Origin of the sequence: Kitasatospora sp. NPDC051914 (genome assembly GCF_040680995.1) — a bacterium.
GTDB lineage: Bacteria > Actinomycetota > Actinomycetes > Streptomycetales > Streptomycetaceae > Kitasatospora.
Genome location: NZ_JBFAXX010000010.1, coordinates 57672 through 115342 on the forward strand (window position 1 = coordinate 57672; position 57671 = coordinate 115342).

32 protein-coding genes and 5 pseudogenes (1 of these 37 only partly in view) are annotated in these 57671 nt (G+C 72.7%); 17 read left to right on the forward strand and 20 right to left on the reverse strand.

Annotated features, from left to right (window positions below; all coding sequences use genetic code 11):
- The first annotated feature begins 1 nt into the window (after window position 1).
- From AB0M03_RS09285 to AB0M03_RS09310, 6 genes are all read left to right on the forward strand, one after another.
- Entirely contained in the window at window positions 2-553 is a 552-nt protein-coding gene (locus tag AB0M03_RS09285; protein ID WP_363490286.1) for an ATP/GTP-binding protein, read from the forward strand.
- Complete coding sequence (locus AB0M03_RS09290) at window positions 550-1833, forward strand: cytochrome P450 (protein ID WP_363490146.1); 1284 nt, start codon at window positions 550-552, stop codon at window positions 1831-1833. The genes AB0M03_RS09285 and AB0M03_RS09290 overlap by 4 nt, the downstream gene beginning before the upstream one ends.
- A 162-nt stretch (window positions 1834-1995) precedes the next feature.
- Window positions 1996-3114, forward strand: coding sequence for a polyprenyl synthetase family protein (locus AB0M03_RS09295; RefSeq protein ID WP_363490148.1), 1119 nt, complete (start codon window positions 1996-1998; stop codon window positions 3112-3114).
- Window positions 3111-4760: a prenyltransferase/squalene oxidase repeat-containing protein gene (locus AB0M03_RS09300; protein ID WP_363490150.1), complete on the forward strand. Its 1650-nt coding sequence runs from the start codon at window positions 3111-3113 to the stop codon at window positions 4758-4760. Before AB0M03_RS09295 ends, AB0M03_RS09300 begins: the two co-directional genes overlap by 4 nt.
- Window positions 4757-6118 carry a cytochrome P450 gene (locus AB0M03_RS09305; protein WP_363490152.1) on the forward strand — a complete coding sequence of 454 codons (1362 nt, stop codon included), beginning with the start codon at window positions 4757-4759 and terminating at the stop codon, window positions 6116-6118. Before AB0M03_RS09300 ends, AB0M03_RS09305 begins: the two co-directional genes overlap by 4 nt.
- The gene (locus tag AB0M03_RS09310; RefSeq protein ID WP_363490154.1) at window positions 6115-7080 is read left to right on the forward strand and encodes a hypothetical protein; all 966 of its coding nucleotides are present in this window, start codon (window positions 6115-6117) and stop codon (window positions 7078-7080) included. Before AB0M03_RS09305 ends, AB0M03_RS09310 begins: the two co-directional genes overlap by 4 nt.
- Before the next feature lie 1029 nt (window positions 7081-8109).
- On the opposite strand, the gene AB0M03_RS09315 is transcribed toward AB0M03_RS09310, so the two are convergent.
- Window positions 8110-9882, reverse strand: coding sequence for a peptidoglycan-binding domain-containing protein (locus tag AB0M03_RS09315; RefSeq protein ID WP_363490156.1), 1773 nt, complete (start codon window positions 9880-9882; stop codon window positions 8110-8112).
- Between the two features lie 781 nt (window positions 9883-10663).
- Between AB0M03_RS09315 and AB0M03_RS09320 the strand changes: the two genes are divergently transcribed.
- The 5 genes from AB0M03_RS09320 (at window position 10664) to AB0M03_RS09340 (ending at window position 18382) form a co-directional block, all read left to right on the forward strand.
- A complete protein-coding gene (locus tag AB0M03_RS09320) occupies window positions 10664-10786 on the forward strand; it encodes a hypothetical protein (protein ID WP_363490158.1) in 123 nt (40 codons plus the stop codon).
- 434 nt (window positions 10787-11220) lie between these two features.
- A complete protein-coding gene (locus tag AB0M03_RS09325) occupies window positions 11221-12975 on the forward strand; it encodes an FG-GAP-like repeat-containing protein (RefSeq protein ID WP_363490160.1) in 1755 nt (584 codons plus the stop codon).
- 570 nt (window positions 12976-13545) lie between these two features.
- A complete protein-coding gene (locus AB0M03_RS09330) occupies window positions 13546-15051 on the forward strand; it encodes an FAD-binding oxidoreductase (protein ID WP_363490162.1) in 1506 nt (501 codons plus the stop codon).
- A gap of 743 nt (window positions 15052-15794) precedes the next feature.
- A complete protein-coding gene (locus AB0M03_RS09335) occupies window positions 15795-16904 on the forward strand; it encodes a mechanosensitive ion channel family protein (RefSeq protein ID WP_363490164.1) in 1110 nt (369 codons plus the stop codon).
- A 476-nt stretch (window positions 16905-17380) separates the two neighbouring features.
- Window positions 17381-18382 (forward strand): pirin family protein, encoded by a 1002-nt coding sequence (locus AB0M03_RS09340; protein WP_363490166.1) that lies wholly within the window; start codon window positions 17381-17383, stop codon window positions 18380-18382.
- Between the two features lie 616 nt (window positions 18383-18998).
- On the opposite strand, the gene AB0M03_RS09345 is transcribed toward AB0M03_RS09340, so the two are convergent.
- Window positions 18999-19424 (reverse strand): hypothetical protein, encoded by a 426-nt coding sequence (locus AB0M03_RS09345; protein ID WP_363490168.1) that lies wholly within the window; start codon window positions 19422-19424, stop codon window positions 18999-19001.
- Window positions 19425-20104: 680 nt separating this feature from the next.
- On the opposite strand from AB0M03_RS09345, the gene AB0M03_RS09350 reads away from it, so the two are divergent.
- Window positions 20105-20158 carry an excalibur calcium-binding domain-containing protein gene (locus AB0M03_RS09350; RefSeq protein WP_363490288.1) on the forward strand — a complete coding sequence of 18 codons (54 nt, stop codon included), beginning with the start codon at window positions 20105-20107 and terminating at the stop codon, window positions 20156-20158.
- A 140-nt stretch (window positions 20159-20298) separates the two neighbouring features.
- Here the strand turns inward: AB0M03_RS09350 and AB0M03_RS09355 are convergent, their stop codons facing one another.
- The 3 genes and pseudogenes from AB0M03_RS09355 to AB0M03_RS09365 all read right to left on the reverse strand — a co-directional run.
- Entirely contained in the window at window positions 20299-21765 is a 1467-nt protein-coding gene (locus AB0M03_RS09355) for an FAD-binding oxidoreductase (RefSeq protein WP_363490170.1), read from the reverse strand.
- 551 nt (window positions 21766-22316) lie between these two features.
- On the reverse strand, window positions 22317-22961 hold the full coding sequence (locus AB0M03_RS09360; RefSeq protein WP_363490172.1) for a DUF4232 domain-containing protein: 645 nt from the start codon (window positions 22959-22961) through the stop codon (window positions 22317-22319).
- Between the two features lie 494 nt (window positions 22962-23455).
- Window positions 23456-23821 (reverse strand): annotated as a pseudogene (locus tag AB0M03_RS09365) (FCD domain-containing protein); the annotation flags it as partial.
- Here AB0M03_RS09365 and AB0M03_RS09370 point away from each other — a divergent pair.
- Window positions 23702-24503, forward strand: a pseudogene (locus AB0M03_RS09370) (hypothetical protein). The pseudogenes AB0M03_RS09365 and AB0M03_RS09370 overlap by 120 nt on opposite strands.
- A gap of 131 nt (window positions 24504-24634) precedes the next feature.
- Here AB0M03_RS09370 and AB0M03_RS09375 read toward each other — a convergent pair.
- Window positions 24635-25771 carry an NAD(P)/FAD-dependent oxidoreductase gene (locus AB0M03_RS09375; protein ID WP_363490174.1) on the reverse strand — a complete coding sequence of 379 codons (1137 nt, stop codon included), beginning with the start codon at window positions 25769-25771 and terminating at the stop codon, window positions 24635-24637.
- 201 nt (window positions 25772-25972) lie between these two features.
- Here AB0M03_RS09375 and AB0M03_RS09380 point away from each other — a divergent pair, with 201 nt between their 5' ends.
- On the forward strand, window positions 25973-26335 hold the full coding sequence (locus tag AB0M03_RS09380; RefSeq protein ID WP_363490176.1) for a transposase: 363 nt from the start codon (window positions 25973-25975) through the stop codon (window positions 26333-26335).
- Window positions 26336-26658: 323 nt separating this feature from the next.
- A complete protein-coding gene (locus AB0M03_RS09385) occupies window positions 26659-27294 on the forward strand; it encodes a TetR/AcrR family transcriptional regulator (RefSeq protein WP_363490178.1) in 636 nt (211 codons plus the stop codon).
- 774 nt (window positions 27295-28068) lie between these two features.
- Here the strand turns inward: AB0M03_RS09385 and AB0M03_RS09390 are convergent.
- The 5 genes from AB0M03_RS09390 to AB0M03_RS09410 all read right to left on the reverse strand — a co-directional run bounded on the left by AB0M03_RS09390 (window position 28069) and on the right by AB0M03_RS09410 (window position 42467).
- The gene (locus tag AB0M03_RS09390; RefSeq protein WP_363490180.1) at window positions 28069-36267 is read right to left on the reverse strand and encodes a nucleotidyl transferase AbiEii/AbiGii toxin family protein; all 8199 of its coding nucleotides are present in this window, start codon (window positions 36265-36267) and stop codon (window positions 28069-28071) included.
- A gap of 6 nt (window positions 36268-36273) precedes the next feature.
- The gene (locus tag AB0M03_RS09395; protein WP_363490182.1) at window positions 36274-37257 is read right to left on the reverse strand and encodes a hypothetical protein; all 984 of its coding nucleotides are present in this window, start codon (window positions 37255-37257) and stop codon (window positions 36274-36276) included.
- Window positions 37258-37578: 321 nt separating this feature from the next.
- Window positions 37579-39492: a hypothetical protein gene (locus AB0M03_RS09400; RefSeq protein WP_363490184.1), complete on the reverse strand. Its 1914-nt coding sequence runs from the start codon at window positions 39490-39492 to the stop codon at window positions 37579-37581.
- Between the two features lie 67 nt (window positions 39493-39559).
- Entirely contained in the window at window positions 39560-40045 is a 486-nt protein-coding gene (locus tag AB0M03_RS09405) for a hypothetical protein (protein ID WP_363490186.1), read from the reverse strand.
- Between the two features lie 250 nt (window positions 40046-40295).
- Complete coding sequence (locus tag AB0M03_RS09410; RefSeq protein WP_363490188.1) at window positions 40296-42467, reverse strand: WD40 repeat domain-containing protein; 2172 nt, start codon at window positions 42465-42467, stop codon at window positions 40296-40298.
- Between the two features lie 528 nt (window positions 42468-42995).
- On the opposite strand from AB0M03_RS09410, the gene AB0M03_RS09415 reads away from it, so the two are divergent.
- Window positions 42996-45308 (forward strand): helix-turn-helix domain-containing protein, encoded by a 2313-nt coding sequence (locus AB0M03_RS09415; RefSeq protein ID WP_363490190.1) that lies wholly within the window; start codon window positions 42996-42998, stop codon window positions 45306-45308.
- Between the two features lie 113 nt (window positions 45309-45421).
- On the opposite strand, the pseudogene AB0M03_RS09420 reads toward AB0M03_RS09415, so the two are convergent.
- From AB0M03_RS09420 to AB0M03_RS09455, 8 genes and pseudogenes are all read right to left on the reverse strand, one after another.
- Window positions 45422-45628: pseudogene (locus AB0M03_RS09420) on the reverse strand (hypothetical protein); the annotation flags it as partial.
- Window positions 45625-45954, reverse strand: coding sequence for a hypothetical protein (locus AB0M03_RS09425; RefSeq protein WP_363490192.1), 330 nt, complete (start codon window positions 45952-45954; stop codon window positions 45625-45627). The gene AB0M03_RS09425 and the pseudogene AB0M03_RS09420, both read right to left, overlap by 4 nt.
- A gap of 492 nt (window positions 45955-46446) precedes the next feature.
- Entirely contained in the window at window positions 46447-46866 is a 420-nt protein-coding gene (locus tag AB0M03_RS09430; RefSeq protein ID WP_363490194.1) for a hypothetical protein, read from the reverse strand.
- A 24-nt stretch (window positions 46867-46890) separates the two neighbouring features.
- Window positions 46891-48960, reverse strand: a complete 2070-nt coding sequence (locus AB0M03_RS09435) for a galactose oxidase-like domain-containing protein (protein ID WP_363490196.1) — start codon at window positions 48958-48960, stop codon at window positions 46891-46893.
- Window positions 48961-48973: 13 nt separating this feature from the next.
- Complete coding sequence (locus tag AB0M03_RS09440) at window positions 48974-50173, reverse strand: glycosyltransferase family 2 protein (RefSeq protein ID WP_363490198.1); 1200 nt, start codon at window positions 50171-50173, stop codon at window positions 48974-48976.
- Window positions 50170-51669 (reverse strand): glycosyltransferase family 39 protein, encoded by a 1500-nt coding sequence (locus AB0M03_RS09445; RefSeq protein ID WP_363490200.1) that lies wholly within the window; start codon window positions 51667-51669, stop codon window positions 50170-50172. The genes AB0M03_RS09440 and AB0M03_RS09445 overlap by 4 nt, the downstream gene beginning before the upstream one ends.
- Window positions 51670-51939: 270 nt before the next feature.
- On the reverse strand, window positions 51940-53133 hold the full coding sequence (locus AB0M03_RS09450; protein WP_363490202.1) for a glycosyltransferase: 1194 nt from the start codon (window positions 53131-53133) through the stop codon (window positions 51940-51942).
- Between the two features lie 912 nt (window positions 53134-54045).
- A pseudogene (locus AB0M03_RS09455) lies at window positions 54046-54402 on the reverse strand (transposase family protein); the annotation flags it as partial.
- 2157 nt (window positions 54403-56559) lie between these two features.
- On the opposite strand from AB0M03_RS09455, the gene AB0M03_RS09460 reads away from it, so the two are divergent.
- Entirely contained in the window at window positions 56560-56730 is a 171-nt protein-coding gene (locus tag AB0M03_RS09460) for a hypothetical protein (RefSeq protein ID WP_363490296.1), read from the forward strand.
- A gap of 533 nt (window positions 56731-57263) precedes the next feature.
- Here AB0M03_RS09460 and AB0M03_RS09465 read toward each other — a convergent pair.
- Window positions 57264-57671, reverse strand: a pseudogene (locus tag AB0M03_RS09465) (ABC transporter); its annotated part runs 151 nt beyond the window's last position; the annotation flags it as partial.

Genomic DNA, 57671 nt, shown 5'->3' on the forward strand with positions numbered 1-57671 from the left:
GCTGAAGATCCTGGTGGCAGGCCCCCTCGGCATCGGGAAGACCACGGCGATCAGGACCCTGTCCGAGATCCCGACGCTGCACACCGACGAGGTGATGACCGACGCCGCCGCGTCGGCGGACGACCTCACCCTCGACGGCCTGCGCGGCAAGACGACCACCACGGTCGCCATCGACTTCGGCCGCCTGACCGTGCCGCAGGCCAAGGTGGTCCTGTACCTGTACGGCACCCCCGGGCAGCGCCGCTTCCTGCCCCTGTGGGAGGACATCGCCGACGGCGCCATCGGCGCCCTCGTCCTGGCCGACACCCGCCGCCTGGACCAGTCGTTCGAGGTCATGGACCTCATCGAGGAACGCGGCCTGGACTACGCGGTCGCCGTGAACACGTTCCCGACCTCGCCCGACTACACCCTCGACACCCTGCGCTCCAAGCTCGACCTGGACGAACGGACCCCGCTGGTGACCTGCGACGCCCGGGACAAGAACTCCACCCTGGACGCGCTCATCGCCCTGACCGCCCACCTGATAGCCCGAGCCGGAGAAGAATCGTCGTGACCGCCACTCCTCCCGCCACCCCGGTTCGCATACACGGGCCGGAACACGACGCAGACCCACGGCGCAGCTACGAACTGCTGCGCCTGCAGGGGCCGGTCGGCCTTGCGGAGATCTCCCCCGGTGTCGTCGTCCACCTGGTCACCGACTACCGCGCCGCACTCGACCTCCTCCACGACACGGACACCTGGTCCAAGGACACCCGCCCGTGGATGGACCAGGTTCCGCCGGACAGCCCTCTCGTGCCGCACGTGCAGTGGCGGCCCAGCCTGTTCTTCGCCGACGGCGCCCAGCACGCCCACCTGCGCAGCGTCATCACGGACAGCTTCAGGCTTCTCGACCCCCACGACGTCCGCAACCTGACCTTCCGGTACGCCGACACGCTCCTCCAGCAGTTCGCGACGGACGGCGAGGTCGACCTGGTCGCCCAGTACGCGCAGCAGATCCCCCTGATGGTCTTCAACGCGCTGTTCGGCATGCCCGACGAGTACGCCTCCCGCCTCCTGAAGGCGCTGAGCGGGATGGTGAGCTCCGATCCCGAGCAGATGGCCGAGGGAGCGCAGTCGCTGAACGAGTACCTCACCAGCCTGTACGCCGCCAAGGCCCAACAGCGCGGGCACGACCTGACCTCGTGGTTCATCGACCACCCGAACGGGCTGAGTCCGGAGGACGTCCTCCAGCAGGTCATCATCGTTCTCGGTGCGGGCAACGAACCGCTGACCAACCTCATCGCCAGCACGCTCGCCCGCATGCTCTCGGACGACCGCTACTTCGGCAGCCTCACCAGCGGGAGCCTGCCGATCCAGCACGCGATCGACGAGGCGCTGTGGAACGACTCCCCGCTGGCGAACTACAGCCTTCACTTCCCCCGGTGCGAGGTCGAGTTCTACGGCACGGTCATTCCGGCCGGCTCACCGGTGATGGTCTCCTACGCGGCCGCCAACTCCTGCCCGCACAGCAACCCGCCGAACGAGGACCACCGCTCCGGCAACAAGGCCCACCTGGCCTTCGCCGCAGGACCTCACGCCTGCCCGGCGCGCTCCACCGCCGTCCTCGTCGCCACCGCGGCGATCGAACGGCTCACCTCCTACCTGCCCGACATCAAGCTCGCCGTGTCCGCGGCGGAACTGGCCTACCGTGGCGGCCCGATCTACCGGAGCCTGACGGCGCTGCCCGCCCGTTTCACCCCGCTTCACCCGCGACACCACGAAAGCCCCTCCCGGCGACAGGCGTCCGGATCGTCCAGGCCGGCCGAACCCTTCGCGGACCGCCTGCCGGCGTAGCGGCGTCGACCATACGCGTGCGCACCACCCGGCCACGGCACAGGACCTTCGGATCGAAGCATGTTGGCAGAGTGTTTTCCGCCACACCGGCACCAGGCGTGACGGCTGAAACGCCTGGGGATGTGCGTTCGTGACCACACCTGCCCGTCAAAGGAACATGCATTGGCCGTTCTTGACCACAAGAGACGCGCAGCGCTCGCGCTCGACGTCGCATCCTCTCCCGCCGCACTGGACCTCCGGGCCGTGCGGCGGGAGGTCGACGCGGCGCTGGCCACGTTCCTGGACGCCAAGGAACAGTCCGCGCCCGGCCCGGAACTGACGTCCCTCATAGCCCAGCTCCGCACATTCCTGACAGGCGGAAAGCGCCTCCGCCCCCTGCTGTGCATGTGCGGCTGGTACGCCGGCGGCGGAGAAGGCGACCACTCCCCGGCGGTCCGCGCGGCGGCCGGCCTCGAACTCTTCCAGGCGTTCGCCCTCATCCACGACGACGTGATGGACGCCAGCGACACCCGCCGCGGCCGGCCGTCCGCCCACCGCGCCCTGGCCGCCGCCTACACCGCCGGCGGCGGCCCGGCCGACCGAGCCGCAGAACACGGCCTGGGCGCCGCCGTGCTCCTCGGGGACCTGGCACTGATCTGGTCCGACGAGCTCCTGCGCGGAGCGGGTCTGACGGTCCGGAGCCCCGAACGGGTCCTGCCGCTCCTGGACGAGATGCGCGGCGAGGTGCTCTACGGCCAGTACCTGGACCTGCAGACCACCGGGCGGCTGTCCGGCGACGTCGACACCGCGGCGCGGGTGATCCGGTACAAGACGGCCAAGTACACCGTCGAGCGGCCGCTGCACATCGGCGCGGCACTCGCCGGCGCCACCCCGCGGGTCGATGCGGCCCTCAGCGCCTTCGCGCTGCCGCTCGGCGACGCCTTCCAGCTCCGCGACGACCTCCTCGGGGTCTTCGGCGATCCCCAGCAGACGGGCAAGTCGGTGCTGGACGACCTGCGCACGGGCAAGGCCACGGTCCTCATGGCCCTCGCCGTCCAGCGGGCCTCCCGCAGCGAATTGCGGTCGCTGCGCGCACGGTTCGGCAAACCCAACCTCGATGAACGGGACGCCGACGTGGTCCGGTCCGTCCTCGACCGCACCGGAGCCCGGCAGGCCGTGGAGGAGATGATCCGGGACCGGCGGGACGAAGCCCTGACGGCCCTCGACCACGCCCCCTTCCCGGCCGCCGCCGTCGCGGCGCTGCGGGACATCGCCGGATCCGCCACTGCGAGGCACGCATGAACGAGCACCAGCACGGCGGGGCCGGGACGTCCCTGGCCACGGCTCCCGCCGGCCCCCCGCCGGTGGACGACTCCTGCACCCGGGCGGCGAAGGAACTGATCGACGCGGTCGACGCCGACCCCTGGGGCAGCGTCCGCCCGTCCCTGTACGAGACGGCCCGTGTGCTGTCCGCGGCACCGTGGCTGCCCGGCGGACAGGCCCGGATCGACCACCTGCTGCGCGAGCAGGCCGCGGACGGCAGCTGGGGCGAGGGGCCCGAGCCCTACCGGCTCCTGCCGACGCTGAGCGCCGTCGAGGCCGTACTCGCGGTGCTGCAGCGGGATCCCCTGGCCGGCGGTGCGGCGGACCGGCTCGCCGCGGCGGCGGCCGGAGGGCTCGCCGCGCTCGGGCGCCTGCCGTCGGCCGGGCCGTGGCCGGACACCGCGGCCGCCGAGATCCTCGTCCCGGGCTTGGTCGCCGCCGTCAACGAGCGCCTCGACCGGCCCCAGGTTGCTGGCCTCCCGCACCTCGGGCCCTGGCACCGCGGCCCTCGTCCCGTCGTCCCGGGCGGCTACAGCGCCGCAGCGCCCGGAGCGGTCGCCCGTAAGTGCCGGGCCGCCGGCGGGGTCCCGTTCAAGCTGCACCACACCTTCGAGGGCGTCGCCGGACACCTCCCGGACGTGCTGCTGCCCGAGGCGGACGGGCTGCTCGGCAGTTCCCCGGCCGCCACCGCGGCCTGGCTCGCCGCCGCGGACCGCTCCCCGCAGCACTCCCACCGGGAGCGCGCGGCCGACGAACTCGCCGCCGTGGCACACCGCTACGGCGGCCTCCTCCCGGAAGCAGCACCGATCACGGTCTTCGAGCGGCTCTGGGTCGCCGCCGCGCTGGCCCGGGCCGGCCTGGCGTCCCGGGGCGTGTCCACTCTGCGGAAGTGGGCCGACCACCTCTACGACCCCGAGGGCGTCCGGGGCGCACCCGGCCTGATGGTGGACGCCGACGACACCGCCATGGCCGTACTCGTCGCGGCCCTGGTCGACCGGCCCCGCGACCCCGCCCCGCTCGCCGTCTTCGACAACGGTCACCACTACGACTGCTACGTCGGCGAGGACACCAAGTCCCTGAGCGCCAACGCGCACGCCCTCCAGGCCCTCTGCGCCCACCTCCGCCACCATCCGGAGGCGGCGGCGACCCACCGTCCCGTCATGGACCGGGTGGCCGACTGGCTCGTCGAGCACCAGCAGCCGCAGGGCCACTGGACCGACAAGTGGCACGCCTCGCCCTACTACGCCACCGAGCGGTGCGTCACCGCGCTGGCCCCCTTCCCAGGGTTCCGGCGGCGCCGAGCGGTCGAGGCGGCCGCCGCATGGGTGCTGGCCACCCAGCACGAGGACGGCTCCTGGGGCGTCTGGGGCGGCACCGCCGAGGAGACCGCCTACGCCGTGAAGATCCTGCTCTGCACGTCCGGGACGGTGCGGCAGCCGGCGCACACCCGCGCACTGGACCGCGCCGGGGCCTTCCTGCACGACACAGCCGGCACACCCGATCACCGGCACCCCGCCCTCTGGCACGACAAGACCCTCTACGCACCGCAGGCCATGATCCAGGCCGAGGTCGTCGCCGCCCGCCACCTGCTGCGGACCCGCCACGAAACGGAGTACCTCCCGTGACCGCCGACACGACGACCCCGCCGCACGCACCAGGACGCCTGCCCGTCGTCGGACACGTGGTGCCCCTGCTCCGGGACAGGCTGGCGTTCATGCAACGGCTGCGCGACCACGGCGACGTGGTGCAGATCAGGGTCGGCCCGCGGCCGGTGTTCGTCGTCAACTCGCCCGAACTCGTCTGGGAGGTGCTCACCGCCCAGTCCGCGAACTTCAGCAAGGGCCGACTCTTCGACAAGCTCCGCCTGTTCGGCGGATCACCGCTGCCGATCGCCGAAGGGCGGCAGCACCTGCAACGCCGCCGCCTGATGCAGCCGGCCTTCCACCGCGAGCGCATCGACTCCTACGTCGACACGATGAGCACCACCGCGCAGGACGCACTCCGGGCCTGGGGAGACGGAGCACGGCTCGACGTGCTGCACGAGATGCAGCTCATGACCCAGGGCATCGTCATGTCGGTGCTGTTCTCCACCACCCCCGACCGCGGCCCGGCACAAGCGATCATGAACGGCGTCGACACCGTCTTCCAGGCCGCCATCCGTCGCGCCGTCGCGCCCGTCTCCGGCTGGGAACGGCTGCCCCTCCCGGGCAACCGCAGGCTCCGGGCCGCGAACGCGCTGCTGCGCCGGACCGTCAGCGACCTCGTCACCACCCGCCGGGCGGACCCCGGAGCCCACGACGACATCGTCTCCCTGCTCCTCGAAGCCCGCGACGAGGACGGCCGGCCCCTGGACGACGACGAGATCCTGTCCGAGATCACCGCCCTGCTGGCCGCAGGCTCCGAGACCACCGCGGTCACCATGGCGTGGCTCTTCCACGAACTGGGCCGCAACCCCGGCCTGGAGGAGCGGCTGCACCGGGAGGTCGACGCCGTGCTGGCCGGCGGCCGGCCCACCGCCGACCACCTCCCCCGGCTCGATCTCACCCGCAGACTCGTCACCGAGACACTGCGCCTGCACAACCCCGCCTGGATCGTGACCCGTCAGGCCACCGTCCCGGTGCGGCTCGGCACCGCGCTCCTGCCCGCCGGGGCCGACCTGGTGTGGAGCCCGTACGCGCTCCACCGGGACCCGGAGCTGTACCCCGACCCACTGCGCTTCGACCCGGACCGCTGGCTTCCCGAGCGACCGCAGCCTCCCCGGGGCGCGTACATCCCCTTCGGTGCCGGGAAGCGCATGTGCATCGGCGACGGGTTCACCTGGGCCGAGGCAACGGTCCTGACCGCGCTCATCGCCTCCCGCTGGACACTGCGCCCCGTCCCCGGTACCACCGTCCGGCCCGTCCCCGCCATCACCGTTCATCCCTCCTCCCTCCACATGATCGCCGAGGCCAGAGGGCATGCAGCGGCACGGGAGGCAGCGTGACCACCACCGATCGGACGGGCATCGCCACCCTGCCCATGCCCGACCTCTCCCGTACCTTCCCCGGCCCCTTCCCGACCAGCCCGCACGCGGACCACATCCGGGCGCACGTGGGGCAATGGCTCCACCGGTTCCCGCTCCTCGGTCCGCCCGACGCACGGCGCACCCTCTGCGACATCGTGGCGCACGGGGTGGCCCGGACCTTCCCCACCGCCGAGCCGGACGGCCTCTTCCTGTGCGCGGACCTTTTCCTGTGGCTCACCGCGTTCGACGACACCTACGGCGAGGCGGCGGCGACAGGCAGCCCTGCCCAACTGGTGCGCCGAATCCAGGGTTGCGTCCATCTCCTGGCCGACGGCGAGCCGCCCGGCGACGCCGGCCCCTTCGACGAAGCACTCCAAGACCTCCTCGTGAGGCTGCGAACCCGGGCCACCACCGCCCAGTACCTGCGGATCACCGGCTATCTCAGGGACGTCCTCTTCGGCATCCTCTGGGAAGCGCATCACTTGGCCGAACCCGATCACGTCAAGATGCGTGACTACCTCGCGATACGCCCCCACACCGTGCTCGTGCGGACCCTCATCGCCGTTGCCGAAGTCGTTCTGCGGTACGAGCTGCCGGAAGAAGCGCGAAACTCCCAGGCAGTGCGGCAACCGGAGTCCGCCGTCGCAGACCTCGCCGGCGTGCTGAACGACCTCGGCTCCTACGCAAGGGAATCCGCCAAGGGCGTCCCGAACTCGCTGAACCTCATCTCGTTGATCACGAGAGAGCAGAGCTGCGACATCCCCACCGCATACGCAGCAGCTTCCCTCCTGGGGGAAGAGCGCGCCACGGCTGCCCGGCACGGGATCGACGAACTCGCGGCCGGCGACTCGGCCCTGCTGGCGCAGCATGCCGGAGCCTTGGAATCCATCGCCTGCTCCTACATCTGGCACATCGATCACGCCCGCTACAGGAAGGCCTGAGCCCGCCACGCGTACGCCGAGCGGACGTGGGCATCGAGCGGTTTCTCCGCGGGGCTGGTCACCGCCGGACGTAGGCCTTCTCCGTGACCGGCAGCGGTGCGTCGGATGGCCCTTTGATGCAGGAGCCGCGCCAGATGATGCGGTGGATGCCCTGGCTGGGATACCACCGGCGCACCTTGTGCATCCGGACCGGGAACCGGTGCTGGTAGACCCTGGTCGCCCCCTGTGCGCCGCTTTCGTCGCTGGAGGGCGGTGCAGTGAGCTGAACGGACCCGCACATCGGCTGCCCGGGGCCGGTGTGCGGGGGTCCGTTGCCGGGGCAGCGGGGTGGGCTCGGGTTCGTGGTGGTGGACGGAGACGGTGGTCGACTTCTGTGCGGCCAGGCGCAGGACGACCGGGGCGACGGGGAGTGGCAGCAACCTCAGCCCCTCCGCTCCGACGCCACGGCCCACCGCCGTGGTCGCGCAGAACGAGAAGAGGAACAGCGACGGCAGGTGGCCCACGTCCATGCCCAGGATTCCGATCGTGGCCGGCACGACGGCGGCCGACGTGACCAGCGAGAGCCCCGGTGGTCATCACCGACTCGACCACCCAGGTCCGGCGCCGGGTGATCGGGACGGCACGCCGCCGGGTGCGCCAGGGGCCCGGTTCGTTGTCGGTGCAGCCGAGCGCGACGTCGACTCCCGTTGCCGATGGCGTTGCCGCCGAGGAAGCCGGCGAGCACCAGCGGCATCGTGCAGTAGAACGCGCTCGGACCGAGCCCGCCGTGTGGTCCGATCGGGTGGCCCACCCCCGTCTCGACGGGAATCGGATCTGCGAGCAGCAGGGCAGAGGCGTTGGGCACCCGGATGCCCTGCTGGGCGGCGCGCCGCACGAAATCCGTCTTCGTCCGACCTGCTCCGCGCGGTGGGCGGCTTGCGGCGCCGGTTCCTCCCCGCCACAGCCGCCCTGACGCCGGAATCCGTCTCTACATGCTCCTTGAAGCGCGCTCACGCATCCCGTGGGCTGTGAGCGGAGGGATCAGTGACCTCAGCACTCCCGATCCTGCGCCTCGGTCTGCAGGGCGGCGCTTGTCTTCGGACCGTACACGCCGGTCTCGCCCTTGATGTGGCGTCGGCGCTGGTACTGGGTGACCGCGTTCTCGGTCGAGTCGTCGAAGGTGCCGGTGACGAGGGACTTGTCGAGGTTCCCGCAGGAGACGGTGACCAGCAGCTGTTGCATCGCCATCACATCCGTCCCCGTGTCGCCGGGCCGGAGGGTTCGGGGCATGGCCGCAGCGGTCGGGGGCGGCGTCGGCGTGGAAGGGGCAATGGTGCGGGCGGTGGTGGCGAAGACTGCCTGCGGGGCAGGGATTCTGGCGGTCGTGGCCTTCCTGGGAGCCTCGGCGGCCGCGTCGGTGGGGGCTGCGGAGGCCGAGGCGGTCTCGGCCGAGGGGATGGCGCTGGGCAAGGGGTCGGTCGGGGGCTGGACCCAGGGGCTGCCGCTGGGGACCGGCAGCGCCTGGTCACTCTTCTTCCCGTCCTCGCCCGAGAGGGCGGGCAGGAGGGCGATCCCCACGCCGGCTGCCGCAATGCCCAGGCCGGCCCGGGTGATGATGCTCCGTTGGCGGCTCGCCTTCCGCTCGTGGCGTCGCCCGGCGCGGCCGTCCGGGGAGCGATGGGGCTCCACAAGGGCGTCCGAGGTGCCGAGGTCGGGTCGACCCTCCGGGTGCTGCTCCTCGGGCGGCCCGACGGGCGGCTTCGGGAGGGGCGGCTCGGACGTGGGCGGCGCCGGCGGCATCGGCGGCACGGGATGTGCCGCCGCCGTCCGGGCATGAAAAGGCGTCGGCTGAGCCGGAATCGGCCGGGCGGGCGTCGGAGTGGCGGTATCCAGAGGGAGGATCGTTGTGTTGAACGGGTCCTGACCAGGCATCGGTGCGGGCCGGGGCTCCAGCGAGGAAGCCAGAACGTATGGGCGGACCATCAATGCGTCTTCGGTGTTCTCGATGTTGCGGTCCGGCTGTGCTGTGATGAGCCGATCCTCCTCGGACTGCGCGTGAGTGGTGGGGCCGATTGTGCAGGAGGTACCGACCAGCTGTGACGGATCCGAAGAAATCGGCAGATCTCCGGCTGTGGTGATGTTCTGGGCGTGCGCCCGGTATCCCTGAGGCGCGCCGCTTCCCGAGCCGACAGCCCGGGCTGGGAACTTCCTCGGGCCGGCGGCCGCCGTCTGGAGGGACTGCCCGGCCAGCGCGTCAGCCACCGTGGCGGCCAGCCGGCCGGGGTCGGTCAGCGTCCCGGTACGGGCGGGCCAGTGCTCCCACTCGGCCGAGCCGTCGCCCGGGATGTCCGGGTGAGGCACGACGAGGAAGCACCCCCTGGTCAGGAGGTGGACGTCCGCTCCCAGTCGCCGCCACTCCTCGGTGTGGCCGGTGGGGATGAACCAGTACATCCGGTGGCCGAGTAGATCCCGCAGGACCGGGCCGACCTGGTCCAGGCCCGTCCCTCCGAGGCGTGCGAGGACGGCCAGGCCGAGGCCCTCGGGCATCCGCGCGACGTCCCACCCGAGCCCGCACGGCAGGACCGCCCGGTGCGGCGGCGTCGACTCCCACTCCAGCAGCGTCTCGTAGCGGTGCTCGCCTATGACGCTGACGAGCCAGGTAGCCGCCAGAGGGGAGACAGCTCGGGAGAGACCACTGCCCATGGTCGCGGGTCTTGAAGGGTTCATTGCCGGGCTCCGTTCGATTCGCCGCACATTCGATTCGATGCGTGTTCCGGGACGAGCGGTCGTGGACTCGTTGCCGATGTGACGGGCGAGTGCCACAGCCGGGTGGGCCTCAGCCGGTAGGTCTCAGGACCAAGGGGGCATCCGGCGCGCCATTCCCGGTGCCGCCGATGCCCAGCCGGACCACGGGTTCGCCCGGGGTGAACGGGCGGTCCCCCGCGGTCCGGCAAGTTCCAGGCGGTGCCGCTGCAGTGCGGTCCGAAGTCGTCCGCAGGCGACGATCGAGAGCCGGTACGCCTCGACTTCGGTGCCGTTCATCCGATGGCACCGTTCATCCGGTGGTGCGCCGGTGCCGTCCGAGCGCCGTTACGGCAGCCGTCGATCACGCTCACGGCATGGTCTCGGCGTGGACCTGTCGGCGCCGACAGCCTGCGCGGGTTCGGTCCCGGCGGCGTCTGCACCCGAGCGGACCAGGCCGGAGGAGCCGCCGACCGCTGCGGAGTGTGGACGCCTTGAACACGCAGAGTAGTCACAGGAGTGCGGGGCTCGGCCATAGATGCCTCCTGGCGGATGACGTGTTCGGTCGACCCGGTGCCACCCCGGGTCCGCACACCTCGCGCGTGCGGCACTTGCCTGCGCCGTGCCGGAGTTTGTTCCTCGCCACGGAGGTTCGAAAACGCACTTCGGTGAGATTTATGCGGCCACCCGGTCGAGGCAATACCCTTGTAGACAAATGGACTTGGAGTGTGTCCATTCACTCGGCGGGTGCGGGGGCGGTGGGTACTGAACTTGAACGCGTGATGTCAGGTCCGACATTCCTCGGTGGCATGCCCAGCTCGCAGCTTCCCGGTTCCGCCGGGGCACGAGGAAGATGTCTCGCGTGAGCCAGGACCTGCCGCCATTGCGACTGCCTCAGTACGACGTGATCCGCATCAGCGGTTCACCAGAGGTCCCCGCCGAGATCGTCGCTGATCTGCTGCAGATCGGTGTCCGACAGGGCTGATCGGCTACGAGTACCGGCCGCTGGGCGAGGCGGTCGACTCCGGCCGAAGGGGCTTTGCCGTACGACCGGGTACGAAGCCCTTGTCCCGTGCGGTCCGGCTCATGAGGAGGTCGAAACCTCCAATGACGGCGTTGAGCTCGTACGGCATTCCCGCAGCGTGGCCGCACAGTCGTCCACGGAGGTTCGAACCGTGAGAAGCGGCTGACACGTTGCCGAGGCCTTCCTGTGCGACCGCGCCGCGCCGCCGGCGCGGATGGCGGCGATCACGGCGCGTCGTCGGAGTGGCGGAGGTGAAGCAGCTTCACAAGGAATCCACAGGATCGGTCCGTACGGTGCGGGAAGGAAGTGGGGACCGTTCACGCGCCGACGCGTGTCCCGGTCGCGGGGCACGAGGCGCCCGGGTGGGTCCACACGTTCGATCCCGAGGGGGGATCTTGACCGCACCGTACCGCGGACGTCTGGGGGTCCTGGCCGCCGGGGGCGTCCTCGCCCTGGCTGTCGGCGCTCTCGCCACCGCCCCGAGCACGGCCGCCCCGCAGCACCGCGCGGCCGACCCCGTCGTCGCGCAGCCGGTGACCGACGCCGCACCGGTGTCGGACCCCGATGCCGCGCCGCCCGGCGCCGGCGGGTATCCGACCGTCGTCATGCCCGCTCCGTCCGGGCCGTCCGAGCAGGTGACCGCCGCCGCCAAGCCGCGGCACGACGTCGACGGCGACGGCCGCAGTGACCTGATCTCCATGGAGTACGATCAGTCCACGGCCGTCTACCTGACGTCGCTCCGGGAGTGGAGCGACTACGCGATCTCCAAGACCGACCCCGACGCCTCGTTCAAGGACCTGCTGCCGGTGGGCGACGTGGGCGGCACGACCAAGCCCGAACTGCTCTCCCTCTCCTTCGACGGCGTCCTCACGCTCTACGAGGCCGGCCCGACCTCCACGTCTGCGCCCCTGTGGTCGGGCACCGGCTGGCAGAAGTACAACCGGGTCATCGCCACCGGGGACGTCACCGGAGACCGCCACCCCGACCTGCTGGCCCGCGACTTCGCCGGTGACCTGTGGCTCTACACGGGGACGGGCACCGTCACCAAGCCCTTCAACGCGCGGGTCAAGGTCGGCTCAGGCTGGGGGATCTACGACCAGATCGTCGGGGCCAGCGACGTCGACGGCGACGGCCTCGGCGACGTCCTCACCCGCACCCTGGCCGGGGAGCTGTGGTTCCACAAGGGGGCCGGCAGCGCCACCGCTCCGCTCAAGGCCCGGGTCAAGGTCGGCACCGGCTGGAACGCCTACAACGTGATCACCGGCCCGGACGACTGGGACGGCGACGGCCTGAGCGACCTGCTCGCCCGCGACCGCGACGGCGTGCAGTACTGGTTCAAGTCCACCGGCGGCGGGCACTTCGCCGCACCGGAGTACTTCGGCGACGGCTACGAGTTCAACAGGTTCATCGTCGGTGCCGGCACCACGCAGCTCTACGGCAAGTCCCAGAACGTCATGACCCAGACCGACGGCACCCTGGTCAAGTACGAGGCGCTGGCCGACGGCACCTACCGGACGCCGCCGACCGGGGTCGGCACGGAGCCGCGCGGCTCCCGCAACACGTACGCCACCGGGCTCAACAGCCACAACCACGCCATCTACGTGCAGAACATCGGCAGCGACCTGTACATCCGCGGCAAGAAGGTCAGCTCGACCTGGAACTACAACCTGATGGTCGGCCCCGGCGACCTGACCGGCGACGGCAAGGGCGACCTGCTCAGCCGCGACGCGGCCGGCGTCCTGTGGCTGCACCCCGGCGACGGGGCGGTGTACCCCAGGCTCGGCACGCCGATCAAGGTCAGCAGCGGCTGGAACGCCTACAACGCGCTGGTCGGCGCCGGCGACTACTCCGGCGACGGACGGCCCGACCTGCTCGCCCGGGACACCTCCGGCCGGCTGTTCCTCTTCAAGGGCACGGGGACGTCCACCGCGCCGTTCGCCGCCCGGGAACAGGTCGCCACCGGCTGGGACGTCTACGACATGCTGATCGCGCCGGGTGACATCGACGGGGACAGCAAGGGCGACGTGCTCGCCCGCGTCAAGAACGGCGACATGTACCGGTACTCCTCGACGGGCAACGCCGGCACCGCGACCTTCGCCGCCCGGGTGAAGTTCGGCGCCGGCTGGAACATCTACACGAACATGCTCTGAGCTTGTTCTTCACAGCCCGGTGTCGAGCACCGTCCCGAACGTGATCGCCACCATGGGTATGTGCCGAACGCGAGAGCGGCCCTCGCTGATCCTGTGCTCCGGCCAAGGACGCACTCGACCCCGGGCTCGACGGTCGGCCGGCATACGGCAGAGCTGAATCTGCGGGCCGACCTGCGGCGATTGGCATGACGAGGCTCCGGAGCCGTCCACCCACGGCTCCGGAGCGCGTTTTCTTGTACCCGAGCGCGACGTCCTCGGCGGACAGCCGGGATCGGAGGCGGCAAGCAGGTACTTGCCGTCCAGGCGGGGCATCTGCACCGGGACGCCCTGCCGGCGGGGCCCGGCGTTCGGCAGGACGTTGAGGCCGGAGGAGTCGCAGAAGCCCACCACCGCCATGTCCACCGTGACCGCCGCCCCGGGCAGGCGCAGGCCCACCGGGTAGGCCCGGGCATTCGCGTGAATCCCGTTCGACTACCGAGTGTCACCGCGGCTCATAGCCCCGTGCGGCCCCACCCTTGCGCTGTGCGCCGCGGGACGGGCCCGCCGGGCGCCGTGCAGAACGGGAGCCCCATGCCGATCGACCGACGATCCGTCCTGCGCACCGGTGCCGTCGCCGCAGCCGGCCTCGCCCTCGCGCCCGGATCCCCCACGCCCTCGGCCGCAGCCGCCCCGCACCCCCGCCCGCTGGACCCCGGGCCCGCCGCCTGGCGGGACCTGCGCCGCCGGCTCAGCCCGGCCGCCCGGCTCTACCGCCCCGGCGACCCCGACTACCCGCTCCAGGCCGTCGCCGACAACCAGCGTTACGCCGCGGTCCGACCTGCCGGAGTGCTCGCCTGCGCCACCGAGGACGACGTGAGCGCCGCCGTCCGCTGGTGCACCCGCCACGACGTGCCCCTCGCACCCCGCTCCGGCGGCCACAACTACGCCGGGTACTCCACCACCACCGGCCTGGTCGTCAGCCTCCGTGCGATGAACCGGGTCACGCCGGCGGGAAGGCGGCTGCACCTCGGCGGCGGCGCCACCAACTCCGACGTCTACGCCGCCCGCGCCGCCGGCCTGTACTTCCCCGGCGGGCGCTGCCCCGGCGTCGGCGTGGCCGGCCTGACCCTCGGCGGCGGACTCGGCTTCAACGACCGCAAGTGGGGTCTGACCTGCGACCGGCTCGTCGAGACCCGCCTCGTCCTCGCCGACGGCACCCTGGTGCGCGCCGCGGCCGACGAGAACCCCGACCTGTTCTGGGCCTGCCGCGGCGGCGCGGGCGGCAACTTCGGCATCAACACCGCCTTCGTCTTCGACGCCGTACCGGTCGACCGGCAGCGCGCCACCGTCTTCGACCTGACCTTCCCGCTCACCGCCGCCCAGCCCGCCGTCGGCGAACTCCAGCACCTCCTCGACGCGGACCGGGCCGGCAACCTCGACATCCGCGTCGGTTTCAAGAACACCGGCGACGGCCACACCGTGCTGTGGTTCCTAGGCCAGTACCTCGGCCCCGAGGGCATCCTGCGCCGCCTCCTCGCCCCGATCCTCGAGCTGCACCCCGACAAGGCGTTCATCGAGGAACGCGACTTCTGGACCGCCCAGGACTACCTCATGGAACCTCCCGGAGCCGAGGACTGCTACGCCTCCAAGTCCCTCGTCCCCGACCGGTGGCTGAGCCCCGCCACCGTGGCGGACATCGTCGAGTGGACCCGCACCTGGCAGCCCGGCCCCTCCGGCGCGACCGGTTACGTCACCCTCTTCGCCATGGGCGGCGCCAGCGATCGGCCCCGCCCCGACGAAACCGCCTACCCCCACCGCACCGCGACCTACGTCATCGACATCGGCACCCACTGGAAGCCCGGCACCCCGTCCGACCAAGTGGACCGCCTCCTGGCCCAGACCCGCGCCGTCCACCACACCCTGCGCCGCCGCCTGAACACCCACAGCGCCTACGTCAACTTCCCCGACCCCGACCTCACCGACTGGCAGCACGCCTACTACGGCGACAACTACACCCGCCTCACCCTGGTCAAACACCGCTACGACCCGGCAGGCCTCTTCCACTACGCCCAGGGCATCACCCCGCAGAACGTCTGACGCAGACGGCCCGACTGCCGCTTCACGGCACAGCGCCCCAGCCGGCCCGGGCGCCGTCGTCGGGCACCAGCTGCCAGCTGCGGGCCGGGTGGCGCAGGCGCTCCGCCCGGTGAACTCCGGCAGCCCGAGGACCGGCCGGGTGGCGGGCACGCCGCGCAGAAGCAGCGCCGCCTCCCACACGGCGTCCACGCCGCGGTGCTCCAGCTCGTCGGCGAGTTCTCGGGCTACGGTCCCGGCGCCGGTCCGCGCGGTGTCCGGCGGGCGCCGAGAGCCGGTCGGGCCTGCCTCTTGGATCACGTCGTATCAGTGGGCGGAATTGACGGGCCCCTTCTGCCCGCGGACGGGCAGAAGGGAGCGTGCCTCAGCGGTGCGGAAGGGCCCTCCCACCGAAGGCTTTGGCACGTCGACCGCCCGTGCAGGAGACGGGCCGGCCGGGTTCGGGCCGGCCGAAGGGGTGGGATGAGCGGGCTTCAGCCGAAGGCAACCCCGCTGCCGCACGGACGGAGTGGTCCCTCCGTGCTCCCGCCGTTCCCCCACCGGCCGGCCGGGCGGCCGGAACACCGGGGTCCGGCTGTGGCGGCAACCGGGCCATGGGGCAGGATGGCACTCCGTTCGAAATGCGTACATCCGCTCCAGCGCGGCTGCGCACAACACGACCTGACAGGCGACAAGGTGACGACACAGCACGTACGGCGGCCGGCGGCGGCCCGTTCCCTCTCCCTCCACGCTGCGGGGGCGGGACGGTGACCCGGGAACTGGTCCTGCACGACTGGGTGGTGGCCGGCATCGCGCTGGCCTCCGGCTGTGTGGCCGGCCTGGTGCTGCGGGCTCTGATGAAGTGGCTGGGCAAGCACGCGGGCAGGACCAAGTGGAGCGGGGACGACATCATCGTCGACGCGCTGCGCACCATCGTCCCCTGGGCGGCCGTGATCGCCGGAGCCGCGGTGGCCGCCTCCGTCCTGCCGCTCACCGCGCGGATCGCGGGGCTGGTCAACCAGTCGCTGACGGCCGTGCTCATCGTCATCGCGACGCTCAGCGCGGCCCGGGTCGTGGCCGGGCTGGTGCAGTCGGTGGCCGCGTCCCGGACGGGCGTCGCCGCGTCCGCGACCATCTTCGTCAACATCACCCGCATCGTGGTGCTGTCGATGGGCGCCCTCGTGGCCCTGGAGACCCTCGGGGTGTCCATCGCCCCGCTGGTCACCGCCCTCGGGGTGGGCGGTCTCGCGGTCGCGCTGGCGTTGCAGGACACCCTCGCCAACCTCTTCGCGGGTGTGCACATCCTCGCCTCGAAGACGGTCCAGCCGGGTGACTACATCCGGCTCACCAGCGGGGAGGAGGGGTACGTCGTCGACATCAACTGGCGCAACAGCGTGGTGCGCAACCTGTCGAACAACCTGGTGATCATCCCCAACGGCCGCCTGGCGCGGACGAACATGACGAACTACTCCCAGCCCGAGCAGAAGCTGTCGATCCTGGTCCAGGTCGGAGTCGGCTACGACAGCGACCTGGACCACGTGGAGAAGGTCACCCTCGACGTCGTCGACAGCGTGATGGCCGACATCAGCGGTGGCGTGCCCGACCACGAGGCCCTCGTCCGTTTCCACACCTTCGCGGACTCCAGGATCAACTTCACGGTGATCCTGGGCGTCGGCGAGTTCAGCGACCAGTACCGGATCAAGCACGAGTTCATCAAGCGCCTGCACCAGCGGTACCGGACGGAGGGCATCTCGATCCCCGCGCCCACGCGCACAGTCTCGCTGCAGCAGGACGGGGCGGGCGCACCGTCGTCCCTCCCGCCGGTTCCGCACCAGTGGGAAGCGTCGTCCGAGGTGCTGGCGGACCGGCGGCGGTAGCCGGCACGGGGACCGGGCCGCGACGGTCCGGGCGAGGGCGCCGACGGGCCGGGCGGCGTACTGCGGGGCGACCGGTTGCTGGGTGACCAGGGTGCGGCTGGCGCTCATGGGCGGGCACCCCTGCGACAACGACACGCGGGGCGCCAGGACGAGGGCCGGTGCGGAGGCGGACAACGGGAGGCGGGAGGTGGTGATCACCTGCGCCGCAAGCCTGTGAACCGCCACCACCGCCCCCGCAGGCGCCGCCACGCAGCGGCCGCCACCGCCGTGGACGCGTCGACCTCAGCCGCACCACCGGTCACTGCGCCACCGCTGAGCCGGACACGGCCACCGAACCCGGCCCGGGCCCGGCGCTCAGAGCCGAGACCACAGCCCCGGCCGGGTCACGAAGATCGAGTGCCCGGTGCGTGAGATGCCCGTGGGCCGCCCGAACACTAGACTGGATCGGACCTTCCGACCCCCTCGGGGAGGGTGTCATGCCCGCCGTGACCGTGGACAACGTGCTGGATCTGCCGCGTATCGCCGAGCCCGATCCGCAGGTCGCCGCGCAGCGGCCGGTCACGACGGTGACCTCTGCGCCCAGCGGGTTCGAGGGCGAGGGCTTCCCGGTGTACCGGGCCTTCGCCGGTGTTCCGACACAGTCGCTCGACCCGTTCGTCCACATGGACCAGATGGGCCAGGTCGACTACGCACCGGGCGAACCCAAGGGGACGCCCTGGCACCCGCATCGGGGCTTCGAAACCGTCACCTACATGATCGACGGTCTCTTCCAGCACCAGGACTCGCACGGGGGCGGCGGTCTGATCACCGACGGCGCCACGCAGTGGATGACCGCGGGGAGCGGGATCCTGCACATCGAGACGCCGCCCGAGGCGCTGGTCGTCTCCGGTGGCCTGTTCCACGGCATCCAGCTGTGGGTCAACCTGCCCAGGGCCAGCAAGTGGAACCCGCCCAAGTACCAGAGCATCGAAGGCCCCGAGGTCACGCTGCTGTCCTCTGCCGACGGCGGCGCGCTGGTGCGGGTCATCGCCGGAGAGCTCGACGGACATGCCGGCCCCGGCTCGACGTTCACGCCGATCACTCTCGTACACGCCACCATCGCTGCCGGAGCGCGCCTGGTACTGCCCTGGCGGCCCGACTTCAACGCGCTGGTCTACGCGCTGGCGGGACACGGTTCGGTGGGGACCGAAGGTCGACCCCTCGCCGCTCACCAGCTCGCGGTCCTCGGCGCGGGCGGCGCCCTGACCGTCACGGCGAGCAGCCGGCCCGACGGCGACACGGCCGACCTGGACGTGCTGATCCTGGGCGGGGAGCCGATCCGGGAGCCGGTCTTCCAGTACGGGCCGTTCGTGATGAACACCAAGGCCGAAATCATCCAGGCCATGGAGGACTACCAGGCAGGCCGGCTCGGGGTGATCCCGGACGACGCGATCATGCCGCACACCGCGCGGGGAGCCGATCGTCGCCCGGAACGGTGACGGCAGGGCGTGGCTCCCGCAATCGTCGCTGCGCATCGTCGGCCGACCCGATGCCCCTGTGCCACCGGCAGGTGGGTCCCCGGCCCCGACCTCTTCGGCGAGGCCCCCGACGCGCCTGCCCCACCTGAAGCGGCCCACCTCCGACTGCACACCGCCGACCCGTTCGTGCTGGAAGTCCGCGACCCGGTACACAGCGGGGTGAGGGCGAGTGTGCCGCTGCACCCGCGCGACGGCTGGGCCGCCCGCACCGTCGCCCGGCTCGACCGGCTTCGCGCCGCACTCGCCGGCCACCCCTGAACGCACCCGCTGGGACGGCACCCGGGTTTACGGCTATCGAGTCCGTCGACTCCTGCCTCGAGTACGAGCGGGCACAACCCGCTGTCCACCTCGCTCGAGAGCACCCGGTCCGACGAGCACCGGAACGGCGGCACCCACTCCACCGACGCCTACGACCCGTACGACCTCGACAATGGCAACCCCGGCGGCTTCCAGCCACACCCGGCCGCCCCGGCGCACCGCCCGCGCATCAAGCCCTGTCACCCGGCGGCGCCCCGGCGGCGCCCGCAAGCCCACAGCGTGACCGGCCTGGCAACTGCCGGAGCTTCGCCGGCCGGTGTCACAGATCCGGATCGGAGGACGGTGGCGCAGCGGCGGAACCCAGGGCCTGGGCCGCGTCGGCCATCGACCGGGCCGCCGCACCGAGCTGAGCGCAGGCAAGCGCGCACGCGCGAGTCGGCCACAGCCGGGCGGCCGCCTCCAGGGCGGGAACAGCGTCGGCCAAGTGCTGCGCAGCCTCCCGAATCGCAGCTGTTACCGCCTCCGCAGCCGGCCTGCGGTCAGCCGCGGCCGCGGCTGCCTGCCCGGCGGTGCGACGTACCAGGACCAGCAGGTCGTCGGCGTCCGGCAGGCCTTCGGCGAAGTCGTGCCCCCATGTGCCACGCAGCTCGGCCGCGAGACACACGATCCACTCCAGCCGGCGTCGCTGCCACCAACTGCCGGACGGTGCACCGCCCGTACCCTCGGACGTGTGGAACGCGGACATGACCGCCCCGGTGGACCGCCGCGGTGCGTGGTCGAGGACCGGGATTCCACCGGCTTGCAGCGCCTGCCGAAAACGCTCGGGAGGCTGTGCGGGCCGGCTTGCGGGTGCCCGCTCCTTGCGCTGTCGCACAACGGCCCCCGCCGCTTGCCCCGCCTCCATGATGCTCCCTTGTCCCCCGCGCGTATCCGGTGAGAGAGCCGGGTTGGCGGTGCACTTGAGACAGCGTCACGCGCCCACGGAATGTCACTCGGTTTTTCGCCGCAGTCGGTCGGTCGGTCGGGAATGAGTCGGCTGCTCGAGCTGTGCTGACGCGGATGCACTCGCCATGCGCAGAAAGCACGGCCCCGGCGGCGCCCTCGGCGCCGGCGCGCACCAGGCGATCACCGAGCGGACCTGCACGGGTTGAGCATCACCGTACCGGAGAAGGAGAAGCTGGTCGCGGTACCGGACACCTGCGACTGATGACCGCCACCGGGCCCGGGCGGCTGCGCAGTGGGGTGGTCGCCGGACCCGGGCGACGGGATGACGTCGGAGCCGTTCGTGACGGCGGGCACGGCCTCTGTCTTGCAGCGGAAGGTGCTCCGGCCCGCCGACAGGTGCCCTGCGTGGCAGCCGTCGGCGTCGGTGGCAGTGGATCAGCTGGCGGGAGTCGATGCGGACGCGAGCCCGCGTGATCCCGGCTGCGCGCCCATCCGGACCGCGACGGCGACGGCTTGGCCTGCGAAACAGGCTGACCGCCTTCCCTGTGCAGTCAGGGGGCTCCCGGTCTTCGGGCATCCATCGGGCCGCCCGCAGAACCGGCCGCGCACCTGCCGTCCGGTTCGTCGACGCGGCAGACGCCGTCCCGGACCCGGCCGCCCCGGCCGTGGCCGCGTCAGCCGCCGAGCGGCACGGCCTGCGGGAACCTGAACAGCCCGGTCGGGTCGTAACTGCGTTTGACGCTCCGCAGCCGGGCCGCGTTAGCCCCGTAGTAGGCCTGCTCCCAGCCGTCCAGGCGGGGGTCGATGTAGTTCTGGTAGGCCTGCCCGCTCGCGTAGGGGCGCATCGCCGTCCACACGCCGTCCAGCCAGCTCCAGGACCGGTCGGCGCCGGTGCCCCCGGTCACCCCCGCCGGGAAGTTGGCGGTGTACTGCGCCGTGAAGAGACCGTCGCGGTGGACGAAGGCGGTGTCGCCCGCACCCACCCGGTTGATCGCGCCGCCCAGGGCGTCGAACGCCACCCCGGCACTGCCGCCCTGCGGGCCGGTGCGCGGGTAGCGCTCGACGGCGGCGACCAGGGCCCGGGCGCCGGCGTCGTCGAGCGGCCGGGTGAAGATGTCGGACTTGGCGCCGTACGAACCGCGGGACACCCGCCCGGCGGGGTTCTGGCCGGGCAGGCTGCCCGGCAGGTGCGAGGCGGCCTGTGAGTACCCGGAGACCCCGCCCATCGCCTGCATGGTCGCCAGGTAGGACGCCCCGTGCAGCGTCGGAACGGCCGGGGCGACGGCCAACCGGTCGATCAGGTCGGCCAGTTCGCCCTTCGGGCCGAGGTGGACGACGGTGCTGCCCAGCTGGGTCCGCCCGTCCGCCCACACCAGCAGGTGCAGGTCCGCCCAGAGCGCGTCCGGCGCCGCCGGCGCCCAGGCCTGCCAGGCGGCGATGACGGCCGCCGCCTTGGACCACGGCCAGCTCAGGAACGCGTACGAGCAGTCCGCGGCCGGGTGCGTCCGGAAGGAGAACGACGTGACGACCCCGAAGTTGCCGCCGCCCCCTCCGCGCAGCGCCCAGAAGAGATCGGGCTCGGAGGAGGCGTCGACCGTCCGGATCCGGCCGTCGGCCGTCACCACCTCCGCCCCGGTGAGGCTGTCGCAGGTCAGGCCGTAGGCCCGACCGGTGACGCCGATCCCGCCGCCGAGCGTGAGGCCCGCGACCCCGACGGTCGGGCAGCTCCCGGCGGGCACCGTGACCCCGGCGGCGGCCAGGTCGGTGTACACGTCGATGAGCCGCGCCCCGGCGCCGACCCGTGCCCCGGCCGCGTTCCCCGACACCCCGGCCAGCCGGCTCACGTCGATCACCAGCCCGCTCCCGGAGGACCAGCCGGCGTAGCTGTGCCCGCCGCTGCGCGCGGCCACCGGCAGCCCGTACCGGCGTGCGAAGGCCAGACAGGCGGCCACGTCCTCGGCGTGCCCCGGGTAGGCGACGCCCTGCGGCCGGAGCGCGTCGTACTGCGGCTGGAACAGCCGGCCGGCCGCGGCGTACCGCGCGTCCCCGGGGCGGATCAACTGCCCCTCCAGATCCTTGGCCAGCCCCGCCCAGTCGGCGGCCTTCGGCGAGCCGGGGGAGGCGGACGGCGGCACGCTCACGGAGGCCGAAGGCGCAGCCCCGCTCGAGCCCCTCGCCTGCGGCGTACCCTGCCGCCCCGCCCCGCCGCCCGAACACCCGGCGAGGCCCGCCGCACCCCCGGCACCCAGCACACCGGCCCCCAGGACGGCCCTGCGGGAGACGGTCCGATCGTCCATGCCCTGGCTCGCTCTCTCTCGACCCGCTCGGTCGCCACGCGACACAAGCCGGCCCCGCCGGAACGACGCGGACGGCCGGTCCAGCCGAGGAGCGTACCCCGCAGATGCCCGGCGGGAGACGGTTGACGCGGTCGGCGAGGTACGTCTGCATACGGGCCGGGTCTGCAGAGCAGCGGCGAGGAGGTAGCCGGGCCGGCGCACCCGCGGAGGGCATCGGAGCGGACAGGCCCTCCCACTCGGCACCGGGCGAGCCGCCGCGGGCCCCTTCTCCCCCAGCGACGTCCTGCACCTGCGGTACCTGCGCACCGCGATGCGCTGCATCCACTGGTCGGCAAGACGGTCCGCAGGAAGCGGCACAACCGCCGACGGGCCGGGCCAGGGCGGAGCGCCCGTGGTCACTCGCCCTGGCCGGCGCTTCCCATCGGGCCGATCTTCACCGGGGAGCCGCTGCCGTCCGTGACGGGCAGCGAGCCGGCGCCCGGCCAGGACAGGGTGACCGAGTGGGTCTCGTCCGGCGGGGTCACCACCAGGCCGGTGATCCGGACGCCGGAGCCGCCCGAGGTGTCGGCCGGGTAACTGATGCCGAAGTACGTCGACTTGCCGTTCTTCACGACGCCCGCGACGACCGGCTCGCCGGAGCGCTTCGCGGACAGCGTGCCCGCGGAGGTCTTCAGGTCGACGCCCGCGTATCCGGAGAGCGTGCAGTCCTTGCCGCTGTGGTTCTTCAGCTCGACCACGACGGTGTTGTCGGCGTCGCCGGTGACGGTGCGGTCCGCGGCGGTGATGGTCAGGTCCGCGGTCCGGCACTTGGCGGTCTTACCGGCCCCGGTGGAGCCGGCCGGTGCGGCGGTGGACGGCGCGCTGCCCTTTCCCGGGGCACCGGAGGCCGGTGCGCCCGAGGCCGGTGCGCCGCTGGCGGAGGCACCGGTGGACGCGGTCGGGGCGCCCTGCGCGGTGCCCGCCTCGCCGTCCTGGCAGGCGGTGAGGGAGAGGGCGGCGGCGACGGCCAGGGTGGCGAAGGCGAGCTTGCGGACGCGCATGGTGTTTTCCTCCGGTTGGGGCGGCGGTGCCTGGTACTCGGTGCGAGCGGGTTTCCGAAGACCAGGACCGCCCGCCCGGACGAGCCGTTCCGCCCGAACGGGCCTCAGGACAGTGCTGTGACATGTACGGCCGCGAACCACCCGCACCCGCCCGCCGTCCCGGGGCCGCGGCCCGCCGCCGACCTGCCCGGACGTCCGTTCGCCCGGCCGCCGCGCACCGCCGCCGCCGTCGCCGCCCGCCGGGACAGACCCGTGACCCTGACGACCTTGACCACGGACCACGACAGCACGCGGATTCGCGGTGCCCCGGTCCGGCCGGTCGGCCCGTCAGTTGCCTACGGTGAGGGCGGCTTCGCCTCGACGGAGGTCGACGGGGTGCCGGGCGCGGTGCCGTCCAGGATGCGCTCGAGGCAGCGGATCACGGTGGCGGCCTTCTTCGCGATGGCGCTGTCACCGTACGTCTGCCGGACCAGCGCGTCGGTGGCAGCAGCCGGGTCGCGAGCGAGGGCGGCCTGCTCCAGGTCTCCGTGTTCATCGGGGGCCGAGCGGTCGGGGGTGTGGTGGCTGGCCATACGGCGGGCCACCTCGCTCGCCGTCCACAACCGGTCGAAGGTCTCCAGCAGGACGGAGTTTCCGCAGCCTTCCAGCAACGCGCGGTGGAAGCCACGGTGGGCCTCGGCCCAGGCGTCGCTGTAGTACTCGCTCTGTTCGGGGTCGAATTCCGGGGTTCGCGCCAGCCTGTGGTGCGCGGCACGCACGCGGGTCTCCCATTCGAGGTCGCCGCGCTCGATCGCCATGCGCAGCATGTCCGGTTCGACGGTCAGGCGGGCCTCGGTGAGCTGCTGCCAGCGGCGGTCGGAGGGGGCGCGGTCGCGTGGCAGGTCACTCTCGCGACCTTCTACAACTTCAGCCCCCGGGCGGTGCGATCGATGACAGGCGTATGGGACGCCGCGCCGCCCGAGCGGTGGCAGGCCGCCCGCTACACGGCCGCCGAGCACGCGCCACGGCGCTCCGGGGTGAGCCTGACGGACGATCAGATAGCCGAGGCACGATCGCTGATCGACCCCGTCGTCACCGCGGCCGACTACGCCGGCAAACCGCTGGCCGCGGCCAACGCATCCGTCCCCCTGCCATCCGACCCGCTGACTGCACTGTGGCAGCAGGTCACCGCTGCGCGAGTGGCGCGGAGACGCGCACCTCGTCGTCCTCGCCGACAACCGTCTCGGACCGTGCGACTGCAACGTCATCCACACCGCCACCGGCCGGCTCCCGACACCGATCGTGCGCGCCACCCGGCAGTGGGACGACGGGGAATGGGCTGCGGCCACCGAACGTCTCGTCACCCGCGGCTGGCTGGAGACCGACGGGACCGCGACCGACGCGGGCACCGCGGCGCGCGAGCGGATCGAGGTCGAGACCGACGAACACTGCGTCGGGCTCTGGGCGCCGATCGGCGCGACCGGCGCCCGTCGCCTGGCCGAGCTCCTCAAGCCCATCGACGAGGCGTTCACTGCGGCCGGGACCTACGCGCAACTGAGCTGATCACGATCCGTCCGGGAGAAGTGAGCGCCATGGCGATCGAATCCGGCCGGGGCCGACCGCGGCGGCACCGGCCGGCGGGTGCGCGAAGGCCGCCGTCCCGGTGCGGGAGGGCTGCCTCGGCGCGCGGGGAATCAGTGGGCGTCGGGGCCGGTGGCGAAGTCGGGCAGTTCGGTGGACAGGAGTTCCTCGGCGCCGTGGTCGAGGAGTTCCTGCATCTTGTGGGAGCGGGGCAGCATGGTGCTCTCGTACACCCGGACGGCCGCGTCGATGCTGTCGCTGCCCACGATGGCGAGGGCGAGTTCGCTGGCGTCGAGCATGGCGAGGTTGACGCCGACGCCGAGCGGGGGCATCAGGTGGGCGGCGTCGCCGAGCAGGGTGACGGTGGGGTTGTGCTCCCAAGTGTGGGGCACGGGGAGGGCGTTGATGGGCCGGTCGACGTAGAGGCCGTCGTTGTCGGTGATCATCCGGCGCAGGGCCGGCGACCAGTCGCGGAAGCTCTCCAGGAGGAGGGCGCGGATGGCGTCGGTGTCGCGGATCGTCAGGCCGCCGGCGCCGATCCAGTCGACGGGGACGCGCTGGATGATGTAGACGCGGATGTGGTCACCGCTGTTGCGCTGGGCGAACAGGCCGCGCTCGCCGTCGGCGGCGGCGGCTGCGCCCTGGCCGACGAGTGCGGCGATCTCGGGGTGCCTGTTCTCCACGTCGTGGAACCAGGCTTCGAGGAAGCTGACGCCGCTGTACTGCGGAAGGGCCGGAGAGACGGTGCGGCGGACCCTGGACCAGGCGCCGTCCGCTCCGACGACGAGGTCGGCCTCGACGGTGGTGCCGTCGGCGAAGTGCAGGCGGCGCGGCCCCTGGTCGGGGCCGTCGACGGCGGTGAGGGTGCGGTTCCAGTGGACGGTGCCGGGGGTCAGGGAGTTCAGGAGGAGTTCGCGCAGGTCGCCGCGGTCGATCTCGGGCTTGAAGAGTTCACCCTCCTCGGGGACGTGGTGGAACAGGATCGTGCCCTGGGGGTCCATCTGGCGCATCTCCTGGCCTTCGGGGCGGGAGAGGCGGAAGAACTCCTCCAACAGTCCGGCCTCGCGCAGGGCGATCTGACCGTTGTCCTCGTGCAGGTCCAGGGTGCCGCCCTGATTGCGGGCGTCGGGGCCCGCCTCGCCGTCGTAGACGGTGACGGGGATGCGGTGGCGCTGCAGGATGCGGGCGCAGGTCAGGCCGGCGGGGCCGGCTCCGACGATCGCGATGCGGGGGGTGCGGGTGGTGTTCATGGTGGTGCCCTACCTTTCTTGGCGGGTTGGAACTGATCATTCGTAGGATCGGTACGCCCAGGGCGGGCTCTGGGCATGGCCGGCACGGTGTCAACCGCGAGATGGCTCAAGGGGCCTGGTCGCCCAGAGCTCCGCGACGACTCGACCGCTGAGCAGGGCAACGCCGGCGAGGTCGCCTGCCGGGCGTTCGACCGTGACTGCGTGGTGATCGACGTGGACGGCCAACGGCTGCTGTCCCGCCGGGTCCTGAACGACGAGACGGCCTTGCTGGAGCTGATGCAGGACGTCCTGGCCCTCGACGAGGACGCGCTGTGGGGCGGTCGACCTCAACCACGGCGGTGCCGTGCTGCTGATCGGCCTGCCGGTCAGCCACGGCCGGCAGCTGACCCACCTCACCGGCCTGACCGTGCACCGCGCCTCCGGCACCTACCGCGGCGAGGGAAGACCGACGCGAAGGACGCCTTCGTCATCGCCGACCGGGCCCGCCAGATCAACCGGCTCCGCGCCCAACTGCTGGAGATACGCCAGACGTTGGGGCATGCCCTGGAGCTGGTGAGCAGGTAGGAGGTGCCGGCGTCCATGGTGGCCGGCAGGGCGAGTCCGGCGGTGAGGACCACGGCGCCGAGGACGAGGAAGATCTTGTACCGGCCGGCGACAGACATGATCTTGCCTGCAATGGTGGAGGCGATGACGACGGGATCATCATCGGCAGCATCAGAGGGAAGCGGTATCGGACATGGCGAATCCGCTCCTTTCGGGCAGGGAGGGACAGACAGATGAAGGGCGGGGCGGTGGTCCGCGCTACCGCCGTTCCAGAAAAACACACCCACCAAAAAAGTGCAACCGTGCAACTTTTTAAGTCGGGCACTTTTGCGTACGATGGCAACATGACACCCCCGACCCCCGCCCCGACCGGGCGGCGCGAACGCAAGAAGGCCGCCACCCGCCAGGCCCTCGCCGACGCCGCCCTGAACCTCTTCCTCGCCCGCGGCTACGACCAGGTGACCCTGCACGAGATCGCCGAAGCCGCCGACGTCTCCACCACCACCCTCCTCAAGCACTTCCCCAGTAAGGAGGCCCTCGTCTTCGACGAGGACGCCGACCAGGAAGCAGCACTCGTCGCCGCCGTCCATGACCGCACCTCCGGCACGAGCATCCCCCAGGCGCTATGCGCGCACGTCAAGCACGTGCGCCTGCGCGCAGCCGGCACCGGCCCCCGCTACACCGACTTCTTCAACCTGGTCACCGCCACCCCCGCCCTCAGCGACTACGCCCACCGCATGTGGATGCGCCACCAGGACGCCCTCGCCCACGCCATCGCCCACGACGCCGGCCTCCTGCCCGGCGACCCGCGCAGCGCAGCCCTCGCCCGCTTCGCCCTGGAGACCTCCGCCCTCGCCCACCGCTCCGAGAACCCCGAACTGGCCGTCGACGCCGCCTTCGAGCTCCTCGAACACGGATGGAAGGCCACAGCCTCCCATCGGCCCGGCACCGGCCACTCCTCACCGAGGCCGGTGGCGTAGGGGCTGCGGTTGTCGTCGCCGGGATCGTCGAGGAACGGGACGACGGCCGGGTACAGCATCGGCCTCAGGGCGCACAGGGCGGCCATGGCCGGCCAGCCGTCTACCCGATCGTCATCGCAGAACCGTTGGCCGGCCTTCACGCAGGCGTCGTTGCTGTCGTACGCGAGGCCAGCCGGCCGTTCCGGAAGCAGCACGCACACGCCGTCCGCCGTCGTGGGCGCGTTGTCGTACGCGGTGGGCCAGGACGGCCCGACGCACAAGGCGGCTGGTGCGGTCGCCTCGTAGATGCTGTTCTGGTGTCGCACCGGCTCGAGAGTGCTCGGAGCCTGCCCGGCCTCTTCTGCGGTCAGGTCCGGGCCGAGGAGCCGGGCCAGAACCTGGGGCAGCCTTCTGCCGGTCCCGTGCACGGCGTCCAACGACGGCCGGTCGGTCCTACGCACCGCCTCCCACTGATGAGGGGCCCGGGTTTGCACTTGCGCTGCCGGACGGTCGGCCGAGCGGGGAACAACGGGAGAGCCCCGGCTCGGGACCGGCCTTCGGCCCGGCTTCGGAGCGGGCGCCCCGGGGGCGCCGGGCAACAGCCGTCGAGGTGGTCCCCGGGCCCGCGTTCGGCACCTGCGTTCGCCGCAGTCGGCTCCCCGCCCGTGTGCGGGACGGGGTTCCGACGCCGGGCGCCTCGGCGCACCGGGCAGGCCGGGTGGCGGACTGCCGGTGCGGCGCTTCGGTGTGAAGCGCCCCGCGTGGTGGTGCCCGGGAGTCGGGGCCGACTGCCCGTCAGGGCGTGCCCGCCTCCTCCTCGGTGGGAGGCTCGGCGGATGCGGACGGATGGTCGGTTGCCTCGTGCAGCAGCTGTGCCGGCCAGGCCTGTGGTTCATCGGCCCTGGGGAAGTACGGGAGGAGGAAGTTCTCGATGCGTTGCTGGAGTTCTTCGGCCGTTTCAGGGTCCGGTTCCAGTCCTGCGGCGACGTACATGGGGATGCGGGCATCCCCGCGCCGCCTGTCGAAGGGGCCTGCCAGTGCCGTCAGATCGGCGAAGGTCGTCGTTCCCGGGTGCGGGCCGGGGAGCGGTGTCACGGCTGTGGCCAGACCCGCGAAGGCCACCTGGGGGTCGGCGTGGCCGAGGGCCTTCAGGTTGTCGCGATGCGTCTGCACGACGGTGGTGAATTCGGCGATCCCGTCCTCCAGAAGTGCCTGCTGGGCCGGGGTCCACCTCGGGTCGTCCAGGAGTCGCCGGGCGTCGTGCTCGAAGGTCCGCAGTTCCATTTCGGCCAGCCCCGCGTAGATCCGCGCGGTGCGGACCGCCTGGTCGCTCTCGGTCGGCGGGTCCAGCCGCAGGGGGCGCTGTCGGAGTGTGACGGCACTGCCGTTCGGGGTTTCCCGGTACTCCTGGCTGAGGATCGTCCACTGCCCCTGGTGGTTCCACAGGACGTTGGTCACTTCGAAGTTGGTGCCCGACGACGACACTCCGCTCTCGTACTCCTCCCAGCCGGACCAGTCCGTCGGTCGGTGGTCGCGACGGAAGATCGCGGCCTTCCAGTTGCTGCCGCGGCTGCTGGGCGACTGGTAGTGCCAGGCAGTGAAGTGGTCGGCCCCCTGACTGCTCGGGGTGACGGTCAGGGCGCAGCCGTTCATCCCGGCCGTGAACACCAGGCCGGATCCGGGCCCGGTCCCCTCACTGGTGACGGGGATGTCGACGTGACCGATCAGGGAGGTGTCGAAGGCCCGGGGCTCCGGGCCGTCGACCAGCCTGGTCGCACCGGACTTGAAGGGAATGTAGGGCGAGGTCAGGTAGCTCCCCTCGGCCGTCATCACCTGGGGGACCTGCCCCTCCCGGCCCTCCACCAGGGGACCGAAGTTCTCCGGGTCGGCCTGGATGTACTTCTCCAGCGCCGGCGTCAGCAGGTACGCGTTCTGGGCCGCCCGGGCCCTCCCGGGCCGGGGGTCCGGGACGAGGACGAACCAGTGCTGCGACTGCTGCCCGACCAGCCGGATGAAGTTCTGCCGCTCGTTCCAGTCGAGCAGTCCGGGGGTACGGACCTCGATCCCGTCCTCCCAGGAGGGGGAGAGCACGTTGTCCTCCAGGAACTGCACGGGCGACGTGGCCAGTGCGTGCTCGGGCGTCGGCGGGACGCCGGGGTCCTCCTGCTGCTCGTCCTCGTCCGCGTGGTCGGCGACGTCCTGGTCGTGCTGGCCGGTCTGGTCGGGGCCGTCGGGTTCGGGGCCGTCGGGTTCGGGGCCGTCCGGGTCGCCGGTCGCGCCGAAGGCGGCGAGGAAGTTCTGGTCGGGGGTCAGGCCCGGGAGCCGGTTCTCGTTGCGGTCGACGGCCGCGGCCCAGACCTTCCAGTCGCCCGCACGGCTGTCGGGCAGTTCGTCCCCGCGCGCGGGGCGGACCTGCCTGGTGCTGGCGTCGACCCAGAGCAGCCGACCGTCCGCGGTGTGCACCAGGGCGACGGCGTGGCCCTCCTCCCCTTCCCTGCCGAGCATCACGGTGGCGAACGAGCCGGGGCCGCCGTCCCGGACCTTGGTCAGGAGGTCGTTGACCGCGGGCTGCCCGGTGCCGAACAGGTGCGGCAGGTCGTGGCGCTTCTGGAGCATCCAGGCGGGGTGCAGTTCCATTGTGGCGGTCAGGGTCTGCCCAGAGGGGCGGGGCCGGCCGAAGTGGGTGTCGCGGTACGCCTCGACGTTCTCCAGGCAGCTGTGCAGGTCGTTGCCGAAGCGGAAGCCGGGCGCGGGGCCCGCCGGGGCGATGTGCGGGTTGACCAGGTGGAGCAGCTCCGGGGTCGGCAGCGGGAAGCGCTCGCCCTGCGTGAGCTTCTCCAGGGCCTCGTACTGCTCCTCGCTCGCGCGCCGGTAGCCGCGGCCGTCGAGGACCGCGTCGCTGTTCTCGTACGCCGGGGTGCGGCGGCGCGTGGCCGGCGGGGCGTCCGGGTCGGTCGGCTGCACGCGCAGGGACAGCTCGTCGCGGCCGCGCTTGAGGCCGCTGCCGTTGCCGTGTCCGGTGGAGGGTTCGTACGAGGTCATCAAGACGTCGCCGCCGTGGTCCACGGTGACCGGCGGAGGGGGCGGTGCGTCGGTCCCTGTCGGCCCCGACGTGTTCTGGTCCTGCGACCGGGCCGTGTCGTCGGCGGGGATCATCTCGATGTCACCGTCGGACGGACTCGACGACGTGGAGGAGGAGGGGTGGTCACCGCTGCGCGGGCGTACCGGGCCGAGCGTCAAGGGCGCGGCGGGGAGCGACGGGCCGCCGCTGCGCGGGCGTACCGGTCCGAGCGTCAAGGACGCGGCGGTCGGCCGCGGTGCCGTCCCCGCGCCGCCCCGGCCCGGTGACCCGAAGCCCCCACCGGACCGAGGTGCCGGGTCGGACACGACGGGCCGGGTCGTCACCGGGCCGGTCACGACCGTGGGCGGTGCGGCGGGCGGCTGTGTGGGGGTCTCCGGGGCGGGTGCGACGCTCTGGGGTGTCCGGTTGCCTCCGCTCGGTCCGGCGGTGGTGGCGGTGTTCGACGGACCGGCTGCCGCAGGGGAATTGGCCGTGCCGGTCCGGTTGGTCGGCCTTGGAAGCCAGAGACCGCGGAACGCGTCGTACTCCTCCTTGGGCATCGGGGATCCGGCCTCGGTGACGTTCTGGCGGAGGTGGTCGGACAGCGCCTCCCCGGCCTGCTTGAGTGCGGCCGTCGCGGCCTTCCTGGCCTGGACGGCGTCGTCCAGCGTCTGCCGGGCTGCATCGACCTCCCCGTTCTCTCCGCTGTCCTCGGAGGACTTCAGGACCGTGTCGAGTGCCTCGCGCGCCGCGGTCTCGGCCCTCTTCGCCGTCTCCTCCGCCAGTCGGGCCTCGCGGAGGGCTTCGGCCGGTGGACCGTCCGCGGCGACTTTCCCGTCCCTGACGGCGTCGGTGTACCGCTTGATGCTGTTGGTGATGGCCTTCGTGTCCTTGACGGTGGCCAGCGCCTGGGCCAGCTGCTTGTCCGGCTGGGAGGTGCTGATCGCCGTCTTGACGCGCGCCAGCTCGGTCGGGTCGAGCTTGGCGGTGATGGTCGCGATGTCCCGGAAGTCACGGGCGATCTTCACCGGGTGGTGCGGGTTGGCGGGGCGGCCTGCCATGGCCCGCAGCTTGTCCTCCAGAAGCCTCTCCGGGGCCACCACGGAGAGTTCGACCTTCTCCGTCGGGTCCACGACCGGATGGAACGGCAGCGTCGTGGACTGGACGGGGGCAAGGGTGATGCTCACCTCGACGCCTGCGGCACCGGGAGCGGCCGAGGTGCTGGGATTGCCCTGGGGGTCCACCATGACGCCGTACCGGCCGGTGACGGTCGTCGGCCTCCTCGCGGCCCCGTTGCCACTGGGAGGCTCGACGATCCGGCCGTCCGTGAGAAGGTTCACGGCCAGGTGTTCGAGGACCTTCCTGCTGTCCGCCGGAGTGAACCGGGGGATGTCCAGCCGCATGTCGAGGTCCTTGACGGGACGCCGGTAGTCGACGGCCGCCACTCCGCCGCCGCCCCCCAGGGTGAGCGTTGCATCCGCGTATCGCTTGAGACTCTCGTCCAGCTCCAGCACCCGCCGGATCTCCGACTGGAGGAGTGCGGCCATGCCGAACCTGAACTCCGACTCGACGTCCTCGGGCCTCGAGGTGTCGTTCGCGTCGACGGTGTGGTCCGCGGTGTCGGTGGAAAGGCTGTCGGTCGACGGATTCCGGACCGGCCCGAGCGGGAGCCCGGGACCGGTGGGCGGAGGCGGTGGCACTGTCCCGCCCGGTGCCTGAGCGGAGGGCGAGGGCGCGGTGACCCGGGTGGCTGGTCCTGCGGGCGACGACGTGTTGGTGTCGAACAGCCGGTGCAGGTCGGCGAGCGCGTCGTTCGCCGCGACGGGGTTGGCGCCGGCGGGGAACGGTGTCCGGCCGGTGCCGTACAGCTTCTCCAGCAGCGGCAGCAGCTCGGGCTCGTTCGCCCGCACCCACGCCCGGCCGTTCGCCCGGGCGTCCCAGGTGTACGGGTCTGCACCGTGGTTGGTGCCGAGGTAGGCGTTGGTGACCTGGGCGAAGTACTCCAGTTCGTTGGTGGCGCCGTAGTTGTCGAAGTCCGGGTTGGTGCTCCAGCGCCTGCCGTCCGACCAGTTCATCGGGCTGTCCTCGCCGAACATCCGGGTGAAGTCGTCGGTGGCGATCTTGCTCTGGTACGCCTCGGTGATCAGACGCTTGTCCTCGTCGGAGAGGCCGAACTGGTGGATGGTGTGGGCGAATTCGTGCGTCGTGGTGGAGTAGCCGTCCTCGTAGTGCAAACCCGGGCCGACCGTGGTGTGCTCGCCGAGCAGGTTCTCCTCGGTGATCGCGGTGTGCAGCCCGCCGGAGCCCCGGACGTCGTCCCAGAGGCGGCCGACCCCCGGAGCGCCGCCGGTGTAGGTGCCGGCCAGGTTGCCGAAGCCCGGGACCTCGGTCATCTTCACGTCCTTCGGAACCACCGTGACGCCGGCCCCGCTCTTCAGCAGCCTCGCCGTCGTGTCGGGATCCCGGAGCATGTCGGTCAGGGCCGCTTCGGCGGCCGTCCGCGCTGCGGCCGGCTGCTCGCACCGGGGGTCGACGTGCAGCATGAACTGCACCGCGACGGCGGCGAACTCGACCGGCGGCAGCTCGGCGCGGAGCCGGTCGACCAGGGCGTGGTTCCGGCCGATCCACCGCCGGTGCTCGGGCTCCAGCTCGGCCAGTGCCCGGGCGCGGTCCTCCGGTGCCATCGTCGGCAGGCCGTCGACCAGCTGGGTCACCCGGTCCGCCCCGACGGTCTGGAAGTACCGGTGGTCGAACCCCTCCGCCTGCCACGAGATCTGGCTGTCATTGCGGGGCGGCCGTACTCCGACCGAGGAAGGGCCTCCCACGGCCGGGGTGCCGGGGGTCGGCGGTACGGCGGGCGGTACCGGGGGCGGCGGCGGGGCCGCCCGGTCCGTGCGGTCGGCCGAGCGCGGTGAGTCCGGCGGCGGGGCGGACGAACTCGGCTGATCCGAAGGGCCGATCGACGACTGGCCGGTCGGAGGCTGGCCGATCGGAGGCTGGCCGATCGGAGGCTGGTCGGTCTGAGAGGGATCGGTCTGAGAGGGATCGGGTTGGGCCTGGTCGGTCGCGAACTGGTCCGGCTGGGGCGGGACGGTCCGGGCGGTCGGTACCTTCAGGCCCACCGTGTAGGAGTCCTCACGCCCGCCCGGCTCACCCGGCTGGCCGGCGTACTCCTGGGTCAGGATCATCCAGCGCGACATCGAGGAGTCCCACCACAGCATGTTGGTGGCTCCCCAGATCGGGGGCTGTCCCGGCCTTTCGTGGTGGTACTTGTCGTGCCCGTACCAGTCGGTCGGTTGCAAATGCTCGCGGAACGCGTCCGCGGCCGTCGAGTTGCTGTCGGGGCTCTGGAAGTGCCACGCGAGGAAGCTGCCGTCGTCCGGGCCCGGCGTGACCGCGAGAGCGCAACCGTTCATGGGCGGGGTCACCACGAACTGGGGCCTCCCGGCCTCGACCGGGTCGGTCGGGACGGTGCTGACCCCGACGTTGCTCACCCTGGGCGGGGCGCCCGCGCTGTCGGGGAGGACCGAGGGGGCGCCGTTCAGGTACGGGACGTGAATCGCCTCCAGGTAGGGGCGGTCCGACGTCAGCCGGTCGGAGGGCACCGGGGGGAGCTTGTTGAGAACCGGGTCGGCCGAGATCTCGGCGGCGTACTTCTCGACCGCCGGGGTCAGCAGGTGGACGTACGTGCCCGTCGGCTTCGGGGCGCCGCCGCCCGGCAGGGTGGTCAGTTTCTCGGCCGGCACCTTGGCCAGGACGAAGTAGTGCGTCCTGCCGTCTTCGGAGTTCTGGTTGAGCCAGTTGAGGAACGCGCTGCAGTGGGCCTTGTTCCAGCCGGGGGCCATGCGGTGCATCAGCCCCTCCAGCATGTCGCACTTGACCAGGTTGCTGTCGAGGAACGCCTCCGGGTCCGTCGTGAGACTGACCACGGCGCCGTCGTCGGCGGTGTCCTGCGGCGGGGAAGGTGCGAAGAACCGCCCGAAGAAGCCTCGGCCCGGCGGGTTCTGCTGGGTACGGCTCGCGGTTGGTGTCCTGCCGGTGCTCGGCCCTGCGGTGCTCGAACCGGGGACCGGGTTACCTGCGCCCGGACCGGCGGCCGACGGGGCAGCGGCCGACGTCGGCGGAGGCACGCTGCCGGACGGGGGAACGTCGGGAGCCGTGGGCGGCGGGGGCGGCACCAGGTCCGGGCTGCCGCCCGGCGGCGGAGCGACTGGCGGTGTCCGGAGGGCACTCGGGCCCGAGGCGATGCGGGTGGTGCCGTCGGCCGGGGAAGCGGTCGGGGGCTGCCGGGGGGTGTCCTGGTCGACGGCCGGGCTGTCCGGGGCGGTGTGACGGGACGTGGTGGGAGCGGGGGTGTCGGAGGCCTCCGGCTCCGCGTGAGGCGGCGCGGGCGGCGGGGCCTGCTCGGCCCGGCCCTCCGGTGCAGTGCGCGGGACGGACGCGTCATCGATGGTGGACGGCGGTGTGGTGTCGCGATCCGGATCGGCCTCGGTTGTGACCGGGCGGGATGTCAGGGTGTCGTCCGAGTCGGGGGCGGGGCCGTTGTGTTCGGGTGTGGAGTCGTGCAGCGGGGTGGGAGCCGGAGGGGCCTCGTACGGGGTGAGGGGGTTGTGGGGGGTGGTTGTCTCGGTGGGGGTGCCGCTGGGTCCCTGGTAGGGGGTGGCGCCGGCGGTCGGGGTGGTGTCCGGGGAGCCGCTGCGGGTGGTGGAGAAGGCGCGCGGTGCGTCGGACTGCTCCGGAGTGGTGCCGCGCGGGGCGGCGGCCGGTGCGTCCGCGTCCGACCAGAAAGGGTACGGGGCCGGGGCACCGGTCGGGGCCGGGCTGCCGGGCGGGGTGTCGGACGGGTCCGGGCGGTCACCGGAGGACGAGGGGGCGGAGGCCCGGGACGGCTGCGACGACGGGCTCGGCGAGGCGTCGGCCGAGGACGGGCTCGGCGAGGCGTCGGCCGGGGACGGGGCCGACGAGCCGTCGGGCCGACGGATGCGGGTCTCGGGGTCGGCGTCGCCGCCGGACTGCGGAAGGTCGCCGGTGTCCGGGATGTCCCCGGCGGCGAACCGGCCCTTCAGCGCGGACGCGCCGCGCATGACGCCGACGTTGCCGGCACCGCTGAGGGCGGAGCCGCCCAGGCCGGCCCCGTCCACCTCGCCGGTGGTGGCCAGCTGTGCCGCCACGTCGCCGGCCACGTCGCTCAGCGCGCCGTGGACCATCTGGGCGGGCAGCGAGTCCATGTGCTTGCCGATGAGCTTGTTGCCGGCCGCCCCGAGGCCCTTGCCGGCCAGGCCTCCCGCCGCACCGCCGACCGCTCCCCCTGCCGCGCTCATGCCGAGCTCCTTGCCGTCCAGCGTCTTGCGGTTGCCGGCCGCGAGCTGGATGGTCTGGGCGAGCAGGTTGATGGCGACCTCCTGGAAGGCCTCCTTCAACGCGATCACGAGGATCTCCTTGGCCAGCCGGCTCAGGATCTGCTTCACCGTCTCCCGGCTCGCCGCGACAGCCGCCGGGATGGTCGCCAACGAAGCACCCGCCGTGACCGGTGCGGCGGCCTCCGCGGTGGCGATCTCGTAGGCCAGGATGCCGAGTTGGGCGACGATGGAGATCTTCGCGGTCTCGGTGGAGTTGGCCATCGCCTCCAGGGCGTCGGCCATCGCGTTGCACGCCTTGGTCATGCCGGGGAAGAAGCCGGGCTTGTCGCCCTCCACGGGGAGGACGAGCTTGGCCCACTGCTTCTCCAACGCCTCGGCAGAGGCGCCCTGTTGGCCGTCGAGGGCGCGCCTGACCGCGGAGTCGGCGGCCCGGCCGGACTCGTCGACGGTCTCGGCGGCGGCGCGCCAGCGACGCGCCATGTCCCGCATCAGGTCCTCGTCGCCTTCCGGCCAGCGGGACCCGGCAAGCAGCATCAGCACCCACTGCAGGGGCTCGGGAAGCTCAACGGCCATGGCGGATCAGTGCCTTCCGGGGTTGGTGGTACGGCCGGACGCGATGTCGCGGTAGACGGAGCCGATCGGCCCGGGTGCAGGCGCCGGAAGCTCCGGTTCGCCGAAGCCGGAGAGGCTGAACTGCTCGGAGTCCTCGTAGCTGTCGGCCAGGCCCTTGAGCCGCTTGCCGATGGTCTCGACGACCTGCGGCAGCGCCTTCAGACCCTCGATGACGTCCCGGGCGTTGGCCCGGTAGCCCGGCTCGCCGTCCTCGCCGTTGGCGAACTTCTTGCCCGAATCGTCGTTGCCCCAGGGGGCGTTGTCGTGCATGCCGAGCATGTAGGCGCTCAGGCCCGTGGACAGTTCCCTGAGCTGGTCGGCCACGCCCAGTACGGGACCGGCGGCAGCCCGGTACTGCTCGGGAATGGCCACGAACCCGCCGGCCGCGACAACACCCGGGGAACCGGACCGGGCGGCCGACTCCGTGCCGCCCCGAAGGGCCGACAACGCCCCGTCGGGACCCCTCAGGGCGCCCTCCGCACCGGGAGTCACCGCATTGCCCGCAGCCGCTCGGAGCGTACCGGGCGCCGCGCCCTCCGTGCTCGCGGCCGCAGCCGCGGCCGCACCGGACACCGGACCGCCGTCCGGAGCCTGGCCGACGGCCGCCCGAACGCCCGGCACAGCACCGTCGGCGGCGACCCCGGCCGCGGCCGACCGATCTCCCATGACGGTGGCGAACGGATCGCCGGTGGACGCGGATCCCCGCCGCGCGGCAAGGGATTCACCGGCAACAGCCGCAGCCGGGATGTCACCGGGCACGAAACCCTGCCGCGCGGCAAGGGATTCACCGGCAACAGCCGCAGCCGGAGTGTCACCGGGCACGAAACCCTGCCGCGCGGCGACGAACTCCTCTCCGGCCGACGCCCCGGACCACGCCGGGGTGCCGTCGGCACCCGGGAAAACGGGCTCGGCAGGCGCAGCGGGCGCGGCCGGGTGGACGGCCTCGGTCACCGGGTGGACGAACGCCGGCCTCGTGCCGAACGGATCCTCGACCGCCCCCGTCCCGACCGGCGTCGCCTCCGCCGGGGTCGTGCCGTCGGGGTGGCCGGTCCCCGATGGCGTGCCGGGCGAGGCCTGGCGGTAGTGCGGTGTGGCCGCGGCTGCGGCGCTGTCGCCCCAGAGCGGCGCGGCTTGCGGTTCCATGGCGGCCCGCCACGGTGTCACCGCCTCGGCCTGCCGGAACTGCGACGGTTCATCCACGGAGGTCATGACGGTTCCTCATCAGATCGGAGCGGTTGGACGGGGGTGCTGCGGGACGGGAACGTGCGCACTTCAGGTGCGGGGTGCGCCCTCCGCCGAGGTGCCGGCGATCCGGACGAGCGCCGCACGCAGGAACGGGCTGGGCACGTCGTAGCCGCCCTCCTGCCGGATCGGCGCCGGCGCGCCGCCCGTGGCCGCACCGCCGCCCGCGCCGCCCCCGGCGGACGCCGCTGCCGCACCCGGCGCCTCCGCGTCGGGGCGTCCGCGCCGCTCGGCCGCCGAGCGGGCCCGTTCCAGGTAGGCGTCCTCCGTCGGGGCGTCCCGGCCGCCCGTGGCCGCCGCAGCCTGCCTCGTCTCCCCCGCCGTGCCCGTGGCGGCCGGTCCGGCCGCCGCCGGGGTGTCCCCGCCGGTCGCCGCCGCCGTGGTGGCCGCGCCCGTGCCGGCTGCCGCACCGGCCGTGTCCTCCGGGGAGGTCCCGGTGCCGAGCAGTGCGCCGGCGAGCTGAGTCATCAGGTCGCCGCCGGCCGCGGCCGGCTGGGCGGCGGCCGTGGCGGCGGCCGCCGCGGGGCCTTCACCAGGTGACGACCCGCGTGCCTCGTCCAGCCACTGGCGCCGCATCCGCTCGAAGTACGGGTTCACCTGTTGGTGCTCGACCTGGTCGCCGCCGAGGATGCCGGTGTCCGCGCCGCGGCGGCGGTCGTCCTTCTCCTCCTTGCCGCCGAAGCGGGTCGGGCGGACGAACCGGTTGCCGGTCCCGCCCCTTCCGCCGCCCGCGCCGCCTGCGCCGCCGCCCATCATTCCGGCGCCGGGCATCCCCATGGCTCCCCGGCCCGCGGCACCCGCCGTCGTGCCGGCAGCGGCCGTCCCGCCCGCGCGCCCCGCCGCGGCGCCCGTCGCTCCGGTGCCGCCGACCGTCCCGGCGCCGCGGCCGTACCCGGCCGCACCGGAGAGGCCGCCGAAGGCACCCGGCACGCCGGGCGAGTAGCCGCCTCCGCCGCCCGAACCGCTGCCGCCGCCGGCCCCGCCGCCCGACCAGGGGCTGAGCCCGGCGGCGTCGCCGCTGCCGCCCCGGAAGGCGGGGTGGCCGGCCAGGCTGAGACCGGGCGGCTGGACGGCGGGTTTGAACAGGGGCTTCCCGTCAGGGCCCAGTCCGCCGCCGAGGTGCGGGTTCTTGACCTGCGGCGGCCGGTACGGCTTGATGTTCCCCGCCTTGCTCGGCTGCCCGCCGCCGGCGCCTCCGCCCGCGCCGCCCGGCCCGCCGCCGCCCGGCCCGCCGCCGCCGGGGCCGCCGCCGCCGGGGCCGCCGCTCTCCGTACCGCCGCCGCCCGTGCCGGTGTCGCCCAGGCCGGGCGGCGGGGGCGTGAGCGAGTTGATGCCGGTGCCGGGGGGCGGGGCGGTTCCGCCGCCGGGGACCTTCTTCTCCGTCAGGTCGCACACCTGCGTCGCCGCCTCGGTCGCGGCGCTGTGGTCGGCGCCGCGCCGCAGCATGGTGTCGACGCCGCCGGTGACCCCCTTGACGTAGCCGTGGTACAGCTCGACCGCCGAGTCGATGCCCTCCGACTGGGCGATGTCGTCGTTCTTGCCCGCCGGGTTCTCCTCGATGTACTTCTTCGCGTACTCGAGCTGGTTGATCATTTCGTTCTTGGTCTCGGTGATCGCCGTCGCGGCTCCCCTGAGGTGGACCTCCACCATCTTCCCGGCCGTCAGGACCGTTCCGGCGTGCGAGTTCTCACCGGCGGCGTACTTCTCCAGGTAACGCTGATAGGCGTCCGCGGCCTCGCCGGACATGTGCGCGAAGGCCTCCTGGGCGTGTCCGCAGATGGTCCGGATCCGGGCGTCGGCGATCTCGTTGAACTCCGCCCAGGCCGCCGCGAGGTCGTTGATGCGCTCCTCGTTGCCGTCGGGGAAGAGGACGTCCTTGCCCTCGTCGTTGCTCTGCAGTGTCTTGAGCACGTCCTCGAGGTCGGCGGGCAGTTCGATCTTCACCGTGGGTCACTCGTTTCCTGGTCGAGGCTGTGGGGCGGACGGATGCCGGGGCGGAGCGGGCCGGACGTCACATCAGGTTCGGGTGCCCGGCGCCGGGCGACGGCCTCGGGGGCTCGGGGCGGTCGTCGGCGTGGTTGTGGCCGAGCGGCGGCGGGGTCGCCGGGACGTACCCGGACCCGGCCTCCGGCAGGGACCGCAGCGGAACGGCCGGACCAGCGGCGAGCCCGGCGAGCAACCCGGAGTGCTCGGCGTCGTTGCCACGGTGGTTGCCGCACATCAGCTTCAGGTTGGCGGCGACCTGGGCGGTGTTCTCCAGGAACGCCTTGACGGCCTCGAGGGCCTTCTTCTGCTGCTCGGCCAGCCCGATCACCGAGGCGGTGGCACCCCCCAGGGACTTGCCGACCAGGTCGGTGCCGTAGATGTCGTCCTTGACGGTGCCGACGTACGTGGACAGCTTGATGTACGCCTCCTCCAGGTCGTCGTGCATCCGCCGGATCATCGCGGCGGCGTTGTCGACCTCGTCGAGGTTGATGCTGAAGGAACTCGATGCCATGGCTTCCGACTCCGGGGTTCAGGGCGAACGGACGGCGTTGTGGTTGGGGCCTGTCCGGCAATTCACGGTCCGGCAATTCACGGCGGATCGGTGTGCGACGTCGGGCGCCCGTCCGAACGTCCACCCGAGTCGGCCTCGTACTGGACGTCCTCGGGCGATTCGGGCGTGCGTCCGGACGTGGGGGCGCCTCCCGGCCGAAGGCTGGGAAGGATCCGGCGTCGCGCACCCGGCAAGATCCGCCGGACAGGCCCTAAAGCGCGAGCGCGCCGCCCGGGCCGACGACGTGCAGGCCGGCCCCGTCGAAAGCGATGGCCAGCGGAGTGCGGTCCAGCTGGGCCTCGTTGACGAGCGCGCCGCTGGCCAGGTGCCACAGCCGCAGGGTCGCGGCGGTGTCCCCGGCGGCGACCAGCACCTCGCCGTCGAGTTCGCGGCAGATCAGCGAGCGGACCTCGCAGGTGCCGCCGGCCAGGTCGCCGACGGTGTGGCCGCCGAGCACGTCCCAGCCCAGGACGGAGCCGTCCGCGCAGCCGGCCAGGACGACGGCCCGGCCGGCCAGGCTGCCGAGCGCCAGGGCCGCGGCAGGCTCCCGCAGCCCGGTCAGCACCGGACCGGCCTGGCCGCCGTCGAGGTCCCAGAGCCGGACGGAGCGGTCACGCCCGGCGGTGGCCAGCAGCCGGCGGCCGTTCACCTCGCCGACCGCCAGGGCGGCCACGCCGTCCCCTGGCGCGGCCGACAACTGCCGCACCGGCGCGCCGTCGGCGGCCTGCCGGACCCGGACGGTGCCCTCGGCGCCGGCGGACACCAGGACGGCCGCCGCTCCGGGCACGGGATCGCCGAAGGCCAGCGCGGTGACCGGGCCGGCGTGCGGCGTCGGCACCGAGAGCGGCGAGCCGTCGCGCAGCCGGTGGCAGCGCACCGCGCCCGCGACGGTGCCGCAGACCAGGACCGGCTCGTCCGCGGACGCCAGCACCGCCACCGAGCCGACCGGGCCACCGTCGGGCTCCAGGCCGTACAGTTCGGTCCGGGTGGCCGCGTCCCAGAGCCGGACCCGGCCGTCGCCGTAGCCGGCCACCAACAGCGGCCGTCCGTACAGCTCGCCGACGGCCAGGGCGTTGACCGGTGCCGTGCCGGTACCGGCCGACCGCTCGGGCTCGCAGGCACCGACCGGCTTGCCGCCCGCGATCTCCCAGAGCCGGATCCGGCCGCGTTCGTCGCCGGAGGCCAGCAGGTCGGTACCGGCCACCGTGACGGCCACCAGCGAGGTCGGCCAGCCGCCGCCGGCCGGGCGGCCGCCGAGTGCCGTGCCCGTGTGCACGTCCCAGGTGCGCAGGGTGTTGTCGAGGGCGGTGGAGGCCAGCACGGGGCGGCCGTCCGACTCGGTGAAGGCGAGGCCGGTGACGGTGGCCGAGTGGCCGGTGAGCACCGCGACGGGCCGGCCGGTGGCCAGGTCCCAGAGCCGGACCGTGTGGTCCTGTCCGCCGGTGGCGAGCAGCGCCTGGTCGCCGAGCGGGAGCACCGCCAGTGCGGTGACCGGGCCCTCATGGCCGACCAGCAGGTGGAGCTGCGCGCCGGTCGAGGCGTTCCAGACCCGGGCGGTACCGTCGGGCGCGCCGGCGACGACCAGGTCGACGTCGGCACAGCGGGCGTGGAGCAGGGCCCGGACGCCCAGGCTGCCGACGGCGAGCAGGCCGAGGGCCTTGCCGTCCTCGGCCTGCCAGGCACGGACCTCGCCCCGGTGCCCGCCGGAGAACACCAGCGGGACGCCCTGCACCAGTGCGGCGGCCACCACCTGCGTGCCCTCGCCGCCCGAAGTGCCGTGCACCAGAACGCCGGTGGCCGCGTCCCAGACCTGGACCGAGCCGTCCACGGCACCGACCGCGAACAGCTCCCGGCCGCCGGCCGTGCCGAGTGCGACCGCGGTGGGGACCAGACCCGCCCCGCCGTCGGAGCCGCCCAGCGAGCCGCCTTCGCCGAGGCGGCCGAGCTCGAATCCCTGCCCGCCCTCGGCCAGCGCGAAGGCGGGCCGTCCGTCGACCGTACCGATGGCGGCGGCCGGGCGCACCTCCGTGACTTCCGGTCCCACCGTCTCCGACTGCAGGACGGCGAGCGGGAGTTGGCCGAACTCCAGTGGCTGGAGCAGCTGGAAGGCGAGAGCCTCCACCAGCCTCGCCGCCGGCGGCACGGGCGTGTCGGTCCCGTCCGTCCAGCAGGTGTCGCCGACGGTCAGCCGCCGTGCCGCCGGGTCCGCGGCGGCCGGCCGGCCGGCGGATTCCGCCGCGGGCGGCGCCGGTGTGCCGGGAGTGGCGCGCAGGGCGGCCAGCAGCCGCTGCGGCACTGCTTGGTCCAGCTGCCCGCGCCGGACCGTTTCCCCTGCCGGTGTCCGACGCTCGACCAGCAGGGCGCTGTCCTCCTCGATCGTCAACTCAAGTCTTCCAGAGGTGAGTTCATGCGATCCAGCAGTGAAGCGAACCTTGCCGGGCACCAGGCCTCCAAGATCGTCGAGTCGGAGAAGCAGCAGAGGGGACCGCCGGGCGGCAGACGCCGCACGCCGCAAGAACGCACAGGTGCGCGGTCGGCGGCTCGCCACGGGCGGGCCGGTGTCAGGCTCCCGGTCCGGTCACCTTCGCGGCGCCCGCCGCGTGATCCGACCGCCGTCACCCGATCGGCGGGCGGGCGGTCCGCAACGGCAACACCGGTGCGCGGGTGACGAACTGACGGGGGTTCTCCGTGGCGTCGTCGGCACCCGCGGCACGGCAAACGCCGTGGCGAGGCGGAGTCCGGGAGAGCGGCCGACGCCGGTCCGGCGGGCCCGGCTCCCCCGGACAACGTGTCCAGTCGAACACGTCGAGTGGCCGGCGGGCCAGGCGGTTCCCCCGGCAGAAATGGCGTCCGGCATACTTCTGCCGGGGCGGCGACCGTGCCGGACCTCGCCGACCAGGGGAGATCGGCCATGAGCACCGGTACGGCGGGCGCGGACGACTTCGGCCGGCGGCTGCGCGAGCTGCGCACGAGCGCCGGACTCAGCCAGGAACAGCTGTCCCACGCGGCCGGGGTGAGCGTCCGCGCACTCGCGGACCTGGAACGCGGACGGGCCCGCGGCCCGCAGCGCCGCACCGTGCAGGCCCTGGCGTCCGCCCTCGGCCTGGACGAGACCGGCGCCGCGGAACTGGAGCGGGCCGCCAGCCTCGGACGGCCCCGCCCCCGACCGGCCGGCGCGGCCGTCCACGGCACCCTCACCCTGCCCCGCGACGTCGGCGACTTCACCGCGCGCGACCGGGCCCTCGCCGACCTGTGCGCGCTGGCGGAAGGCGCCGACCCCGCCCATCCGCCGGTCACCGTGGTGTCCGGACAGCCGGGCCTCGGCAAGACCGCCTTCGCCGTCCACGCCGCGCACACCCTCGCAGCCCGCTTCCCGGCGGGGCAGTTCGCCGTCGACCTGCAGGGCATGGCCCCCGAGCCGACCGACCCGCGCGAGGCGCTCGGCCGGCTGCTGCGCGCACTCGGTGTGGCCGACCGCGCCGTCCCGGCGGGTACGGACGAGCGCGCGGGCCTGTTCCGCTCGGTGATCCGCGACCGCCGCGTCCTGCTGGTGCTCGACAACGCGGTGGACGAGGACCAGGTCCGCCCGCTCCTGCCCGCCACCGGCCGGTCGCTGACGATCGTCACCAGCCGCCATGCGCTGGCCGGCCTCGAATCGGTGCACCGCACCGAGCTCGGGGTGCTGCGGCGCGAGGAGGCGGTCCGGCTGCTGACCCGCATCATCGGCCCGGACCGGGTGGCCCGGGAGGCCCAGGCCGCCCGCGACCTGACCGAACTGTGCGGGCAGTTGCCGCTGGCCGTCCGGATCGCCGGGCAGCGGCTGGCCGCCCGGCCCGGCGAGCGAATCGGCAAACTGGTCACCCGACTCGCCGCACAGGAGCGGCGACTGGACGTCCTGCAGGCCGGCGGCCTCCAGGTGCGGGCCGCCTTCGCCCTGTCCTACCAGCGGCTCGCACCGGCCACCCGGCGGCTGTTCCGCCGGGCCTCGCTCGCCGCCGGCCCCGACGTCAGCCCCGAAGTCGCCGGCCTGCTCGCCGGCCTGACCGAGGGACAGGCCGCGGACTGTGCCGAGGAGTTGGTCGACGCCGGACTGCTCCTGCCGCACCCCGCCGCCGAACGCTACCGCTTCCACGACCTGCTCAGGCTCTTCGCCACCGAGCAGGTCGCCGCCGAGGACGGCGCCGAGGAGATCGGAGCCGCCCGGGAGCGGACCACCGACTGGCTGCTGCGCCGGGCCACCGCCGCCGGCCTGCGCTTCGACGCCGAACGCCACGGGGACCCGCCCGACGGCGACCCCGACCCCGCCGGAGCCCCCGCCGACCGCGAGGAGGCCCGGGCCTGGCTCGAGGCCGAACGGGCCGACTGGACGGCCGCGCTGCGCCATGCCCAGAGCGCCGGCCGCCACCGCCAGGTCGTCGACGCCGCCGAAGCCATGCACTGGTTCTCCGACCTCTACCAGGAGTGGGAGCTCTGGGCGGAGGTGTACCGGCGCTCCGCCGACTCCGCCCGCGCCCTCGGCAGCCGGCAGGAGGAGGCCGTCCACCTCAACTACCTCGCCTGGGCGAGCAACATCTGCACCCACGACTGGGCGACGGCACTGGCGACCGCCGACGCCGCCCTGGCAGTGGCCCTCGAGATCGGCGACGAGCTCCAACAGGGCTGGGCACTCGGCTACGGCGCGGGCGCGCTGCACCGGCTCGGCCGGCTCGAGGAGTCCATCGACCGGCTCCGCCGGGCCGCCGCCTGCCTCGGCCGGCAGACCTCCCCGCAGGCCGCACTCGGCGAACTCACCATCCTGAACAGCCTCGGCCTGAACCTGTGCCAGGCCGGCCGCCCCCAGGAAGCCCTGCTCGTCCACCGGCGCGCCGAGGCCATCTGCCGATCCGGCGTGCCGGGGCAGTCACCCGAACTGGTCGCCCAGTACCGGGCCGTCATCCAGCACCAGATCGGCAACGACCTGGCGGCCCTCGGCCGCTGGACCGCGGCCAAGGCCGCGCTCCGCGAGGCCCTGGCCTTCTTCGACGAGGCACGGATGCCCGCGTGGGCGGAGCCGGCCAGGCTCGACCTCGGACGCGTGCTGCGTCGGCTGGCCCAGCATCAAGAGGCACGCGAGGCCCTCACCGCGGCCCACGACGGGCTCCGCGAGATAGGACATCTCCGCCACGCCGAGGCCGCCGCCGAGCTCCGGGAACTCGACCGCAGCACCGGCAGCGCGGCCCCATGACCTGAGCGAGAATCGCGGCCGCGACCACGTCGTCGGAGAAGGTCTCTCCCCCGCCGGCCGAAGGGCGGGTTCGAGGTCACCATCACCGGGCCCTGCTCGTAACGCGAGGTTATGAGTTGGAGGAACAGGTTCGCCGCGTCCTGGTCGAACGGGATGTGGCCCACCTCGTCGATGACGATCAGCTTGTAACGGTGTTGATGGTGGTGCGTGGGCCGAGCGGTGCCGGAAGGCCCGGTGTCGCCGCGCGACTGCGCGCCGCCTACGGCCCGGGCATCGCCGTCGTCGGCCAGGACGCCCGGGGGGTGTGGCGGCCGGCTCACCGGGGTGGGAGTGGTCTTCGCCGGTGGGGTTCGGGCCAGGTGCGGTCAAGGATCCCGCCGCCGAGCAGCGGGCCGAGTTCCTCGTCGGGCACGGGCTGCCAGCCGGCGGCGTCCCGGCAGAGGTAGGGGCCGAGCGGCTGTCCTGCGCCGTGGGGGCCGGTGATGGTGCGGCGCCAGCCGAAGGCGACCTCGCCCGTGTCGGAACGGTCCTCGAAACCGGCGGGTGCCCGGCCGACATGGGCAACGACGAACACGTCGAGCTCGCCGGGTGCCCCGTCGCGGTAGTGCCAGTACACGCCGCCCGGTTCGAAGAAGCCCTCATCCACCGCCGCACCTACGCTCCGCGGTTCTCGCGCCCGACGTGCACCGACACGGCCGAAGCTCGTGGTCGTCCCGTCGGCCGCGCGGGACAACGGGGCCACGCCGATCGGGCACCCGGGAAACCGGCTGCGCCGACAGGAACTCACAGCAGCGGTGGTGCCCCGCAGGCGGGCAGCCGTTCTTGCCTCGGCATGTAGACGGCGCCCCGGCCGAAACGTCCCGGCCCGCAGCCTCCCCGCGGACGGCCACCACACCGCACGCCGAAAACCCGGCGGCCCTCTTCACGCCGCAGAGCAGAACGTCCGGGGAACACGTGAACGGAGAGGTCGTCTGATTCATTTCTCTGCCGGCACCGGCGTTTCCGGAGTGGTCCGGTAGGTCGTGACGGGGCCGGCTCCGGTGGCTCTGCGCAACATGATGCCGGTCATGGTCCAGTGGATCCGGGATCCTCGGATGCCCGGTGCCGAAGGGCACGATCCTGCGGCCGACCTCATCCATCAGTCGTCGCGTCCGCAGATGATGCCGTCCCGGTTGCGGTCCAGGTGCATCCGGTCACGGCCGTGCACCTGGAGTTCCCCGAGGCCGTGGGCCGTCAGCCAGGCGCAGCGCGCCCGCGTCGTGCTCCCGACCCCGGGTGGGAAGACCCAGGGCACACACTGCCCGGCCGTGCCGTACGCGTGGTCGCAGCCGTCCGAGCCCGGCTCCTGCGGCACCGGGCTGGCCGAGGTGGGCAGTTGCTCGGGCGAGGCCTTCAGGCCCCGGGCGAAGCCGTGGATGTGCGGTGCCGGGGTCTGCTGGGATGCCGGACGCTGCGCCGGCGCGACGGTCGACGAGGCCGTCGGCAGGATCGTGGTGGTCCCGGCGGCCGTGGCCGCGATCGCGGCCGCGACCAGCAGGGCCGGGAGTGACTTCCTCATGGTCTTCCTCCGGTTGACTGCAGCTCACATCAGGTGCACCCAACTGGCCACCGACGGCACTCCGTCGGCGTTGACGACGAAGAGCATGTAGTAGCCGGGGGGTGCCAGGTTCGGATTGGTGGTCACGTTCAGGTCGGTGCTGCCGTCCGCGTTGACCGTCAACGGCAGGTCCACGAAGCGCTGGTTGGGGTCGGAGGAGTGCGTCACGGCCTCCGGGCGGATCAGCTCGGCCTTGACGATCGGTGTGTCGGTGGTGATCCGCCGGCTGGATCCGTAGGACCAGTGGTCGCCGGCGACCGAGGTGATCTGCGGCCGGGCCCCGCGGTAGAGGTAGGGCGGCGAGTAGATGGAGACGTGCGCGTTCCAACTGCCGTCGGCGGGGTTGTCGCTGACGGACATCACACGGCCGTCCGGCAGCAGGAAGGACGACGAGTGGTAGGTGCGCGCCTGGGGGTCGACGGCCATGCCCGGGGTGAAGGTGTTGGTGGCGGGATCGAACATCGAGGCCTCGTACACCGGGTCGGCCCGGTCATGGAGCCCGCCGCCGGTCTCGAAGACCTTGCCGTCCGGCAGCAGCACCGCCGAGACGTACATCTTGCCCTGGGCGCCGGTCTCCGGTACGCCACCGGTCAGCGTGCCCTGGGGCAGCAGCGGGCCGGGCGTGTACGCGGGGTTGGCGGCCTTGAGGTCGATCAGGTCGGTGAGGCGGTTGGCGTCGGGGTTGGTGACGACGTTGCCGCCGCCGATGGTCAGCACCCGCTGGTCCTGCGCCGGGGGCAGCAGCACGCTCATCGACTGGTCCCGCTGGTCCTTGTTCTGCAGGCCGGGGACGTCGGTGAGGGTGTTCGCGTTGTAGTCGTAGATGGCCGCCCCGGTCCCGGGCGTGCCGTTGCCGAAGACATGGCTGCCGCTGTAGAAGAGCCGCCCGTCCTCCATGAGGATCATCGAGGGGTAGAGGCCGAAGTACGACCAGGTCTGGTTGACCTGCCAGGTCGGCTTCCACTGGTTGGTGCTCGCGGAGAAGAGCTCCTGGGTGACACTGCCGGTGGAGTCCTCGCGCAGTCCGCCGAAGGCGATGACGTCCCCGTTGCCCATCTCGGTCATCGAGGGGTACCAGTGCCCGTCGTTCGCGTCGTTGGTCTGGACGTAGCTCCCGGTGGTCGGGTCGAAGAGGTAGGAACTCTTCAGCCCCTCGTAGCCGTGGGTGGCGTCGGGGTAGGCCTTGTTGCCGCCCATGATCAGGATGCGGCCGTCCGCGAGCATCACGTGCCCGGAGCAGAACATGTCGACCGGTGTCGGGACGGTGGTGAAGGAGCCGGTCTGGGGGTCGTAGACGGCCGAGGTGAAGGTACCGGCCGCGAACTGGTTCGGGTCGTTGCCGGAGCCGGCCATCAGCAGCACCTTGCCGTTGTGCAGGACGACGGCGTGCATGCTGCGCACCGGGTTGTCGATCGGCTGGACCTGCCAGGCGCCCTTGGTGCAGGCGTCGCCCGCGGTGCAGGTGCCTCCGCCGGAGGGGACGGTGGCGTCCTCCATGGTGTAGTCGTCCGTGGTCAGCGTGCCGTCGCCGTACACGGTGACGCCCCAGGTGATCTGGTCCGTGTCCGGGGGGATCTGCGGGGTGCGCACGCTCGTTTGGGTCCAGGCGTCGGTGACGGGAAGGCTCCGCAGGTCGGTCCAGTACTGCCAGCCCAGGGCGGTGTCGTGCCGGAAGGCGGTGACCACGGTGTTCGGCGTGGTCGTCCGGTACCAGAGGCCGAGGTCGTACTGGTGCCCTGGTGTCACCGCCGGGGCGCAGGAAGTGTTTTCGAGCATCATGGTCTTGCGGTCCCCGGTGGTGACCCCGGCCACGGTGACCTGCACGGCGTTGGATCCGCCGTGCGCACCGGTGACCACCTGGTAGGACGCGGTGCCGTTGCCCCAGCCCGCCTGTTCCCAACAGGTCGGCCAGCCGGTGGAGTCGAGGGCCTCGAAGCCCGGGTTGACGATCAGGTTCGCTCCGGCCCAGGCCTGGCCGGTGGCCGACTGGGGGGCGAGGAGGGCCAGCGAGCCGAGGAGGAGGACGGTACGTCGGCGGAACGCGTTCATCAGCATGGGCGCACACACCTCAGGGTGCAGTGGGTGGATTCGGTGCTCGCAGCGCTCCGGCCGCTCGTGCGGCGCGGCCACGAGCGCCGCCGCGCAGCGGGGCGGGCAGGTAGACGGCCCGCTCGGCGACGAGGAAGCGCAGTGCGGCGGACGCGCCCAGGCCGAGCACCGTGGCCAGGCCCGTGCCCAGGCCCAGGCCGCTGACCAGCAACGCCATCAGCGGGATCCGCAGCAGCAGGTCCAGGTTGGAGACGCCGGAGAAGCGCAGGACCCGGTCGGCCCAGTGCCGGTGCCTGCGATGGCGGAAGACGGTCCACTCCAACAGGGCGAGGTTCCAGGCGATGCCGACCTGATTGGCCAGTACCGCGGCCGGCAGGTAGTGCAGGCCGAGCCGGTGCGTCAGCAGGTCGAGCGTGAGCAGGTTGGGGAGGATCCCGGTGAGCCCGATCAGTGCGAACGCCGCGGCCCGGCCCAGCGGGGTGGACAGCCGGAGCCCGGCCAGGTGCCGCAGGAAGCGCAGGCCCTCGCGCAGGCCCGACTTGGACTTCCCGGCGAAGCGGGTCCCGAAGCGGTAGGGGACCTCGGCCACCCGGCGCGGCCTTCCGCGCACCGCCAGCTCCAGCAGGATCTTGTAGCCGAGCGGGCGAAGCCCGGACAGGTCCACCGTGTTGAGGCGGAGCGCGAAGAAGCCGCTCATCGGGTCGCTGATCCGGCGCAGTTCACGGGCGAACAGCAGCTTGGTGATCAGCGTCGAGCAGCCCGAGACGGCACGCCGGTAGCCACCGGCCAGGCCGTCCCGGCTGCCGCCCGACGCGTAGCGGGTGGCCACCACCAGGTCGGCCCCGGCGCACCGGCCCACCGTGACGAGTTCCGGCACCAGCTGCGGCGGGTGCTGGAGATCGGCGTCCATCACCACGGCCCACTCGCCCTCGGCGGCACACAGCCCCTCGGTGATCGCACCGCCCAGGCCGCCGACGGGTTCGTCCCGATGCAGCAGGGTGACCTGCAGCGGGCAGTCCCGCGCGGCCTCACGGATCACCGCGGGCGTGTGGTCGGTGCTGTCGTCGACGAACAGCAGCCGCGGTGCGGGACACCCGGGCGGTGCCGGTAGGGCCTCGGCCAGCCGGGCCAACAGCTCGGCGATGTTGTCCGACTCGTTGTAGGTCGGGATGACGACGGTGTACGGGGCGACGCCGGTCGAGGGGATGGTGCTGCTCATGGCCGCTCCTCGGTGTGCGGGGCGACGATGCGCCGGATTTCGATCAGGCCTGTGCCGGTGCCGAAGGAGGCGACCACAATGGAGTGTTCGAGGGCCTCCCGGACGGTGGTGAGTCGGCTGTTGGACGGCTGCCGGACAGTGGGGGTGGAGACGATGTAGTCGAGGTCCTGCCAGCCGTGCGGCAGCAGCCGGGCCACCGCGGGGTCCAGGTCGGCTTTGTAGAACCAGATCGCGCCGGTGCCGGGGCGCAGCCCGGCGCGCACCAGGTCCAGCCAGAGCACGTCGTCCACGGCGACCCGGGCCCGGCCCGGGTCGCCGAGGTTGGTCCGCAGCCACTGCGCGGCCCGGTCGTACCCGGCGTTGGCGTCGACGCTGACGGCCGTACGGTTCCCGGCGTACCAGCGAGGCACGACGACGCCGGACGCGAGCAGCGCGGTCAGGGCGACGGCCGCCCAGCGCAGCGGCCGCCGTCGGGCGGGGGGCAGACTCCGCGACGCCCGGTGGACGAGCAGCACCGCGCGCTCGGTCAGCGCGGCCAGCGCCAGGGCGAGGAAGGGCAGCGCCTGGACGACGAACATGGCGGGCAGGTAGCCGGGACGGATCGCGGTCAGCGCCAGCAGGACGACGGCCAGGGCGATCGGTCTCAGCGGGCGGCGGAAGAGCAGCAACAGCGCTGCACCCAGCCCTCCGAGCAGCAGCACCCGGTCGTAGTAGAGCCAGGAGTCGAAGATCTGGCGGGACGCCGACCCCGGCGACAGCAGCGAGCCGGAACCCGGGCGGGTCATCTGGAACGCGAGGCCGCCGAACAGGGAGACATGTCCGCGGCCGGCCAGCAACTCGCTCTTGAGCAGCGCATAGAGCGGGTACAGAGTGACGGTCAGGGTGAACCCGCTGACCACGCCGGCCAGCGAGAACTTGCGGGTGCTCCGGTGGCTGCGCTGCCACAACAGCAGTATCAGGGCGGGCAGCACGACCGCGATGGTCTCCTTGGACAGGACGGCCAGCCCGGCGGCGATGCCGGCGGCGGTGTGGTGCCACAGGTCCCGGCGCGGTGAGGCACACAGCACCATGGCGGCGAGGATCCACATCACGGCGAAGTTGTCGAGCAGCACCTCCCGCTGCAGGCTCACCGAGAGCGGTGAGAGCCCGAACAGCAGCACCGCGAGCGAGCCGGTCCGACGCCGCAGGTCGAGCCGCCGCACCAACAGGTACAGGAGCAGGCAGCTGACGGCCGTCACCGGCAGCATCACCACCCGCAGCGAGGTGGTGAGCAGGTGCTCCGAGGAGACGAACTTCCCGGGCAGCCAGGACAGCAGGGCGATCTGGAGCCAGCCGAGCGGCGGATGGTCGTACCAGTAGGTGTAGTGCGCGAGCCCCTGCCCCTGCTGAACGGCCCAGGCCTGGGCCAGGTACGTGCCCTCGTCGTCGTTGGCGGCGGGCCAGCCGCTGATGTTGCACGCCTGGACCGCGAGGACGGCCGCAGTGGGGAGGAGCACGGCGGCCGGTCCGAGCCAGGCGCGTCTGCGGCCGGGACGGCGCGGCCTCGGCGGCCCTGCGGGCTCCTCGGTCCGGATCGATACGTCAAGAACGGCGGTCACGTGTCATTCCCCCACTCCGAATTCTGTAGGAATCTGTCGCGCATTCACGAATAGGGATGATTTCCCGGCACGCCGGGCCGGCTCTCCGGCCCCTGGGAATTCCCGAGGAATTCGATCGGTTTCCCGGAAGCAAGAGCCCGTCGCGCGGCCGGGCGGAAATGGCCCGGATTATCTGGTCAGGTGTGCACCCACGTGGCGGGTCAACTCCCATCCGTGCTGTCCGCGTGCTTCCCGCCAGACCGCGCGAATGGCCGCCGCGGAGAGGACGACCTGGTAGAACGGGCCGCCGGCAACAAGCTTGACGTAGTGCCAGGGCCGGATCCGGAACCCGTACTGGACCCCGAAGTCGTGCAGTCCGACCGCCTCGAAGACGAAGGTCGCCAGGGCGGGAAGGACGGGCACGAAGGTGAATATGGCCACGCCGACCGGGACATCGGTGAGGAGGGCGAAGGCGATCCCGATCGGGATCAACAGCCCGGCGACGGCCTGGAGGAACGGGGTGATCAGGGTCCACCGGGCCAGCAGCCGCTGGTTCAGCGCGGGCAGGTGGGTCCACTCGCGCTTGCGGTAGACCTGCAGGAAGCCCTGGTTCCATCGGGTGCGCTGCTTGAGCAGGCCGTAGAGGGAGTCCGGCGTCTCCTCGCGGGTGACCATGTCGGCGTCGTAGGCGACGACCACCCGGGCGCCCGCGCTGGACAAGCGGACTCCCAGGTCGCAGTCCTCCGCCAGGCACTCCTGGTCCCAGCCGCCGACGGTGCGCAGCACCTGGGTCCGGACGAAGACGGTGTTGCCGCCGAGCGGGATGAACCCGCGCCTCGCGTGCAGGTGGAGCCGACTGCGGAACCAGAAGAAGTACTCCATGCAGTTGCGCAGGCTGTACCAGCTGGAGTTGAAGTTGATCAGCTGCACACCGCCCTGCACCACCGTCGCGCCGGTCGAGCGGAAGGCGTAGTCCACATGGCCGAGCAGGTCCGGGTGCACCTGGTCCTCGGCGTCGAACACGCCCACGACCTCGCCTCGGCAGTGCGGCAGTGCCGTGTTCAGCGCCTTCGGCTTGTTCTTGACCTCGTGCGTGTCGACCACCACCCGGACCCGGTCCGGGTGACGGGCCGCCAGCTCCTCCGCCACGGCGCCGGTGTCCGGATCGTCGTGGCCGACGATCACCAGGACCTCGTAGTCGCCGTGCCTGGACTCCAGCACGCGGGCGACCGTGTGCGCGAGCACCTCCTGCTCGTGCCGGGCCGGCAGCAGCAGCGAGAAGGACAGGCCGTGCTTCCCGTCCGGCTCCGCGAAACGGGTCTCCGCCAGGTTCTCCGGGGTCCGCCAGGCGTGCATCATCCACCAGAGAGTTCCCATGGCCATGGCAAAGAAAAATGCCGAGACAAAGATCAGGGACAAGGATGCAATCACAATCCGAACCTCTCGAGTTCCGCACGGGAGGCGAGTCAATCAGAGGAATTCAGAGCCTTTGAGGACGACACGCTGGACTTCACAAGTCGACAGGAAGAACGTCCCCACTCCTATTTCGGTGGTGACAGATCGTGTTGCCGCCCCAACGGGATACGGCGATTTAACGGCGGGAAGTCGATGCCGACACACATCTGTCAATTGATCATTTCAGTCGCGGGTCCTGGCACTACAACCGGTTGTCCGCGTGACGTGATGTCGGGTGGCTCGCTGCTCCAGCCGCGGGACTGAGACTGCCACCCGTCGGGGCGATTCGGGGCGGGTTGGCCGAGGCCGAGATCCCTTCCCCGGACGGGGAGTCGGAGGAGCTTTACTCGTCGCTGAACGACGCGTTCGCACGCCCGGCCTCGTGGGAGAACCTGCGGCCGAGGTCACGCGGGAGCCCGGAGTGAGCGCCGAGGGCCTGCGGACGCGGGTCAAGCAGGCGAGGATCGACCGGGCCCGGGGCCTGCGGGTGCGCTGACCGGCGACGAACGCGAGGAACTGCGGCGGATCCACCGGGAGCCGGCCGAGGTGAAGAGGGTGAACAAGATCCCGGTAGGGCCACGGTCTTCTTCGCGAAGGAGGCCGGGCACGCGCCAGCCACCACCGAACCCGCCAACGCACTCACTCACCGCAGGAACACCGGCTGTAGTACTGGGCGCGAGATAGCGGCGAGAAGCTCGGCCCTGCAAAGTCGCCCACGGGGCAGACCTGCGAGGGCGGCGGAGGCCGGCGCGCGAGTACGCGGAGAGCGGTGCGTCCGGGGATGCGCGCGCCCGCCGGCCTGTCCGGCTACTCGCAGGCCGCAGTGCCCGTCCGGGCGGCCAGGCGCGGCATGCGGCGCTGGTAGCGCTCCAGGACGCCCGGGAGCTGCTCACGGAAGGTCTGCCTGGCGCAGCCCAGTACCGGGCACACCAGCCGCCGCACCCGGACCACCACGACGACTTGCCGTGCGTCGACCGGCAGGGCCGTCAGCGTGCGCTCGTGAAAGCCGTGCACGCGGCCACTCGGGGTCCCGCAACTGGGGCAGGCCACTCGGTCGTCGGGAGTCCGAGCACGTACCCGGATCCGGTCCCCCTCGTCCATCACATCCTCGATGACCAGCACGGCCAGCCCCGGGAACACTGTGTCCACAAGCCCGTCGGGCGGCCTGCCCGCACCACCGGAGAACAACGTCTCCATCGGGTACCTCCTCACGAAATCGCACATGGGGTGAGTGACCTGCCTCCCGGGGACGACCGCGGCTTCGCCGGCCCCGGGGCGCCGGCGGAAGGCGCCGGCATGGGGGCGAAGGCGTGGAGGAGCAGGCGAAGAAGGCGCGGGCACGGGCGCCGCGGATCGCACCTCCCGCCTGGCGCTCGGGTTCCGGGACAAGGGTCGACTCGCTCGCCGCTGCGGACGTGGTGGCGCGGTGTGAACGGCTCGTCAGGGCGCAGAGCGCCGAGGCGGCACACCGGTACCGGTGTTTCCGCGTCGCCGGCGGCATGCCGTCCCGGGTGCTCCGGTCTGTCGGCGGCGGCTCCGGCCCTGCGGCCGGGTGCGGGCTTCCCGTCCCCGAGCGCCCGGACAGGGCTGGGCGAAGTCCGCGGGCTACAGCCGTTCGCGCAGCGAACCGGGCAGGTCCTCCAAGGCGGCACCGGCCCGGGGGCGAATGACGAGGCAGTCGGCGGGCCGAGGACAGCGACCGGAACGGGTGGGGCGGCAAGACTGCATACGGCTGCGCGGCCGGCTGGACGAACTGCCGCGGCAGCGTATGGAGACCGTCATGAATTCCTCCTCGAGTTCGCAGGACGACGACGTTCGCGAGGGCCCGGGCGGCATTCCTCGCACAATTCCGCAGCAGCCCAAGCCGATTGAGCCCGAAGCGCGCACCGAAACGACCGTCGGTGACGATCGGGCATCCGGCCGACCGATACCGACATGCGCTCGTCACGTGCCCATCGGTCGACACCTCGGCAACATTGGCAACGACCGCAACATCGACGGCAATTACCGTCGACATCACGAACCGATTACGCCCCGAAACGGTTCCAGACGCAGCCGGGCAGTGACTAGCACCCGTACGAGTGACCGATGCCGCCATGCCCGCGTCACTCCCCGCCCGGATTTGCGCAGGCAGCGCAGGCCGACGCGACATCTGACGGCCAGTCATCACTACGGCGGTTGCATCACCGCAACTGGACAGGTGGCTCCGGCCGGGGGTGTTGGCGGTCGGCCCGATCGAGGGTGTGGCGGAGCCGGGTGGCGGCCCGGTGTTCAGGGCCGCGGGCAGGCTTGCAGTGCCGGTGGTCCGGTCCCGGACGGCGAGGCTGATGATCATTTCGGTGCGGTGGCGGCCGACGGTCATGAGGTGGCGTGGCGCTCGGAGGTGGGGTGAGGCGCTGGAGGCGTTCCAGCAACCCGGGACCTGTTCCCGGAAGGTCCGCCGTCGGCTGGACAGGCCCCAACCACCGGTTGAACTCGGGCCGGCCCCGCGGTCCGAGTGGAAGATCACCCCGGTGACGTTCCCGCCACGGGCGGCGACCGCGGCCTTGAGGGCGTCGATGGCCGGCGAAGCTCGCGTGCGGGTGGCCGTCGACCGGCCGACCACCCTGCGCGAGCGGATGTCCATCACGCAGGCCAGGCGGAGCCGGACCGCGCCGACCTGGATGTACGCGATGCCGCCGCACCGGCGTTCGTCCAGGTCGGCGGCGGTGAAGTCCCGCCGGAGATCACCAAGATCCATTGTCAGGTGTGTCCACATCGCAGGGATCACCTCATTACCGGGCAGGCCCGCACGCAGGTACAGCCACTTTTCTCCGCACCGAACCCGCGGGCCCCGAACCCCGGTGTCCTGGACCGGATGTGCCCCTCAACCCCGCTGCGTCCCGGCAACGCCTTGCGAGAGCCGCCCGCCACGCAGGGCGGGCCACCCCGGCTCCCGGCTCGCCGAGCACGGCCGGGTGAGACCGGCGCCGGTCCCGCGCGTTCCCCCAGGCGGGACCGGTGCCGCCGCAGCGCCCGAGCCCACCCGCGCGGCCGGCTGGAACGAGGGCGCCAACGCCACCAGGTCAAATCCGCCGCAGGCGAGGGTACTGCGCGCACCGGAAGGCAGGGGCGCCGCGCCGGCCGCCTCGCCCCGCGCGGTTCCCCCAGCCGTGGCGGCCGGGGTGTCGCACGCGCCCCCGAGGACAGCACTCTCAGTAACTCGGCGTGGCGCCGGGATTCGATGTGGTCACCCGGGGCGACGGCGAGGTGGGCCTCGGGGTCGCCTGGGAGGTCCTCGGCGAGGGGGAGCGGGTGGGCGCGGGCGTCGGGGTCGTGTGGCCCGTGGGCCTCGGAGCCGGGGTCGTGTAGCCGGTGGGCCTCGGGGTCGGCGTCGGGGTCGGCGGGGTCTCGGACTCCGTGGGGGAGGCCGGCGAGGACGAGGCCGCCGGCGGCACCTCCACGTTGCCGTCCGAACCCTGGGTGGCGAGCGCGACGCCGATGGCGATGGCCGCCACCGCGAGCCCGGCCAGCAGGGCGATGTAGCGGGGCTTTCGCCACCAGGGCGGACCCGGCTCGCCGTCGGAGCCGCCGACCGCCGTCCGCGGCGGCTCCTCGGGCGGCCCGGGAGGCGGGCCGCCCCCGATGGTCGGCGGCTCCGGCGGCCCGGGCGGGTACGAGCCCGGTCCGGACGGCGGCCTGGGCCCGGACGGCGGCGGCCCGCCCTCCCCGGGACCCGACAGCGGCCCGGTGGGCGGGCCTGACGGCTCGGACGGTCCTGACGGCGGCTGCGAACTCACGGGGCCTTCCCTCCGGCGACTCGACCCCCTGCCCAAATCTGCGGTCCGCCCCGGTACCGCCGCAACCCGGCTCGGCGAACGGACCCGGTCTGCCGTGGGCCGGCGACCGGCCCGGGGACTCGCGCGAGGCGGCGGGTGCGGCGCGGCGGGTGCGGCGCCGTCACCTCCGCTGCGCGCAGCCCTCCGCACCCTTCCGGTCCCCGGCCGCCGCCCACAGCCACGCCGGGTCACCCAGGACTCCTGGGTCGCCGGCTTCCACGGCCCGCTGGGCGCCGGTCTCCGCACCCCGTCGCTGAGCTGCCGCATCGGCTCGAAGTGCGCCAGGAACCGGCAGAACGACGGCAGGGCCTGCAGCGGGACGGTGGCGCCCGAGGACGGCAGCGCCGGCACGATGAACACGAACACACCGATCAGCCGCCCCACCCCGCCGAAGACGGCATTGATCGCCTGCACGCCCAGGCCCACCGCCGTGATCGCGCAGAACGAGAAGAGGAACAGCGACGGCAGGTGACCCGCATCCATGCCCAGGATTCCGATCGTGGCCGGCACGACGGCGGCCGACGTGACCAGCGAGATCCCGGTGGTCATCACCGACTTGACCACCCGGGCCCGGCGCCGGGTGATCGGGACGGCACGCCGCCGGGTGGGCCAGGGGCCCGGTTCGTTGTCGGTGCAGCCGAGCGCGAC

Bases quoted from the DNA above. Each gene is read 5' to 3' on its own strand.
- AB0M03_RS09300 (WP_363490150.1), top strand. From the start codon at position 3,111: ATGAACGAGCACCAGCACGGCGGGGCCGGGACGTCCCTGGCCACGGCT.
- AB0M03_RS09435 (WP_363490196.1), bottom strand. From the start codon at position 48,960: ATGCTGATGAACGCGTTCCGCCGACGTACCGTCCTCCTCCTCGGCTCG.
- AB0M03_RS09375 (WP_363490174.1), bottom strand. From the start codon at position 25,771: ATGAACACCACCCGCACCCCCCGCATCGCGATCGTCGGAGCCGGCCCC.
- AB0M03_RS09415 (WP_363490190.1), top strand. From the start codon at position 42,996: ATGAGCACCGGTACGGCGGGCGCGGACGACTTCGGCCGGCGGCTGCGC.
- AB0M03_RS09390 (WP_363490180.1), bottom strand. From the start codon at position 36,267: ATGGCCGTTGAGCTTCCCGAGCCCCTGCAGTGGGTGCTGATGCTGCTT.
- AB0M03_RS09405 (WP_363490186.1), bottom strand. From the start codon at position 40,045: ATGGCATCGAGTTCCTTCAGCATCAACCTCGACGAGGTCGACAACGCC.
- AB0M03_RS09430 (WP_363490194.1), bottom strand. From the start codon at position 46,866: ATGAGGAAGTCACTCCCGGCCCTGCTGGTCGCGGCCGCGATCGCGGCC.
- AB0M03_RS09450 (WP_363490202.1), bottom strand. From the start codon at position 53,133: ATGGCCATGGGAACTCTCTGGTGGATGATGCACGCCTGGCGGACCCCG.
- AB0M03_RS09385 (WP_363490178.1), top strand. From the start codon at position 26,659: ATGACACCCCCGACCCCCGCCCCGACCGGGCGGCGCGAACGCAAGAAG.
- AB0M03_RS09345 (WP_363490168.1), bottom strand. From the start codon at position 19,424: ATGTCCGCGTTCCACACGTCCGAGGGTACGGGCGGTGCACCGTCCGGC.
- AB0M03_RS09360 (WP_363490172.1), bottom strand. From the start codon at position 22,961: ATGCGCGTCCGCAAGCTCGCCTTCGCCACCCTGGCCGTCGCCGCCGCC.
- AB0M03_RS09340 (WP_363490166.1), top strand. From the start codon at position 17,381: ATGCCCGCCGTGACCGTGGACAACGTGCTGGATCTGCCGCGTATCGCC.
- AB0M03_RS09330 (WP_363490162.1), top strand. From the start codon at position 13,546: ATGCCGATCGACCGACGATCCGTCCTGCGCACCGGTGCCGTCGCCGCA.
- AB0M03_RS09440 (WP_363490198.1), bottom strand. From the start codon at position 50,173: ATGAGCAGCACCATCCCCTCGACCGGCGTCGCCCCGTACACCGTCGTC.